A 57671-nucleotide genomic window follows, 5' to 3' on the forward strand; every position below is an offset into this window, starting at 1 on the left:
CTGAATCAGGTCGCCGTGCAGAGTGGTCTATTCGCTATGCAGATGGACCGCAAACCATCTACTACAAAACACAATTCTTAGTCGACAACCAAGCAAAAGTGAACGATACCCCACCAGAGGGGGAAGTTACACAGCCAAGTTTCGACGGTCCAGAGGAAGCGGCATCTCTTGCATTGATCGATAGAGCGACTAAACGTTCAGCTGACAATCTAACGTTCACTCGTGAGCTAATCAAAACGCTTAACGATCCTGACAGCCAAAACTCAGCGCTGATTCTGAACAACATGACGAAAGTAGAAGCGACACACAAGCTACTTTCAGCAGCAAAAATACACAACAAAGTAGTTGGTGTTATCGAACTGGAAGATGGACGCCGTCGTCAATCCATCCAGAACATGATTCAAATTTGGGATAATGACCAATGGATTTTATTCTCTCCTGAATCAAGCCAACAACAAGTGCAACAAAACCTACTCATCTGGGATGAGTCGAACGTATCTCTATTGGACGTTGTAGGTGGCCAGAACAGTAAAGTTCACTTCTCTATGATTGCTCAAGAGGTTTCGCCAACTGAAGCAACCAACAGCAAAGTATCAGCTGATCAGCTATTGAACTTATCAATCCACAGCCTACCGTTAGAAGAACAAGCGATGTTTAAAACCATCATGCTGATCCCTATCGGTGCCCTAATTGTTGTGTTCTTACGCGTCATCATCGGTTTGAAAACGTCTGGTACGTTCATGCCGGTACTGATTGCGGTAGCGTTTGTTCAAACTCAACTTGTAACCGGTATTGTCGGCTTCCTATTAATTGTCGGTACAGGTCTTGTCATACGCAGTTACTTGTCCAAACTCAACCTCTTATTGGTTGCAAGGATATCCGCCGTAATCATTACGGTGATCATGATTATCTCCGTGTTTACTGTGGTCGCGTTTAAAGTAGGGTTAACTGAAGGGCTATCCATTACGTTCTTCCCAATGATTATCTTGTCTTGGACTATCGAACGTATGTCTATCCTTTGGGAAGAAGAAGGCGCGAAAGAAGTTGTACTACAAGGTGGCGGCTCACTATTTACCGCGGTACTTGTTTACTTAGGTATGACTAACCCGTTCATTCAACATTTAACGTTCAACTTTATTGGTTTGCAGCTGGTTATTCTAGCGACCATCTTGCTACTAGGTAACTACACAGGCTACCGCCTAACCGAGCTTCGTCGCTTTAAACCGCTAGCGGAGGACTAAGTTATGTTTGATCAATTTACTTCACCGTTTAAGTTGAAAGACAAAGGCATAATGGGGATGAACAAGCGTAACCATAGTTATATTGGTCGCTACAATGATCGTTCCAAGTATCCACTGGTTGATGACAAGCTTAAGACTAAGATCATTGCTGAACAAGCAGGTGCAACCGTACCAAAGTTGATTGGCGTGATTGGTCATCAAGCTGAAGTAAAAACAATCCACAAGATGGTTAAAGAGTGGCCAGGTTTTGTAATCAAGCCAGCTCAAGGTAGTGGCGGTAAAGGCATTCTTGTTGTTACCTCTCATAAGGACGGCGTTTATACTAAACCATCCGGTTCAACCATTAATGAAGAAGATGTAGAGCGCCACATCAGTAACGCGCTAGCTGGCCTTTTCTCACTCGGTGGTAAGAATGATGTCGCTGTAGTTGAAAACCTGATTAAGTTCGATGAGTGTTTTGACGGCTTCAGTTACGAGGGTGTGCCAGATGTTCGAATCATTGTATTCAAGGGCTACCCTGTAATGGCAATGATGCGTCTATCCACTTCCGCATCTGATGGTAAGGCGAACTTGCACCAAGGTGCTGTGGGTGTCGGTATTTGTATCGCAACCGGCAAGGCCGTTCGTGCGGTTCAGTTTGACCATCCAGTGACACACCACCCAGATACGGGTAAAGAGTTGGCGCTACTTCAGGTGCCGCATTGGGAGAAACTGCTGACCCTTGCATCAAGTGCTTGGGAAATGACGGGGTTAGGCTACATGGGGACGGACATGGTTTTAGACCAAGAAGAAGGCCCAATGGTACTGGAGCTCAATGCTCGTCCTGGATTGGCAATACAAATTGCAAACGGTGCTGGTTTATTACCTCGCTTGCATCATATTGAAAATCTAGGCATGCCCGCTGAATACCCAAAACCAGCAGAGCGCGTTGCCTACGCTGCTAAGCAATTTGGTGTTCACGGTAGCGAAATTGTCCCAAGCTAATCTAAATAAAAAGCGAAACGACTGAGTAAGTTCATACTGAATATAGCTCGATAAAAAACCGCATAGCTCTAAGAGTTACGCGGTTTTTTAATGCCTGCAATTTAACTTAGCGGATTAGGTTAAGCCTCTGTTACTTCACTCTCTGGCTCACGAATGGGATCAATACGCACAGCCGCCACCTTAAACTCAGGGATCTTGGCATGCGGATCCGTCGCTGTCGTAGTCAAACGGTTCACTGGAGACTCCACGAAATGGAATGGAATAAACACCACGCCTTTTTGCATTCGCTTAGTGACAAACGCCGCGATTTCTATTTCACCACGACGTGTTGATACTTTAAGCATCTGACCATTCGAGATACCTAACGCCTCAGCATCATGAACACTCACCATAGCACGCGGCCCTGCTAAGTTATCCAGCCCTTTAGTTTTACGTGTCATGGTACCGGTATGGAATTGCTCTAAAATACGACCAGTTGTCAGTACTAATGGGTATTCTGCGTCTGGAAGTTCTGCAGCGTATCTAAACGGAATCGCCTCCATTTGACCACGCCCACGCGTAAATTGGGTCTGGTGCATGATACGTGTGCCATCTGGGTTGTTCTTATTACTTGGCCATTGCACGCCGTTGACCGTAATGTTCTCCCAACGTAAACCACCATATTGCGGCGTGACGCGAGCAATCTCATTGGTAATGTCGGCAGCTGAATCGTAGCTCCAACCGCCGCCCATTGCATTAGCCAGCAATTGGATAATCACCCAATCCTCTTTCGCGTCACCTGGAGGCAATACCGCAGGGTTAATACGCTGAACACGTCGCTCGGTATTGGTAAAGTGACCAGACTTCTCGGCGAACGAGCAAGACGGTAAAACCACATCGGCATACTGTGCCGTTTCGGTTAAGAAGATGTCTTGAACGACAAGGAAATCCAACGCTTCAATTCCTTCAATCACGTGCGCTTGGTTTGGATCACTGAGCACTGGATTTTCGCCCATCACGTATAAACCACGTACATCACGGTGACACGCCGCATCAATAATCTCTGTGAGCGTTAAACCCGTTTCAGCAGGCAAATCAGCAACGCCCCACTCCATCGCAAACTTTTGACGAACCATTGGGTTATACACTTTCTGATAACCCGGCAGATTGTTTGGCAACGCGCCCATATCACATGCACCTTGCACGTTAGATTGACCACGTAATGGGTTGATACCACCACCTTCAATACCAATGTTGCCGCATAAGAGTTGCAGGTTAGCAATTGAGCGAACGTTGTCGTGCCCTGTGGTGTGTTGCGTAATACCCATTGAGTAATACACCGCAGTGCGTTCCGCAGTACCAATCAAACGCGCCATCGCGAAGATATCTTCCGCTTTCACCCCAGTAACCAGTTCGACCTTATCCAAGGAATAGCTCGGTGACATCACCTCTTGCAACAAGGTATCAAAGCCATCAACTCGATCTTCGATATAATCTTGATCATACCAACCGTGCTTGATGATTTGCTGCATCACACCGTTGATCAACATTACGTCAGTACCCGGTCGATGCGCTAAGTAAAGTTCAGCATGATCGGCAATATCGATCCTTTTTGGATCGGCGACAATAAGACGAGCACCACCATGTCTCACCGCTTGCTTGATATGCGAACCAATAATGGGGTGCGCCGAAGTGGTGTCTGATCCAATAATGAAGATCACATCTGAGTGCTTGATACTCGGAATATCATTGGTCATCGCTCCACTGCCCAGAGAAGCTTCAAGCCCAGTTACGGTTGAAGCGTGGCAAAGACGAGCGCAGTGGTCGACGTTGTTGGTTCCAAGCTCACGGCGGATGAATTTTTGGAAAGCATAGTTGTCTTCGTTGGTGGTTTTAGCCGATGAGAAACCTGCTAGAGCATTGCTGCCAAAGCCTTGTTTAATCGCAATAAATTTATCAGCGATCAATTTAATCGCTTCATCCCAACTTGCGGGTTGTAGCCAGCCATCTTTGCGGATTAATGGTGTGGTTAAACGCGCATCGCTGCCCACAAAATCGAAACCAAACCGCCCTTTCACACACAACATCCCCTCATTGACCGGAGAGTCCCCGCCCTCGATATAACGGATTTTGTTCTTTGCTTCATCAACATGCATGGTGAGCTTGCAACCCACACCACAATAGGTGCAGATGGTATCGACTTTCTTGAGTAGGTCTGTGTCTCCCTGCTTTCTATCACGAGCATCCACCATTGCACCGGTTGGACACGCCTGAATACAAGATCCACATTGAACGCAGTTTGAGTCGCCCATTAAGGTCTTATTGGCCCCGAAGTTAGGACGACACTCAGGTCTTGATGCCGGCTTACCATCAGATTGATTCATGAAGCTTAAAACACCATGAACATTCTGTTCACGACACGCTTGGATACACTGCCCGCAACTGATACAGCGGTTGGCATCAAAGATAATAAATTCTGAACTGTCATCAACTGCGAATTTTTGTCTTGTTAAACCAACCTTCGCTTCTTCAGCGCGAATAGCTTGCCAGCTGTCGTTAGAAGCGACATCGATTTTATATTCTGGATGCGTTTGCGTTGCCTTGTATTCGGTCGAGTAGTCTCGTAGGTCGCAATCGGTATTGGCTTGGCAGCCACATTCTAGGCATCTTGCTGCTTCCGCAATTGCATCAGCATTATCAAATCCTGTTTCTACTTCATCGAAGCTTTGCTCGCGTTGTTCTGGGGTGAGCTCTGGCATGATTTTACGCGCCATGCGTTGTATGGACTGGTATTGCTCAGGATCGACCGCTTTTAGCTGCTTGTGCTTTCTTGAATTAAACGGTTTAGCCGGAATGTTTTCCATGTCACCATGGAAAAAGCGATCGATCGCTTGCGCAGCAACTCGGCCATCCCCCACCGCTTCGACAGCGGTTGCTGGGCCACGTCGGAAATCGCCAATACTGAAGATATTGCCTGCTCCCGTGTGCATGGTTTGCGGATCGGCATCAGCGGTATTCCAACGAGTAAGAGGAATCTCAATCTCTTCATTGTCCATAAAACTCAGATCAGGCTTTTGCGACACGGCAGCAATCACGGTATCGAAATCCTCAACAAAAAACTCACCCGTCGGTTTCGGGCTTCGTCGACCCGATGCATCCGCGGGGCCAAGCGCCATGCGTTCTAAGCGGATTTCAGATACATGACCATTCTCATCAGCAATATTTTCAGCAGGGTTGGTCAAGAAATGGAATTTGACGCCTTCATGTTCAGCCTCTTCGATTTCGTAATCTTCCGCCGGCATCTCATCTCGTGTTCGTCGATAAATTAGCGTGGTATCAGCACCATCACGAACTGCGGTTCGAGCGCAATCAATCGCGGTATTACCACCGCCAATGACAGCGACCTTTATACCCGTGATGTATTGTTTATCGGTGACATAGTCCTTTAAATAATCGACGCCAAGGTAACAACCTGCTAAATCACTTCCGGCGTAATTCATCTCAACGGCTTGTGATGCACCAACCGCTAAACAAACCGCATCGAAGTCGTTGCTTAAATCAGACAATGTAAAATCAACGCCCAACTTTTTGTCACACTCTACAGACATCCCGTTACGACACATCAGCTCGATTTCTTTGTCTAGAATCGACTTAGGTAAACGGTATTCAGGGATACCATAACGCAACCAACCACCAGCCTTAGGCATCGATTCATATACACTGACATCGTAACCCTCATTCGACAAGTAATAGCCTGCGGTAAGGCCACCAGGGCCACTACCGACAATTGCAATGCTCTTGCCTTTGTTTGGCTTCTTCGTAGGCATATAGCTTTCTTGAGCGGCTAAGTCCGCATCGGCAGCGTGACGTTTGAGTTGGCGAATCGCGATGGATTCATCGACTAAGTTACGACGACATTCGGTTTCACAGAAAGCAGGACACACACGACCAATTGAAAGCGGCATTGGCAATGTCTTTTTGATCACTTCAATCGCTTTGATGTGATCATTTTGAGCAATATGGTGCAGGTAAGATTGGATATCGACCCCAGCAGGACAGGCAGTTTGGCATGGCGCCTCACAGTCAGCGTAGTGATCGGTCATGATGCGATTCAACGCTTCTTGTCGATGATTCGTTAGCTGTTTTGACTGAGTGGTAATATTCAACCCATTAGACACTTCAAGCTCACAAGAGCGAGTAACACCAACGCCATCAACTTCAACGACACACAAATCACACGGTACTTTATCCGCTGTTTTGTTCAAACCACATAAAGATGGGATCTCCAAACCACATGTTTTTGCCGCTTCAAGAACGGTTTGTCCTTGCTCGACGATTCGATATTTCCCATCAATAACGATTTGAATCATACCTAGGCCCTACCTTTACCTTTCGCACACGCGAGTTATCAATAATTAAAATTTAAGTAATACAATATTATTAATATTATTAAATCTATGTCATTACCATACATTATTTGTGGTTTTGTGCGTGTGACCTCAAACAAGTTCCATTGATAATAACCATAAGGTATGAGTGGTCTTATCACTATCAACGAGAGGATTAAGAGGGAGTTGTTCTGTTGTAGATGTTAGATTCAAGGTACAAAAAAGCCCCTATTGATCAGGGGCTTTGAACAAATATCATTGAATCACTTTCGAGCTTATAGCTGCGCTATCAAGGTTATAGCTCAGCTATCAAAGTTATTGCTCAGCTATCAAGCTTATTACTCAGCTTCTTCAATAAGCTCTTGAACTGGAGATACCGGTCTGTTTTGAGCAAAACCGCGCAAGCCAACAACATGTACGTGCTCGTGATCTTTGAAGACCTTACGAACCAGTTTATACGTTGTACCTTTCTCAGGGCTGATGTTCTCTGGTGCTGCAATCAGAAGTTGCATACCTAAACGGTCACACAGCTCGAACAAAGTAGAGATAGATTTCGCATCCAGACGGGCTGCTTCATCGAGGAACAACAAACGACATGGAACAATGTCTTTGCTACGAAGTCGACGAGACTCTTCTTCCCAGCTCTGAACAACCATCAGTAGGATAGATTGACCGGTACCGATCGCTTCACCGGTAGACAGTGCGCCCGATTCCGCTTGTAACCAACCATCTGAACCACGGTTAACTTCAACACTTAGCTCTAGGTAGTTACGGTAATCGAGTAGCTCTTCACCCAAAACTTGCGGAGAACGTTGACCCATATCGATATGTGGGTTCACACGTTGGAACAACTTCGCCATCGCTTCTGAGAAGGTAAAGCGCGTTGATTCAAACAAGTCTTTATGTTGTTCTTGTTGAGTCGCTAACCCTGATAGCAAGATCTCGTGGCTTTCACGGATCTTAACGTTCAGACGTACGCCCTTAACCTGACCAAAGTAAATGTTCGACAAGCCTTGGTTCAGCATTCGAATACGGTTCTGCTCACGTTGAATCGTCTTCTTAATGATGCTTGCTACCGACTCAGAGCTGATCGCTAGGCGGTTTTCACGCTGGGTCAGCTCTTCAGTTAGTCGAGCTAGTTCAACTTCCATCTCTTCGATTGCTTCAACCGGATCATCCGTATGAATGATGTCTTGGCGAATACGCTCACGAAGGTGCTGGTAAACCGCAATGTAGAACAGAACCTTACGCTCTGGATGTGCGTTGTCTTCCGATAGACGCAGCGAATCACGTAAGTCGTCATTGTCAGCCACTGCTAAACGCAGTGCACCCAGTGATTTATCCGACATTGAGCGAAGTTCGCCAGCCGTTAGATAAGCCAGTTCGCGCTTATGTAGACGACGTTCAACGTCATTCTCACGAGCTAAACGTAGGACTGAACACCAACCTGCTTTTGCTGCAACCACGAAGGTACGAAGCTCGGTGTACTCTTTCTGTACTTTCTTAAGACGCTTAGCTAACGCTTTCATCTCAAGTTCAGTTGAAGTAATAGTACGCTCGTATTCGCTCTTGCGGCTACGAGAAGTGTGCAGACGCTCTTGAAGCTCGTCACGACGACGTACAGCGCGCTCTTCAGCACCTTCATCAGCGTTAACACCGAACTCTTGAAGCTCTTGCTTGAACTCTTGAACAGTCTCTTGCTTCGCTTGGTGCGAGCTCTTCAGTGCTGCCAATACTTGGTTGTATTGGTTCATCTGTTCACGAGCTTGCTTTAAGCCATCACGGCCTTTAGCTCGAGCTTGTTCAGCTTGCACCAATTTCGCTTTTAATTGCTCGCTCAGTTCGCTGCTCTTGTTGAGCAAATCAACAGAGTCTGCGTAAGCAAAATAGTGACGACGCTCAATCAAATCAGACAGCGCGAACACTCTGCCTTTTAGGCTTTGTAGCGCGTTATCTGCTTGACGATATTCTGCTTCCAAAGTTTCGAATTGTTCTGGGTCAGCGTCAAGTGCAGATACAATTTGCTCTAGTGAAGTAAGCGCTTTACCGTGAGTGTTCAAGTAAGACTTAGCTTCGCTTAAACGCTCAAGTTGTGCTTCTAATTCAGCTAAGCGCTCAGCTAATGTTTCGTCTTCAAGAATACGAACCATTGGCGCGAGTTTGTCTAATGCACCTAGTGCCTGCTTGCTTTGTAGAAGCTGACTGCGTTGCTGCTGCTCTTTAGAGTTAAGCTCAGCCAGAGAACGAACAATTTGATTACGCTTATCACGAATCGCAGCAAGTGCTTGTTCTGGGTCTGCGTTAAACGCAACATGCAGGTGCTTAGCAACAAAACTGTTGAATGCTTGGTATAGGCGATTCAGTTTCTGAGAATCGAACGCGGCTTTGGCGTGGTTTTCCACAACAACATCACGCTCTTCACGCAATATCTCTAGGCGCTGTTCACGAGCCGCACGACCAAACAATGGAATCTCAGGGAAACGAGAATAACGCATTTGACGATCGTTCAACTGAACACAGACCGCACCTTCAAGCTCGTCGGCATTGAATGAGCTGTCATCAAACGCGTCTACATCGCCTTCAAGGATGTAAAGGTCTTCTGGACAATCATCAAGATCCACCAGCTTCTCTTTAATGCCATCCAAATCAGAAACCACAATCGCATGACGAGCTGGGCCGTACATCGCACTGAAGTAAGGTGCATCGCCAATGGTGATGTCGTCGTAGATCTCAGAAAGCAGTACGCCACCAAGAGTGTCAGCGAGGCCTTTCAGACGAGGATCGTTAGAACCACCTGGAGATGCTAGACGCTCGATCTCTTGCTCAAGTTCAGCTCGGCGGGTTGCCAGTTGATCTTTAGCAACCGCTTGAGACTTTTCGTCTTCAAGTACTTGCTGCATTTGAGTCATTACCGCTTGGCTATCTTCTAGCTCAGCTTCGGTTTGATCTCTCAATGCTTCAAGGGCATCGTTTGCCGTGATCCAAGCAGGAGCAATAGACTCAAGCTTTTGAATCTCTTGATCGTGGTTTTGTTGCACACGACGTTGTTCACTTTTCGCTTCACGTAACTCTTCTTGAGCATACTCAAGCGTTTCGATCTGCATTGCATGACGTTCGCGTTCTTCGTCGAAAACCGCTTCGTCAGTCAGTGAAATGTTGTGTTGCTTTTGGTATTCAGTCGCAAGCTCTTTTGCTTGACGCTGCTGCGCTACATCGCGAGCCATGTCGCGGTGCTGAGCACGCCATTGCTGTTCGTTCTCAACAACGTGTTTTGCGTTACGACCTTTTTCTAGAGCTTGCTTAGCGCTATGAGACGCTTCTTTACGTTCAACGTTACCGACAATGCTCTTAACCAAAGACAGTGCTTTGTCGAACTGTGCAGAAGCTGCAGAAGACATGTCGAGCTTGTGCTTAGTAGACAGTAACGTCTGCGTGCTTGATTCTTCTTGTGCTTTTAGCTCAGAAACCAGAGTTAATGCGCTTTCTGCGGTAATAGACTCATCACCCAGTAGCTGCTTAGTTTTCTCTAATGCTTGAACCGCTTGCTGGTATTGAAGCGCACGAGTCTGCTGAACATCCAACGCTTGTTGGTAATCAGCAAGCTGAGTTTTCAGGCTATCCACTTCTTCTTCAGTAATGGTTGCCTGCTCTTCAGCAAGAAGTACGCGTTCTTGGGCTTCTTCAACCACCATCATCTGCTCTTCTAGACGCTCATTAAGCTCTTCTAGATCTTCGCTGTAGCGCGCAATTTTCTCTTGCTGACGAAGTGCAGTTTGAACCAATTGAAGGTGATCCGAAGCCGCTTGGTAATCTTGCTCTAGCGCTGATTCTTGATCCACCAGCAGTTCGAGTTCTTCTTGAACACGATTCAACAGGTTGTTTTGATCAAGTAAGGTTTCGCGAGAACCAAACAGTTCACCACGGAACTTCATGGTTTGATCTAACTTGTTACGACGATCGTTAGCATGGCGCATGTAGTCCGCAGCCACGTAGTTCGTAGATTCAGTGATCAAGTGTTTGAACAAATCACGATCCGACTGAGTTGTCTTGATCGCTTCTAGCGTCATGCGGTTCTCACGCAGTGCCGATTCCATATCTTGGAATGCTTTCTTCACACCACCATTTTGCGGCAGAAGGTAGTCACGCAGAGAACGCGTAATCGCACTTGATATACCACCGTAAAGTGATGCTTCAATTAGACGGTAGAACTTAGAACGGTCGCTGCTGTTACGCAGTTTCTTCGGGACGACACCGTACTCAAACATCTGTGAGTGGTAATCAACAATCGAAGAGAATGCTTTAAAGTGAGCGCCTTCGTATTGTGCAACTGCTGCTTTCACATCGTTCAATTGACATACACGAGCGTGGCTGTCGGAAACGTTTTGAATCAATACATCCGTTGGTTTCACATGGCTAGGAAGGCCTTGGATAACGAACGGCTTGATGTCTACTTTCTTGTCACGACCCGCAACTTGCTGCAGTTTTACTGCAAACAACAGGCGTTGATTACGAGAGTTCACAACATCTAGCGCAGCATAACATGCGCCAGGTTGAAGCTTACCGTAAAGGCCTTTATCACGAGATGACTGTGAGCTACCCGCTTCCGTTGTGTTACGGAAATGCAGAAGGCTTTGGTCTGGGATGAGTGCTGTGATGAATGCCGCCATTGTGGTCGACTTACCTGCACCGTTACCACCAGAAAGCGTTGTAACCAATCCATCAATATCAAAAGTACGTGCGAAGAAGCCGTTCCAGTTGACCATGGTTAATGATTGATACTTACCTCTTTCAATCATGCTTCACCTTCTACTTTTGTTTGTTCGCCGTCGTTTGACTCAAGGTCAAAGTCAGCTTGATCGTTAAAAATGTCTTGTTGACCGTTTTCATCTATGCCTGCATCGACTTCTGATACAGCTTCTGCTTGCTCTTCATTCAACAAGCTGCCTTGGTTAGGCTCTTGCGTATGCACCACAGCTTCACCGTCACGGATAAGACGCAATTGCGCTTCTTTCATGTCATCGCCAACACGAACGTCAGCACCAAAGCGGAATACCGCTTCGCTGATACGGAATTTTCCCGTTTCGCCAATCGCAATCAACATGCCGATACGACGTAAGCGACGTAGAGAAGTACGCACTTTTTCAAACAGCTTTTCTTTGTCTAGGTCAGAACCAGACGCACGGTTGGTTGCTAGCTTCATGAGTTTTTTCTCATCCGCTAACGACATCAACTCATCAAACAGCTCTTGGTTGGTGAAGATACCTTCATGAGTAAGGCGTTCTGGGCTTAGGTATAAGAAACACAACACTTTACCAACCAACATGTCTAGCTCAGACAATACACTACGACCAATCAGAGACGTAGAACGCGGACGCAGGTAAAAGAAGCCTTCTGGCGCTTTCACAAGCTCGGTGTTGTAGCGTTGGTAGAAATGCTGAAGCTCAACTTCAAAGTCAGACAGCAACGCGTGGTTATCTAGGTCTTCGGTTGAAACATGCTTGCCTGAACGCAGCATGCTGTCTAGCGCAGGGAACAGTGGGTTCGCTATCGCTTTTACCAGTTTCTCTGGCATGTAATCATCAGTACTTGTTAATGACATTTGCTTGTACCTTTGCACCGAAATCGTTGATTGCCTGCCAATCTGGCTGAATAGCCTGATAGTCAGACTCTGAGTAACCTAAGCGCACGGCTTGGTCGACAACAATTCTGGCTAAATCAAAATGGTGTGTGCGAGGGTGTGCTGCGAGGTAATCGCGTAACACAAGGCCAAGGTCAATTGGCGCGCCTTGCTGTTTGTGAGCTTTTAACATCTCTGCAATTCGTTCTGAAAGCAGATCATTCACTTGCTCAAATTCTTCGTACTCTACGTCGATCGGCGCTTGTCCCATCACTTCGTCATCACGAAGCACAAGCGCTTCATCACGAAGATCAGTTAGCTTATCGGCATCGGCGTAGGTCAATAACCAAGGCGCATCGAAGTAGTCGGTAACCGACTGACGCAAGCGTTGGCTAAAGGCTCGGTTTTTATCCATATCAATCGCGGTACGGATAAACTTGTGAACGTGGCGGTCGTAGCCGATCCACAAATCGATCGCTTGCTGACCCCAACTAGTGATTCGGTCAAGCTTCATCTGCAAGCCGAACAAGGTTTCGCCAACGAACTCGAGTTCATCGTCACCGTAAACAATTTCTTGAATATCGAGGATCTGTGTTTGCAGCTCATCACCCGCCGCTTGCAAGGTGTCTTGCAATTCTTTTAGCGTGGACGAGGTTTCTGAAAGCAAAGTTTCACAGTTGTTAATCGCCTCTCGCCAATCTTTGTTTAAAAGGTCGGCAATTTGCTGCTTAACGGTTTGCTGCTGCTCATCCATAACACGTTGGTTAAGATCGATCTGATCGAAAATTTCACCAACAGAATACTTGAGCACGCCGTAAACGTTCTTTCTCCAATGTCCTGGAGTTCCGCCCTTCTGCGCAGCTTCAATAGCTTTAGCCATCTCGTCCGCAACCATAGAAAGCTGGATAGACAATTTTAATTTAGAGAACTGACGGTGACGTAAGTAATAATCTGAGATACCCATCGCTAATGGCGACAAACGGTAAATGCTCGCACCATCGGTGATTTCGCTAGTAAAGCGGCTAATCAGCTTCTGTTTAACCAACTCATTGATGGCGTTGTTGGCACGAAACGCAGACGCTTCGCCAGTATCTTCAAACAGTCGAGTGACAATAGTAAATGCATCGTGCAATTCACCCTCGCCCAACTCTTCATCGAACCTTTCATTGCTTAATACTGCGATAGCAATCAAAAATGCTAAGCGCTCTGGTGGCAAGTTTAATGAAAAATCATGCTGCTTGACCCAGCCCACCAACTCATCAATTGGCTGCTCTTCGGCAGTTTGAGTCATTTCACTCATTGTGGTTCCTGTTACTGTTTTTCGTAATATCGAACATGTTAGATATTACGCCTATTTCTTTATGACGCGGGCTTCTTACGATTGCATAGCGCATGTTGTGGCTTCTTTTACCACATTCACCGCTGCTATTGCGCAGGTTTTTGAGCCCAAACGTGAATATAACGGCCTAGTGACAGATATGGCTCTTGGCGGCATAGCTGTTTTTCCAGTTCCAATACATCTTCAAATTGGTAATCGCCCATGTACTCCATATTACCTATGTAGTCACTGAAAGAGCGAATGCCTGATTTACCACAGATTTCTAGACCAGCGTCTTCTATCCATTGATAAACCTCTTCCGGCTTCAAGCCTTTTTGTGGTTGCAGCTTAAACCGTTTTCGATGTGGCATCCCATTCAATACATGAGGAATGTTGCCACAAATCACATTTTTCAGGACTAATCCGTGGTGGTTGTAAAACATTATCGAAGCAACACCACCCGGCTTTACTTGTTCCAGTAATAAATCAAGTGCCTCTTTCGGGTTCGCTAACCACTCCATCACAGCATGAAACATCACAACATCGACTTTCCCATCGAGATGTTCTGCCACATTCTGAATGGGAGAGTGGATAAAACGATACCGCTCTAGCAAACCTGCTTCGCTGATACTTTCTTCTGCTAGTTTCAGCATTTCAGAAGAGAGGTCACACAGAGAAACATTATGCCCAAGCGACGCAATTTTTTGCGACATTTGTGCAAGCCCACCGCCAGCATCGAGTATATGCAACGGAGATATGGAACCATCAAATTTGCTCAAAGCTTGTTCTAAATCTTCCCATACGATGATCTGACGGATCTCTCCTTTGTCAGAGCCGTAAATATTTTTTGCAAATTTGTGGGCAATATCGTCGAAATTACGGTCTTCAGTCACGGCTACTTGAGTTATTATGTCCTATCGTGCCTGCTATTCTGTCACAGGAATTTCAGGAATAAAGAGGCGATGTCTCTTTTTACTACCAAGTGATGTTTTTTCGGACTATTCGGATATGTTTGAGCTGAAAAAAGTAGTGTCTTCATTATTGATGCCACTGCCAGCAATGTTAATTCTCGCTTTTCTGGGTTTAGCCCTAGTGATGTTTACTACCAAAAGGAAGACTGGTTGCCTAATTACCCTTTCAGCCCTCTGTGGTATTTTCCTCATCGCTTTCCAGCCAGTTTCTAGTCAACTTTTAATGCCAATGGAAAGGCAACACACCGCTTTTTTACCCGTCGATGACACCATCGATTACGTTATGGTTCTCGGCAGTGGTCACGTCGTAGACGACCAAATCCCACCTACATCTGAGCTTAGTCGCACAGGATTGATGCGTTTAAGTGAAGGCATTCGTATTTTACGCCTTTATCCTGGTGCCAAACTCATTTTGTCTGGCTATGGTGCGGGGACTGAAGTGAGTAATGCAAGAATGATGGCTAAAGTGGCTTTAGCGCTTGGGGTTTCAAAACCTGACATCATTTTGCTTGAAACAGCAAAAGACACGTGGGAAGAAGCCCGCCAAGCCGCCGCGTTTGTTAAAAATAAAAAGATGGTATTAGTTACATCGGCTAGCCATATGACTCGCGCCTTGAATGAATTCCATGCTGCGGGTATGAAACCATTAGCGGCACCAACCAACTACCTTGCACAAGAAGGCATTGTAGAGCCTTGGGATAAGTACATGCCTAAAGCGCTATACCTTGAGCAGACCGAACGTTATTGGCACGAAACCATGGGGTTAGTTTGGCAAAGCCTGCGCGATTGGCTAGACACGAGTAATGATAATGTTGAAGAGCCTATCGTTGTCCCTGAGCCTTCTATTTTAGAAGAAGATAATGGCGTCGTTTCTGCGGCCTAGTCTCAAATCGATATCTATTAATTTTCGGATGGTTAGCAATAACCAATAGTATGGCAAGAAATAAAAAGCCGAACCATCAATGATGTCTCGGCTTTTTTACGCTAGTTGTCTTTTTTTACTGATTAAAACGCCCGAAGGGTTTAGTCACCAGCGAACATGTAACCTTCACCGTGAACCGTCACAAAAATCTGTGGGTTCTTGGGATCAAACTCCATTTTTGCGCGCATACGACGAATTAACACATCGATAGTGCGATCATTAGGCGCATCCACTCGGTGGCTAATCATGTTCAAAATACGTTCGCGACTTAATACTTGGTTAGGGTAAGAAGAGAGTGCGACTAGCAACTCATACTCAGCCTTAGTCAGTTTAACCGGCTCACCATTTTTGCTTAGCGCTCGGCGAGGAATATCAAACGTCCACTCACCAAAACGAACAACAGACTCATCTTCTGCTTGTTCCACCACTCCCGTCGCTGTTCTACGAGCAGCAGCAATACGCCAAAGTAAGTTTTTAACTCGAACCAATAATTCGCGAAGTTCGAAGGGTTTAGTAACATAATCGTCTGCGCCCATTTCAAGGCCTACGATTTTGTCGATGCTATCCGTGCGTCCAGTAACTAAAATAATTCCAATGTCTGATTGACTGCGTAATTCGCGAGTTAGCATCAATCCATCTTCGCCTGGTAAGTTGATGTCCAGCATAATGAGATCAACGTTGTTTTCTTCCAACACGTTTCTCATCTGAGCGCCGCTCTCAGCTTCACTCACTGTGTAACCTTCGTTCTGGAAATATCCAACCAGTTTACTGCGGGTTACCACATCATCTTCTACGACCAATACGTGATAGCTCATCTACACCACTTTTCTTATTTAATAGTTTCAATGACTATTCTATTCATGACTAGTAACAATTCTAGTGGTACTGAAGATAAAAGCCAGAAACATGGATTTTTTTTGATACAAGACAATCTTAAACCTTGCTATTTATCGTCCATCGCAATTCAATATAGGCATTACTACGAACGAGTCACTTTGCGCTTAGCAAATAACCTTGTTATTCAGCCTTGGTGTGCTTGTACCCAAATGACTTAACGGCGCTGGGTATATAAACATCACAAGACTAAATCAGGATCTATGAAATGAAAGATACGAAAGCATTCAACGAGCAAAGAGCAGAAATTTACTGGTGGTTATCAAGCTTATTCGCCAAAGAGCTCACTCAAGAAGAACTCGATCACTACCACTCTGTTGAAATTCGTTCTTTCCTTTCTGGTTTAGGTTCGAATGAAGCTCTAAAGCCTTCGATTGATAAGCTTGTAGACGCATTGAACCGTCTACAAACACGTGAAGATGCCCAACTGGAACTGTCTGCTGACTTCTGCGACCTTTTCTTGAAGACAGACAAACATGGTGCTTTACCTTACGCTTCAATGTACATCGGCGAAACAGGTCTATTAAACGATAAGCCAGCTAAAGACATGGAAGACATCATGGCTAAGCACAACTTAATCGTGAACCAAGACTTAAAAGAACCTGCAGATCACATTGCTATCGAACTCGACTTCCTTGGCAATCTAATCATCCGTTCAAATGAAACTGAGCTTGAAGAAGAATTAGAGAAATCGTTCGTCATTCAACAGCAGTTTATCGATCAGCAACTACTTACTTGGTTGCCAAAGTTTAATGTGAAATGTCATGACGTTGACCAGTTTGGTTTCTACGCTTCGGTCTCGTCTTTGCTACTCGCATTTTGCAATTTAGACACTCAATATTTAGCTGGTGAATAAGTTCGCCCAACGACTAGGTAAATAAATTCAGTAGAATGTGACAATTCACCCGGATTTCTGGGTGAATTATATTGCGAGTAATTTCTAGTCAGTCTAAAATTGTGACCGCAAACGATAAAATATGAAACATTCACGAAATGCTAAGCTTATTTAAGTTCAAAGCATTTCGGTGTTAAGACAAGCCGCTCAATAGCGGTTTTTTGTTTTTTAGCACTTTAGTACCCAAAGAGCCCTACAAATTTAAGCTCTTAGTTAAGTAGCTTAACGGCTACTTTATTCCGTACTTTGGGAAAGTAGCTTCTAATAGGATAAAACCATGGCCACTATAAAAGATGTCGCTCGCTTAGCAGGCGTATCAACAACAACCGTTTCTCACGTAATCAACAAAACACGTTTTGTCGCAGAAGCGACTCAAGAAAAAGTAAACAAAGCCGTAGACGAACTAAACTATGCACCGAGTGCTGTTGCTCGTAGTTTGAAATGTAATACAACACGCACTATCGGCATGCTAGTAACTCAGTCAACCAACCTATTCTTCTCTGAGGTTATCGATGGCGTAGAGAGCTACTGCTACCGTCAAGGCTACACTTTGATTTTGTGTAACACAGGCGGTATTTATGAGAAGCAACGTGATTACATTCGAATGCTTGCAGAGAAGCGTGTAGATGGCATCTTGGTTATGTGTTCAGACCTAACTGAAGAACTAAGAGAAATGTTAGACCGTCACGCTGACATTCCTAAAGTAGTGATGGACTGGGGTCCTGAGAGCTCTCAAGCCGACAAGATCATTGATAACTCTGAAGAAGGTGGCTACCTAGCGACCAAGTACCTTATTGAACGCGGTCACTCTAAGATTGCTTGTTTAAGTGGCCACTTAGATAAAGCAGCCTGTGTTGAACGTATCGCAGGATACAAACGTGCATTTGACGAAGCTAATATTGCCACTGACGAACGCTTGATCATTGAAGGTAACTTTGAATGTGATACTGCTGTTATAGCAGCAGATAAGATTGTTGAGATGAAAGATCGCCCAACGGCAGTGTTCTGTTTCAACGACACCATGGCACTAGGTTTGATGAGTCGATTACAAGAAAAAGGAATTCGCATTCCTGAAGATATATCAGTTATTGGTTACGATAACATCGAACTCGCTGAATATTTCTCCCCACCATTGACCACGGTTCACCAACCGAAGCGTCGTGTTGGTAAAAATGCATTCGAAATTTTGTTAGAACGCATCAAAGATAAAGATCATGAAAAACGCGTTTTCGAAATGCACCCTGAAATTGTTGAACGAAGTACAGTTAAAACGTTAAATTAATTGATAAATTCAGTTTATTCTAATCAAGCGCACCTTTAGGTGCGCTTTTTTTATCAACAACATTAATGAACCTGGTATCATAACAGCAAGATCATTAATTGAAGCAATATCACATTTTGAAATAACAAGTGTGAGCTTCATTCAACAAAAACTTTATTCTATTTAATCAGTCACGCACAGGGCAAACCACTCGAAAGAGTGAGACGCAAAGCTTCCGGCCTAAACCACTCGTTGGTATGGTAGCGGGGTTACCGATGGCAAAATGCAGTGGTTACTAATAATTTAGTAATTTACGGCTTATTGACAATTTAGTTGCAACATTTTGCTAATCTCTCGGACCTGCTTATTTGGTGGCGTAGTTCAAATACACCGAGATAAATAACATGGATAAACCGATACTAAAGGACTCAATGAAGTTATTTGAGTCCCTAGGAAAAATAAAATCACGTTCAATGTTTGGTGGCTTCGGTCTTTTTGCCGATGACACGATGTTTGCTCTGGTTGTAAATGACCAGTTGCATATACGAGCGGACAAATGCACAACAAAACAATTTGAACAACAAGGGTTTCAACCTTACGTTTACAAAAAACGTGGCTTCCCTGTTGTTACTAAATATTTCGCTTTGCCTGAAGGCCTGTGGCAGGATCAAGAAAAAATCTTGCAGCTTGCGACTACGTCTTTGGGTTTTGCTAAAGATGAAAAAGCTGAACAGTCTTCTGCTAAACCAACTCGATTAAAAGACCTTCCTAACCTTCGACTTGCTACCGAGCGCATGTTGAAAAAGGCTGGGATAGATTCCGTAGAACGTTTATATGAATCTGGCTCTGTAAACGCGTTTAACGCCATCAAGGAATCTCACGCGTCCTCTGTCAGTATCGAGTTACTTTGGGCGCTAGAAGGTGCGATTAATGGTACACATTGGTCTGTTATACCGCAGCAGCGTCGCGAAGAGCTTATCAGTCGCGTAAATTAACATTATCAGTTAAAACTACACATAACTAAGCCGCATTTATGCGGCTTTTTTTTATATCTGTTGAAAGTTAATCTAAGCTTTACCTGTCTATCTATACTATCGGTATGCATTGAAAATTTAGAGGAAGTATCAATGAGTAAGAAAATGATATTGGGTATTGTGTTGGTAATAACGATTGTCTTACTAGGCGTCAACTTTGGCCAATACCTCACACTTGAGAATGCCAAGGCTCAGCAAGCCGTTTTGAATGAATACATTGACAGTAATTTTATCGCCGCGGCTGCTATTTATTTCGCAGCTTACGTCATGATTACCGCTTTCTCGATTCCAGGAGCTGCTGTTGTGACCCTATTGGGTGCTGCGCTCTTTGGTTTTTGGAATAGTTTGTTATTGGTGTCATTCGCCAGTGCAATCGGTGCAACTATCGCCTTTTTGAGTAGCCGCTATTTGTTACGTGACTGGATTCAAACCAAATTCGGCGACAAATTGGCGACCATGAATAAAGGTGTCGAAAAAGACGGGGCATTTTACTTATTTTCTCTACGCCTGATCCCTGTATTCCCATTTTTCCTTATCAACCTGTTGATGGGTCTAACGCCGATGTCGGTAAGTCGTTACTACATTACGAGTCAAATTGGGATGTTGCCAGGTACAGCTGTTTTCTTAAATGCTGGTACTCAACTCGCAGAAATAGATTCACTTTCGGGTATCGTGTCTCCTTCAGTGCTGTTGTCATTTGCATTACTAGGTATATTCCCAATTATTGCTAAATGGTTGATGGGTAAGTTTCGCTCAACACCTGTAGCTGAATAATGGATATAGATTAGATAACACACATAGCCAAATAAGGTTCTATTTCAATGAAAATCTTTAGCGCATCGAACCCTACTGAAGCTCACATCATATGTGGATTGCTAGAAAGTGAGAATATTGCGTGTGAGGTCCGTGGTGAGGGTTTGTTTGGTTTGAAAGGAGAAATCCCTTTTACAGAAGATACTGACCCGTATGTTTGGCTGTATGAACCAGAACAAGCCAATAAGGCACGTGTTATTGTCAATGAATACCAAAAACAGCAAGATTCTATAATCTATGAAGAGTGGCGTTGCAGACAGTGTCATGAAGTCAATGAAGCCCAATTTGGCTCTTGTTGGCAGTGCGGTGCTGCTTCTCCTGAATAGCAGGTTTTGAAAGGTAAAGTGGCTCCAACGGCCTTATATAACAACTCGGTCAGATACCTCCTCCAAACAAAAACGGGAAGCTAAAATTAGCTTCCCGTTTTTGTTTCAATTCTATTCGAGCGTCTGTTCTGATAAAGAATCGTGATAATCACTGAATTTGCTTTTGAATAAACGCAATCGAACGCTGATTAAACTCTTCAGGATTTTCCACATTACATACGTGTCCACAATTCGGAATTTCTACTAGCTCGCTCGACTCATGTGCTTCCACCATTTCTTTTACAGGCTTAATAAACATGTAATCACGTTCGCCCATCAAATAAAGAGTCGGTATTGGTAATTCCCTATCTTTAAAATACTTCATCAAAGGGTTTACATCTGCCGTTAAGATAAACCAGCGCTTAAACTCTTTTTGGCACAGTTTTTTAGCTTCACGGATAAAAAGGTGACGAGACTCTTTTTGGCTTTTCTGCGGCATTACTACATACGCAAAAAGACTGTATAACCACATGTAAGGAATGATGTGTTTACTTAAGTTACCTAATTTGATTAAAACTTGAGAGCGAGTGTTTAGCTTAGTAACAGCACCGCCTAATACCATTGAACGCACACGCCCTGCTGCTAACTCAGCGACGTTACGTACTATGATAGTACCTAAAGACATGCCAACAAAATGGGCAGAACGAATTTTTAGGTGATCTAAAACTTTGAGAATATCGAGCGTTACCGATTTGAAGGTGTAACGATTCGAAATCAGCCCTTTAAGTATATTGTCTGATTTACCGTGCCCTCTCAGATCGATGAGAAGTAAGTTGAAATGCTGTTTATACGCTTTGATCTGTTTGAACCAGATAGAGGAACTTCCTCCTGCGCCATGCACAAACACAACCCACTCGTCGCTCGTAGGGTGAGTAAATGTTTTATGGAATAATAAACTCTCAGACATACCTATCGCTTTAATTATTAAAATGGAGCTGTGCCTCATCACAAGGCGATGACTAAGGATATCACGCAATTAAGAACTTTAAGTGATAATAGTGTCAAACCTACCATTAGTCATGTGAATACCTACTCCCTCTTTTCTACCTGACTGACATGAGTTTGCAAGCTCTGTCTTCTCAAACGTGATGTAGACAGACCAACAAATAAAAAGGCACTCTGTGAAAAGAGCGCCTTCCGTTGTTTAGTGCTAATGGTGTACATCAGCTACATCAAGAGATTAAATTAACGTTAAAATGCAGTATGGTACATTGCTAGATACTCTTTAGCAGCGTCTTCCCAACTAAAATCTTGCTGCATAGCATAAAGCTGAACCCGTTTAATTTCAGACGGCGTTTGCGCATAAAGTAACAACGATCGATGTAACACTGCCAATAGTGCTTGTGGGGTTGGCTCTTCAAAAGCAAACCCAGTCGCGACCTCAGAATCCTCATCGTAATCATTCACGCTGTCTTTTAAACCTCCCACAGAACGAACAATCGGCAAAGTACCGTAAGCCATGCTGTAGATTTGGTTTAAACCACACGGTTCAAATTCCGAAGGCATCAAAAAGAAATCAGAACCCGCTTCAACCAAGTGTGCCAATTCGTTATTGTACGCTTCGACAAAAGAGAACTTGTCTGAATGAAGTGCTGATAACTCTTTAAGTTGACTCGCCAAAACCGGATCACCAGTACCGACAATCACAATCTGAAGGTCGTTTTTCAAGAACTGTTCGATGATCGGCAGTAAGTAATGGACACCTTTTTGATTCGTCAAACGGCAAACCATGCCATAAACAGCGCAATCATTCAGGGGCAGGCCAACATCTTGTTGCAGTTTTTGCTTACAAGCTGATTTGCCACGAACCATGCTGTGTTTCGTCGCTTTATACTTACGAGGCAGGAACACATCTGTTTCCGGATTCCAAGCACCGTAATCACAGCCGTTAAGAATACCAAACAAGTCTGCCGAACGATGTTGAAACTCAGCCGACATACCGTGGCTTCCTAATTCCGTTTTCAGCTCTTCTGCATAAGTTGGGCTTACCGCGTTGACTTTATCTGCACACAACACGCCTGCTTTTAGCATAGTAACGTGAGTATCACTCACCGCTGCTTCTGGTACATTGTAGCTGTGCATTTCAGGTAGACACTGCAGCTCATCATATGAGAACACCCCTTTGAAAACCGCATTGTGAATTGAAATGACACTGCGTGTATTTTCAAAGAAATCGTGTTGTTGGTAACGAGACTTGAGCAAGAAAGGAACAAAACCAGTATGCCAATCATTCGCATGAACGATATCAGGCTGGAAACCAAGCTTTGGTAACATATCTAAACAAGCGGCACTAAAGAAGGAGAAACGTTCTCCATTATCAGCATAAGCTTGATTGTTCTCGGCATACATTTCAGGGCGGTCGAAATATTTAGCACATTCAATACCAAACACTTGAACGCCTTCAACGCTCAACTTCTTAACCTGATAAGCGGTATGAGGCCAATGATCGAGTTCAGTGGCTAAAATAACTTCTGCGGAGTCAATATTAGGTATATTTCGATAAGCGGGGATGGTCACTCGAACATCCTGTTCGAGTGTTTGTAACGCTTTAGGCAGTGCCTTGGCTACATCAGCCAAGCCACCACTTTTAATCAAGCCTTCAACTTCAGACGCTACAAAAAGTACCGAGAGAGTCTTAGTAACCAACTCGTGCTCCTTTAGAAATCACTACTACACCATCGTCAGAGACGTGGTAATGCTTTTTATCTTCTTTCAAGTTTACACCAATCTGTGTACCCGGTGCGATGTCTGCATCTTTATCGATGATAACGCGACGCAGGATACAACCCTCACCCACTTTTACATCACCGAGTAAGATACTCTCGCTAATATCACATGCTGATGCGATATTGCTGCGGAAGCCCAATACACTCTTTTCAATACGCGAACCACGTACATAACTACCGCTACACACAAGGCTATCAATGATCTGAATTCGACCATTTGCCGAATCAGTAAACGTAGCTGGTGGTAGTGGCGGGTAATAAGTGTGTAAAGGCCATTTGCGGTTGTATAGCGAGAATGGCGCATCTTTCTTAAGAAGATCCATGTGCGCTTGCCAGTACGCGTCAATCGTACCTACATCGCGCCAGTAAACTTCTTCTTTCTCACCGGTAATACGGTTGGTGCTGAAATCATAAACAAACACGTCACCACGTGGGAACATGTTGGGAATAATGTCTTTGCCGAAGTCGTGTGTCGACCCTTCTCTATCTGCATCTTCCGTTAGTTCAGCAAAAAGCTCTTTCGCTTCGAACACGTAGTTGCCCATTGAAACAAGCGCTGATTCAGGATCTCCCGGGATCGACTTGGGATTTGCAGGTTTCTCTTCAAAACCAATCATACGACCTTCAGCATCAACTTCAATAACACCAAACTCAGAAGCTTCGGAAAGTGGCATACGTAACGCTGAAACCGTTAAAGCCGCGTTCTTTTCTTTGTGGAAATCAAGCATCTGTTTGATATCCATTTTGTAGATATGATCAGAACCGAAAATACAGACTTGATCAGGTTCTTCCAATTCCATAAAACCCATGTTTTGGTAGATTGCATCTGCTGTGCCTTCATACCAACGCTTTCCTTTGCGCATTTGTGCCGGAATAGGGTCAATAAATCGGTCTGTTATACCACTGATATTCCAACCTTTTTTCATATGATGGAACAGTGATTGTGACTTAAATTGTGTTAAAACATAGATCTTCATCAGATCAGCATTAACAAAGTTGTTCAAAGCGAAATCAATTAAGCGGTAGCTACCACCGAAAGGAACCGAGGGTTTGCTGCGAGACTCAGTTAAAGGTCTCAAGCGAGAACCTTCACCACCAGCAAGAATCATTCCCAATACACCAGCCATTTTATTCTCCATATATTTATAGCTTGTCGATGTCAGTGCTCGTAGAGGTATCTTCCTCAGGGGGATGAGCACTAACATTCATTTCGGAACTTAACGAATATCCATTCACATACAGTGACAGTATCCTAAGCCAAACGTTGTTATGTGTGCACTATTCTTTGCACTTGGTTTGATATACGTTATCGACTTTTGTGCCGATTTCAATTTTTAATACGCCATTCTGCGTCATGGCAACCGATTGCTTTCTTAAGACTTAAAGCAGCTCACATAACACCATCCGAACGAAACATTACATTAACACCCGTCACACATCAGGTATACAACTAAACACTGTTCTTTCAGTTACAATATTTTAGTTAAGTTACAGTCTCGTTAAGCTTCCATAATAAGATGTAATTAATGGCTCTCATTTATTTTCCATCGTGAATTTAATAAATTATTTCAATTGAAATAGAAAATCAATTAGTTGCATACTTAGTCATGTTTTGGACAAAAAAAAGCAGCCCAATGGCTGCTTCTCAATCAATGTGTTCTGTTACTTCTCTTTCGGCTTTTTACGCTTATCTGTAACTTCCCACTTTCCGTCGATATACAAAGCAGTCCAACCAGAAGGTTTTCCGTCTACTTCGGTACGAACGTAGTTCTCTTTTGTCTTACGACTAAAACGAATCACTGTCGGCTTACCATCAGGGTCAGCAACCGGCGCTGACGTTAGGTACTGGAACTTAGGTGAGATACGATCTTTAAAACGAACCAACTCTTCCACCAATGGTGCACGCGTTTCACGTGATTTAGGGAAGTTGCTCGCAGCCATAAATAGGCCAGAGGCACCATCACGAAGAACAAAGTACGCGTCTGAATTTTCACACGGAAGTTCAGGGAAATGTACAGGGTCTTCTTTCGGTGGCGCTACTTCGCCATTTTTCAGGATCTTACGAGTGTTCTTACAGTCTTCACTCGTACAGTCCATGTATTTACCAAAACGACCGTTCTTTAGAACCATGTCAGAACCACATTTGTCACACTCAACAAGTGGACCATCGTAGCCTTTCACTTTAAATTCGCCGTGCTCAACCACATAACCTTCACAGTTCGGGTTATTACCACATACGTGCATCTTACGCTTATCATCGATTAGATAAGCATCCATTGCCGTTTCACAAATAGGACAGCGCTTTTTAGCTCGAAGAGCTGCGGTTTCAACGTCTTCTTCAAGCACGTTGATAATGCCTTCTTCATCACCAAGGTTGATTGTTGTCTTACAACGCTCTTTTGGTGGGAGTGCGTAACCAGAACAACCTAGGAATACGCCTGTCGAGGCAGTTCGAATACCCATTTTACGGCCACAAGTCGGACACTCAATATCGGTTTCCACGATATGGTTTGGCTTCATGCCACCCGCGTCTTCGTCTAAATCTGCTTTTTCCAAATCGCCAGTAAAGTCTTCAAAGAAGTTATCTAACACGCCTTTCCAGCTTGCTTCACCTTCAGCGATTTGATCCAACTTCTGCTCCATACGAGCAGTGAAGTCATAGTTCATTAGGTCATTGAAGCTGCCATCTAGTCGGTCAGTAACAATTTCGCCCATCTTCTCAGCGTAGAAACGACGCTGTTCAACTTTTACATAACCACGGTCTTGAATCGTCGAGATGATTGATGCGTATGTTGAAGGACGACCAATACCACGCTTCTCAAGCTCTTTAACTAGTGCCGCTTCAGTGAAACGAGCTGGTGGCTTAGTGAAGTGCTGTTTCGGGTCTAACGCAATGAGATCAAGCTTATCGCCAATCTGAACTGCAGGAAGAATTGTATCTTCGTTCTTACCCATTGGACGCTGAACACGAGTCCAACCATCAAATTTAAGAATACGACCTTTCGCTTTTAACGTGTACTCGTCAGCTTTAACACTTACCGTCGTTGAATCGTATTGAGCGGGTGTCATTTGACACGCAACGAATTGATTCCAAATCAATGAATACAGCTTGTGTGCGTCTGCATCTACGCCGTTTAGGTCTTCCGACTTAACATCTACACTTGAAGGACGAATCGCTTCGTGGGCCTCTTGAGCGCCCTCTTTGCTACCGTATACCAGTGCTTTAGGCGGAAGATATTGCGCGCCGTACTCAGAACCAATGTATTCACGAGCGGCTTCTACAGCTTCTGAACTCAAGTTCGTTGAGTCAGTACGCATATAAGTGATGTAACCCGCTTCATACAGGCGTTGAGCCAGCATCATGGTTTTCTTCACGCCATAACCAAGACGCGTGCTCGCCGCTTGTTGCAGCGTAGACGTGATGTAAGGTGCAGACGGCTTACTCTTAGTTGGGCGGTCTTCACGTTTACAGACTTCGTATTGCGCTTTTTCTAAAACGCTAACTGCAGCTTGTGTTTGCGCTTCATTATCAGGTTTAAACGCAACGCCGTCTTTCTGAGCGACTTGCAGTCTGAAATCTGTTTTCTCTGCTGTTTTGGTATCAGCATGCACATCCCAAAACTCTTCAGGGATAAAAGCGTTGATCTCGCGCTCGCGCTCAACCAGTAGTTTTACAGCGACTGATTGAACACGGCCAGCGGATAGGCCTCGTGCTACTTTTTTCCAAAGCAAAGGTGACACCATAAAGCCAACAACACGGTCCATAAAACGTCGTGCTTGTTGTGCGTTTACGCCGTCAATGTTTAGCTCACCCGGAGTTTCGAAGGCTTGTTGAATAGCATTCTTAGTGATTTCGTTAAAAACCACTCGCTTGTATCGCGTTTCATCGCCGCCGATGATCTCACGAAGGTGCCATGCGATAGCTTCTCCTTCGCGGTCCAAATCGGTTGCGAGATAAACATGGTCTGCGTTTTCAGCCAGTTTTTGCAATTCAGCAACAACTTTTTCTTTACCCGGTAGAATTTGATAATTCGCTTCCCACTCTTTATATGGGTTGATACCCATCTTTTTGATAAGAGCTTTGCGATCTTTTTCTTTCTTGATACGAGCTTTATCTTCTGGGCTCATACCCTTGGTTGAAACTGCAGCAGCCTTTTGACCAGTACTTTGACCCGCCGTTGGTAAATCACGTACGTGACCTACACTCGACTTAACGACAAAGTCTTTGCCAAGATATTTATTGATAGTTTTAGCCTTGGCTGGCGACTCCACTATAACGAGCGATTTACCCATATTGACTCTAACGTCCTTAATCACGATGCTTCAGCACCAACAATTTAGCTTGTGGGCTTTTACGCATGATATTCTAAATTCATTGCTTCTTTTTTTACTATTGTGCGAGATTACTAGAAGATCAACCGCTTTTTTCAAAATTGGATCTGATTGCTCGACAATTCAGCGGCTCAGAAGAGAAAAGGGTCACAATATAAAGAAGCTATAAAGTACTCATTAAAAATACTTGCAAGAGCCTATTCATCAGGCATTACGTATAAACGCGGTCATACTAAGCTTGTCCACGAATCTAACGCGAGCCCCATTCAATTATTTTTGTCATAAATCACAAAATAAACGGTAGATATTCGAAAAGACACTCTTAATCGGTTGTGAAATCATTGAATTTCTAGTGTGACACCATAAACTCAACGTTATATTCAGTTATCAGAGATCGACTCATGACAAAGAAAGTAATAGCAGAATTTGATTTACTGCTTATCGCAAACCAAATTATCCAATCACATGATGACTACATTGAAGGCATGCGCGCAAACAGCGTAGTAGAAAAAGATGATGTACTCGTCTTCAAAGGTGAATACTTTTTAGACAGCAATGGATTACCAACAGAGAACACAACCGCTGTATTTAACATGTTTAAATACTTAGCGCACCATCTTTCAAAAGAATTTACGCTTGAGCTATAACGAAAAAGCTTGCCATTTAGGCAAGCTTTTTACTTTCTGAACTCTATTGACTCAGCATTTTCAGCTTGTCAAAGTAATCAGGGAAAGTCTTTGATGTACAACCTGGGTCATTGATAGTTACCGGGGTATCACTCAAAGCAACCAGCGAGAAGCACATCGCCATGCGATGGTCATCATAAGTATCAATCGCCGCGTGTGTTAGTTCAGCAACAGGGTTAACAATGATATAGTCTTCACCCTCTTCAACCTCAGCGCCAACTTTGCGCAGTTCTGTTGCCATAGCAGCAAGGCGATCAGTCTCTTTTACACGCCAGTTGTAGACATTACGGATAGCGGTTGTTCCTTTAGCAAACAACGCGGTTGTCGCGATAGTCATTGCTGCGTCAGGGATATGATTGTAATCCATATCAATGCCTTTAAGTTCACCACAGCGCGAGATAACATAGTCATCACCCCATTCGATCTCGGCACCCATTTTTTCAAGCGCATCAGCGAATTGGATATCACCTTGGATACTGTTTTTACCAATACCCGTCACTTTAATCTCGCCGCCTCTAATTGCAGCAGCAGCAAGGAAGTAAGATGCAGATGATGCGTCGCCCTCGACCAAAAAGTCACCTGGCGCTGAGTACGATTGCCCTGTAGGAATCACGAACTCTTGGTAATCGTTATTAATCACATCCACACCAAATTGTTTCATAATGTGTAGCGTAATGTCGATGTAAGGTTTAGATACTAAATCGCCATCAATTTTAATGGTCACTTCGCCTTCAGCCAAAGGTGCAGCCATCAAAAATGCCGTCAAAAATTGACTAGAAATAGAACCATCGATTGAAACTGTACCACTCTTAAGGCCAGTCCCTGTGATCTTCAACGGTGGATAGTTTTCGTTTTCTAAGTATTCAACGTCTGCGCCAGCTTCTCGCAACGCTGTCACTAAGTGCCCAATTGGGCGCTCCTTCATGCGGGGTTCGCCAGTCAATACATACTCACCGCGGCCTAAACAAAGTGCAGCAGCAAGCGGACGCATAGCCGTACCGGCGTTACCTAAGAAAAGTTCTAGGGCTTTATCGCTTGAAAACGCACCACCAACACCAGTTACTTCACAAACTGTCTTATCTGCGGACAACTGATAATTAACGCCTAACTGAGTCAGTGCGTTCAGCATATGACGAATGTCGTCACTGTCGAGTAAATTTGTTAAACGAGTGGTTCCAGTTGAAAGTGCTGCCAAAAGAAGGGCACGGTTAGAAACACTTTTTGAGCCAGGTAAGTTAACTTCCCCACTCACTTTTTGAATTGGTTGTAACGTAAGGCTTTCCATTAAATCTTATAGTCCTTGTACCACCCGAAGTCACTGGAGCGTATTTATTTTCGGGTGATGAATAATTCTTCGTACTTGCAGACTAACGAACTTTTCCAACGAACTCCAGAGCTAATACCCATGAAAAAGGTGATTAATTAGCCAAGTAAGTGTATTTATATACTAGTACGCGAGATCAACTCGAACACCATCAGAAAAATACAGAATTCGTACATCATCACCTCGGTTAAACAACATGGAGTTGTCTACGTCTTGGATGATGTTCACTAACTTGTTGTCTTTCGTTTTGACTAGCAGTTCAACTAACTTATATTCCACTCGATACTGCGTATTTCCTCGATTACGTGCGATTCCAGCACCCGCTACGGCTCCAACAGCGGTAGCCACTTCTTTACCGGTCCCTCCGCCAAATTGATTACCAATTAAACCACCGATTGCCGCACCTAATAAAGTTTCCCAACCATTCGCTTTTGACTCCACAATTTCTTGTTGCGTTATGTATCTAACCGTATCAATCTCACCATAAACGACCTCATTAACAGGTCGTGCTTGGTTGCGGTTGTAAGCGGCATTTGCCAACATAGGCAAAACAAGTAAAATCCAAAGCAACTTCTTCATGGTAAAACTCCTAAAGACCTCTTGGTCAGTGATTAATCTGTAACGCGGTACTTATGACTATATACCTAACCGAACTTGATACTACTAGTATAGAGTTTCCTTCGCCCTTCGACGCGCTTGATGAGCCAAACGGCCTACTCGCCTTTGGTGGTGATTTGCAACCAATGCGAATTTTAAACGCTTACAGCCAAGGTATATTTCCATGGTATGGCCCAGGTGAACCTATACTTTGGTGGAGCCCGGCACCGAGAGCAGTATTTAATCCTAAGACATTCGAACCATCAAAAAGTCTTAAAAAATTTCAAAGAAAACACAACTATCGCATCAGTATCAACAAAGCAACCAACAAAGTGATTGGATACTGCTCATCGTTGAGGCCCGAAGAAGAAACTTGGCTAAACAGCGACATGCGGTCAGCATACTGTGAACTCGCTTCGCTAGGTTTCTGCCACTCAGTAGAGGTTTGGCAAAATGATGAATTGATTGGCGGGCTTTACGGCCTACAAAGAGGACAAGTCTTTTGTGGTGAATCCATGTTTAGCTTAAAAACCAACGCCTCTAAAATCGCCCTGTGGTACTTCTGCGAACACTTTACCCGATTCGGAGGTAAGCTTATCGATTGCCAAGTCATGAACCCTCACCTGGAATCTCTGGGCGCTATTGAAGTCGACAGAGAGGCTTTTCTGAGTTCTCTACAATCGTTAAAAACAAACCAGGTTGACGATGCTTGCTTTAAAACACAATGGCTAGAGGAAACGCCTTAATGAATCCAGATTTACAACAAATCAGAATTGGATTAACAGATAATCACGCTTGCAGCTATTTACCACACCTTGAAGAAAGAGTGGCCGTCACTCTTGACGAACACATGCATACTTCCGACAATTATGAAGTTCTGTTAGCAAACGGGTTTCGTCGCAGTGGAGCTACCATTTATAAGCCGCATTGCGACAGTTGCTCTGCGTGCCAAGCGATTCGCCTTTCGATCCCCGAGGTTAAGTTTTCCAAAAGCCAGCGTCGAATCATCAACAAGGCTAAAACCTTTCGCTGGGAATTAAAAGATGCGATGGACGACAACTGGTTTGATTTATATAGCCGTTACATCACTGCTCGTCATCGTTCGGGAACCATGTACCCACCCAAAAAAGATGAATTTCTACAATTCTCAAAAAATGAATGGCTTGCTACAAAGTTCATGCACATCTATGATGACAGCCAATTGGTCGGCATCGCCGTCACTGATGTTATGTCAAACTGCACCAGCGCATTTTATACCTTCTTCGATCCTGATATCGACATCTCTATGGGAACACTTGGTGTTCTGTTTCAGATTCAGCATGCCCAGAAAGAACAAAAACAGTGGTTATATTTGGGTTATCAGATCGATGAATGCCCTGCGATGAACTATAAAGTACGATTTCAACGTCATCAAAGGCTAGTAAATCAGCGATGGCAAGGGTAGAATACGCGACAACTTTACATATTTTGATTTTAACGGCACAATCAAGCCGTTGAAAACCGCCAAATTTCGAAAGAGGATTAGATGGCTAAAGAAGACGTAATCGAGATGCAAGGCACTGTCCTTGATACTCTACCAAACACAATGTTCCGTGTTGAGCTTGAAAACGGTCACGTAGTGACAGCACACATCTCTGGTAAAATGCGTAAAAACTACATCCGTATTCTTACTGGTGATAAAGTAACTGTTGAGATGACTCCATACGACCTTTCTAAAGGCCGCATCGTCTTCCGTGCTCGTTAATTTTTAATTATCGAATACGATAAGAAGCGGAGCTTAATGCTCCGTTTTTTATCGCCTAGACATTCTTATTATTCAGCAACGTCAATCTCGCATCTCGCATCTCGCATCTCGCATCTCGCATCTCGCATCTCGCATCTCGCATCTCGCAAGCATAAAAAAACGCACAACCGAAGTCATGCGCTATATATTTAAGTCCTTGAGTTATCCGTCACTTCGTTAGTGCATAACCTCTTCTTTCGCACCCACATAAACAAAGTCTAGGTCGTCTTTCTTCAAAGATACCTTCACAGTACCGCCATCAACTAAGCTACCAAACAATAATTCGTTTGCTAGTGGCTTCTTAAGTTTGTCTTGAATAACGCGCCCCATGGGACGAGCACCCATGGTCTTGTCATAGCCTTTGTCAGCTAACCAATGGCGAGCGTCCTCAGAAACCTCTAACGATACGCCACGAGCGTCTAGTTGAACCTGAAGCTCAACAATGAACTTATCGACAACTTGGCTAATCACACTTGGATCTAGACTGTTGAACCAAATAATATTATCAAGACGGTTACGGAACTCAGGTGTAAACACCTTCTTAATTTCGCCCATCGCATCAGGTGCGTGATCTTGTTGGATCAGGCCTATCGATTTCTTCTCAGTTTCAGCAACACCAGCGTTGGTCGTCATCACTAAGATCACGTTACGGAAATCGGCCTTACGACCGTTGTTGTCGGTTAACGTACCGTTATCCATCACTTGCAATAACAAGTTAAAGATATCTGGGTGAGCTTTTTCGATCTCATCCAGTAACACAACAGAGTGTGGATTCTTAATTACTGCATCAGTGAGTAAACCACCTTGGTCGTATCCTACATAACCTGGAGGAGCACCGATCAAACGGCTGACTGAGTGACGTTCACCGTATTCAGACATATCAAAACGTAGCAGCTCAATACCCATTAGTTTAGAAAGCTGAACCGTGACCTCGGTTTTACCCACACCAGTAGGACCAGCAAACAAGAATGAACCAACCGGCTTATTGTCTGCACCAAGCCCAGCACGAGTTAGCTTAATCGCTTCACTCAATACATCGATAGCTGGATCTTGTCCGAATACCAACATTTTCATGCGGTCGTCCAGTTTCTGCAACGTATCTTTGTCTGAAGATGAAACTGATTTTTCAGGGATACGTGCCATTTTCGCTACCATCGACTCAATATCAGCAACGCTTACCGTCTTCTTACGACGACTGGCTGGAGCTAAACGACTACGAGCGCCCGCTTCATCAATCACGTCAATCGCCTTATCTGGAAGGTGACGTTCGTTAATGTACTTGGCCGACAATTCCACAGCAGCACGCAACGCTTTATTGGTATAACGTACTTCGTGGTGAGCTTCATATTTTGGCTTCAAGCCAATCAGAATCTTAGTTGTGTCATCTAGTGATGGTTCAACAATATCAATTTTCTGGAAACGACGAGATAGAGCACGCTCCTTCTCAAAAATACTGCTGTACTCTTGGTATGTCGTCGAGCCGATGCAACGTAACTTACCGCTACTTAATAGTGGCTTGATTAGGTTTGCAGCATCAACCTGACCGCCCGATGCTGCACCCGCACCAATAATAGTATGGATCTCATCGATGAACAGAATCGCGTCTTCTTCTTTCTCTAGTTGCTTAAGAATCGCTTTGAAACGTTTCTCAAAGTCACCTCGATATTTAGTACCCGCTAGCAGCGAACCTATATCTAAAGAATAGATCACACTACTCTGGATTATTTCAGGTACTTGTCCTTCAACAATACGCCATGCAAGGCCTTCAGCAATTGCGGTCTTACCCACACCAGCCTCTCCCACTAACAGAGGGTTATTTTTACGACGACGGCACAGAACTTGAACAGTACGTTCTAGCTCTTTATCTCGCCCGATAAGCGGATCAATGTTGCCCTGTTTCGCAACTTCATTCAGATTAGTCGCAAAATTTTCTAGGCGATCTTCAGAGTTGGCTTCTTCAGCACTCTCTGCACCACCAAATGAATCCGAAGGTGATGAACTATCGCCTTCGTTACTGGCCTTGGTAATACCATGAGAAATGAAGTTAACGATATCTAAACGGCTAATGTCGTTCTTCTTAAGTAGATATGCCGCGTGAGATTCTTGCTCGCTGAAAATAGCCACAAGTACATTTGCACCTGTCACTTCACTGCGACCTGAAGATTGAACATGGAAAACAGCGCGCTGAAGCACTCGTTGGAAGCTCAGCGTAGGCTGTGTTTCACGAGTTTCGTCGCTTTCTGGGATAAGTGGGGTTGTTTGATCGATAAAAATATCGAGCTCATTGCGAAGAGCATCGAGATCAGCCTGACAAGCTTGGAGCGCTTCCTTGGCCGCATCATTTTCTAATAATGCTAGTAGGAGGTGTTCGACAGTCATGAATTCATGTCGCTTGTCTCGCGCGCGAGCAAATGCGCCATTTAAACTCGTCTCTAATTCTTTATTTAGCATAAGTACCTCCTAAGGGAACAACAGTGTTGTTCGAGCAATTTATACTTGCTCCATTGTACATAGTAGCGGATGCTCATTTTCCTTTGAGTACATCGTTACCTGCGCTACCTTTGTTTCGGCTATTTCAGCACTGTATGTGCCGCATATAGCTTTACCTTCATAATGAACCTTGAGCATCACTTCCGTTGCTTTTTCGATATCTAGTGAGAAAAACCGCTCTAGGATCTCGATTACAAAGTCCATGGGCGTGTAGTCATCGTTATTCAATATAACGTTATACATTGCCGGTGGCTTTACTTTAGTTTTTTCTTTCTCCAGTAGATCTGAGCCTGGAGATGCCCATTCAAAGTTTCTGCTCATATTAGCTTTGCTAAGGGTTATTTTTCGGAAGTCGTGAATGTTGAGTTAACTCAAATTTATCACATTCACGCATTACGGTGTACTAAGAAACTGCACCAAGAAACAGTACCAAAAAATATTCCTCTATACTGAGCCTAATCCACCATTTCCATCGCTGCAAATAAAAGATCTCGATTAACAGGATTAACATATGTGATTGATTAAAAAGACACCATAACTATTGATATTAACGATAAGATCGCCGTTAAGTTACTATTTAGTTAATAGTTTGCAGTTAATCTCGAATGTGATTTGTTATTAAAATTGATCAATTTTATACCAATTTCCTATTGACTGTGCCCAATCATTAGCTACATTGGTGCTAAAAGGTATTTCCAATACAACTTGGTAACACCATTTAAAATTTAACAATAAGGAATAATTACGCAAGGTAGCGTTAATTTCCGTAAGCAATGTATGAGACTCAAGCTATCAATTGAAATTCTTTAGTTGGTAGGAATGATATCAATCTGACTTACAGCAATTGATATAACAACGTTAGTAACAAAATGCATGAGGGATGTATAGCATGGCTACAGGTACAGTGAAATGGTTTAACAATGCCAAAGGGTTTGGTTTTATTTGTCCAGAAGGTGAAGACGGCGACATTTTCGCGCACTACTCCACAATACAGATGGAAGGTTATCGAACCTTGAAGGCAGGTCAACAGGTCGACTATGAAGTAGAAAGTGGACCTAAAGGCTCGCACGCTAGCTCTGTTGTTCCTGTAGAAGGCAGTGTCGCTAAATAGGCGATTGCCGATATCATATTTACCTCCACTCGTCCTGTTTAGGGCCGCTCGGTAAACAAGAACATTAAAACCGCTCATTTACTGACTGTTATTCAGTTTTAAATGAGCGGTTTTTCGATCTTCGCTCCATAAACTCAATGTTATTTCCGTAAAAAAGACGCTCTAACGTTATCGTTAAAGCGTCTTCAATCTTTGTTTTAACAAAGCTATAAATGTATCGCTTAGCTAAGTCAAATAACTAGCTAGCCACAACAGTGTTTACCACTCAGTGCTATAGTTATGCATCAATCAGTGCATTTAACGTAGCACTTGGGCGCATTAGCTTGGATACGAGTGCGTCATCAAGCAGGTAATAGCCGCCTAAATCACCTGCGACACCTTGTGCATTATTCAACTCAGCAACGATAGCCTCTTCGCTTTCAGCTAATTGGCTTGCAACAGTAGCAAACTCTGCCGCTAAATCTGCATCAACCGTTTGTTCTGCAAGTGCTTTCGCCCAATATGCAGCTAGGTAGTAGTGGCTACCACGGTTATCAAGCTCACCCACTTTTCGTGAAGGAGACTTGTTATTATCAAGGAATTCGCCCGTCGCTTTATCAAGAGCATCCGCCAGTACTTGTGCTTTAGCGTTACCTGTAACAACGCTTAGGTGCTCTAGAGATGCAGCCAATGCCAAGAATTCGCCTAGAGAATCCCAACGCAGGTGGTTTTCTTTCTCTACTTGTTGAACGTGCTTAGGAGCTGAACCACCAGCGCCAGTTTCAAATAAGCCACCACCGTTCATTAATGGAACAATCGATAGCATTTTAGCTGACGTACCAAGTTCTAGAATTGGGAACAAATCAGTGAGGTAGTCACGTAATACGTTACCTGTAACAGAGATTGTGTCTAGGCCTTCTTTAATACGAACTAGTGAGTATTGAGTTGCCTCTAGCGGTGCCAAAATCTTAATTTCTAAGCCTTCTGTATCGTACTCAGGAAGGTAAGCTTCTACTTTCTTGATAAGCTGCGCATCGTGAGCTCTAGACGCATCTAGCCAGAATACAGCGGGAACACCTGAAGCACGTGCGCGAGTAACAGCTAGCTTAACCCAATCTTGGATCGGAGCATCTTTTACTTGGCACATACGGAAGATATCGCCTTCCTCTACGTCTTGCTCAAGAAGAACAGAACCAGAAGCGTCAACCACTTGAACCTGACCAGCAGCTTCTAGAATAAAAGTCTTATCGTGAGAACCGTATTCTTCCGCTTTTTGAGCCATTAGGCCAACGTTTGGCACGCTACCCATTGTCGTCGGATCAAAAGCACCATTTTCTTTACAGAAATCAATAACCGCTTGGTAAATACTCGCGTAGCTACGATCTGGGATCATTGCTTTGGTGTCTTTTTGCTTACCTTCTGGATCCCACATCTGACCTGAAGAACGCAGCATTGCAGGCATAGATGCATCAACAATGATGTCACTTGGTACGTGTAGGTTAGTGATACCACGATCCGAATCAACCATTGCTAGTGGAGGCTGAGTCTCGTAGACCGCTTGTAGATCAGCTTCAATTGCTTCTTTCTGCTCTTGAGGAAGGGCTGCAATCTTCGCGTATACATCACCGATGCCATTATTTACATCAACACCGAGTTCATCGAACAATTGGCCGTGTTTAGCGAACACGTCTTTGTAGTAAACCTTAACCGCGTGGCCAAAAATCACTGGGTCAGAAACTTTCATCATCGTTGCTTTCATGTGAAGAGAAAGTAGAACACCTTGCTCTTTAGCTGATGCGATTTCTTTCTCGAAGAAGGCAACCAAAGCTGCTTTATTCATCACTGAAGCGTCGATGATCTCTTTATCTTGCAGAGCAAAAGCTGGCTTCAATGTTTTCTTAGTGCCATCTTTACCTACAAATTCGATGCTAACTTCAGTCGCGCCTTCAATCGTTACTGATTTTTCACTACCGAAGAAGTCTTTGTCTTCCATACTAGAAACATGAGACTTAGAATCTGATGACCAAGCGCCCATTGAATGTGGGTTTTTCTTAGCGTAGTTTTTAACTGAAAGTGGCGCACGACGATCTGAATTACCTTCACGTAGAACCGGGTTTACCGCACTACCTTTGATCTTGTCGTAAGTCGCTTTTATTGCTCTCTCTTCATCAGTCTTTGCTTCTTCCGGGTAATTAGGAAGTGCATAACCTTTTGACTGAAGTTCTTTGATCGTAGCTTGGAGCTGAGGTACAGATGCTGATACGTTTGGAAGCTTAATGATGTTTGCTTCTGGTGTTTTAGCCAATTCACCTAGTTCTGCTAGTGCATCACCAATACGTTGCTCTTCATTCAAATGCTCAGGGAAGTTGGCAATAATACGCCCTGCAAGTGAAATGTCGCGAGTATCAACGTCAATACCAGAAGAAGCTGTAAAAGATTGAATGATTGGCAGCAAAGAGTAAGTTGCTAGCGCCGGAGCTTCGTCTGTAATGGTATAGATGATAGTTGGTTTTTCAGTAGGCATGAAATTTCCCTATAGTTCTTACAAGCTCACCTAAAATGGTGAGAATGTTATAAATTGACCAGTAAGCGACTCGAAGAGTGAAAACTGCTTACTCGATAGTCGTACTCTATCTTATTTTTCATGCAATCTTGATGAGAGCATGAACCAAATCCGTGAGTGCGTTGTTATAATAAAACACGAAGGTATAATTAAACAAATCAGGCTTAAGAGTCCATCAACTTGTTCTATTTTGTGTCTTTTAGGCGCGCAAATGATAGCTCAATTCCGTTTCAGTGAAAACTTTTCAGCACACTTCGTTTACATTTTTGCAAGGTAGTTAACATGTCTACTCGCTCACGCAGCGCATCTCGCTCAGACAAACCAGCTCGTTCTGAAGCAATATTAAAACAAAGCGGTAATAGGCAGAACCGACGCAGTGATAAAAATAGCACTGGTAATTCGCACAAGAAACCTCATTCAAGTAAACACCGTTACAAGGGTAAACCTACGAACACAAAACCTAAGATAGCGATCGAAGATCGCAAGGTTATTCTGTTCAACAAGCCATTTGATACGCTAAGTCAGTTTACTGATGGTGAAGGTAGAAAAACATTGGCGGATTTTATTCCTGTTAAAGATGTTTATGCAGCCGGACGACTTGACCGTGACAGTGAAGGGTTAATAGTCTTGACCAATGATGGAATATTTCAAGCCAAATTGACTCAGCCCAACTCAAAATCACCAAAAACTTACTGGGTACAGGTTGAAGGCACACCTTCTGAGGAAGATTTAGATAAATTGAGAAAAGGTGTTGAACTAAAAGACGGCATGACATTGCCTGCCAAGGTGGAAATCATGCAAGAGCCTGTAGCCTGGGAGAGAACTCCCCCTGTGCGCTTCAGAGCCGCGATTCCTACAACATGGCTAGCTATTACTATCATTGAAGGGCGTAACCGTCAGGTAAGACGAATGACAGCCAATATTGGCTACCCTACCCTGCGCCTCATTCGCTATTCAATGGGCAACATGAACGTAGGTGAGCTTCAGCCTGGGGAGTGGAAAGAGATTTAGGGCAACCGTTCTCGCAAGTAAATAAATGGCCGCTAATTTAGTGGCATTTTTTAGATGTGTTGATGGTTTTAAAACACAAAAAAGCCAGTCATTAGACTGGCTTTTATCAACATTTAACAATTACTGATTAAGTAACTATTAGAAGCTGTAGAACATTGCGGCAAATACTCCAGTTTCTTCGTCGTTGCCCTTACCAGCGTCGATGTCTTGTAGGATATCGATACCCATATCTACGCGGTCGTTAAGTGTGTACATTGCTGAGATATTTAGACGAGAGTTATCTTTGTCAGCTTCGCCATCTTCAGTAGTAGAGTTAGCGTTGTAACCAGCGGCAAGAGTTAGTTGCTCAGTCATTGGGTAACCAGCAGAGATGTAGTAGCCAACAGTTTCTAGGTTAGAAGTGTTTTTAGCAACGTCGTCAGCACCTTCGTTGATCCAGAAATTAACACCTAGGTCTAGCTCACCAATCTTAGAATTACCAGATACAGAGTATACTTGGTAATCAGCGTCGTCACGAGTCCCGTAACCACCGTATACGTTTACTACTTCGCTTTCGAAACCAACGTAACCATTTAGGCCTTTATCAGCTTTTGAGTGTACGTCATCAGTTTCAAAGTAAGAGATACCGTAAGCAAAACCAGAAGTAGCGCCTTGGAACTTAACTACGTTGAATGCATCTGGAGCACCAGCAGAAGAACCAAACTCGTAAGTAAAGTCGCCAGCACCATCTACTTTGTCAAGAGCAGTGTCGTTTTCCCAACCGAAAGATGCAACACCAACACCAGTGTCAAAACCTAACCATGCTTTATCAACGTCAGTACCGAAGTCATTCTTAACGTCGAATCCGTTATCGTTTTCGTCAGTAGTCCAGTTAAGTTCGAAATCAGTTTCGAAGTAGCCAAGGATACGATTATTTTTGTAGCTAACTGCCAGAGTAAGCGCTGTAGCCCAGTCATCGTAGATAGCGTTAGTTTTAGTATCGTAGTAACCACCTACACCGATTGCACCAGAAACAGAGAACTGCTCTTTGTGCATAGGGTCAAATTCGAATGTTGGTTTTGAGTTTTCTAGACCTACGTTCGCGAAAGCTGAAGTTGAAGCTGCTGCGATAGTTAGTGCTAATAGAGTCTTTTTCATAATAAATCCACTGCCTTTTCTAAGAATGGGAGATCCTTGCCCGGTTCCCTATTATTTTTATGACTGGTCATTACCACTCTTTGTTGGTTAATCACCGTCACTAAATTTCGAGGTCTAGATTGCAAAAGATTATCCTGCGTGTCAAATAAACTAAAAATAGACCTAAAAAAAACACAAACAATTCAAAATCAATCACTTACATTTTTTTTCATCATTTTACGAGCAGCTTATCCTTAGTTTTATCAGGAAATATAATAACTATAAAAAACAACAAAACAGCATATAAGCCCAACAATAGCCATTAAAACAGCCTAAAAACAGAATTTAACACCTGCGGGCCAGTCTTTTTTAATATATATATTTCACAAGATAAATAAAATCGTTAAGTTCCTGATGGTTCAGTTTTTTTTTGTGAACGAGATCTACCTTTGATTCAAAAGCAAGCTATTTTGCCGTAAATGTACCGGCTAGTGATATGTGCTACTATCCTCGCTCCGTTACGTAGGTCACAGTATGCTAACTACTAAAATTCAAAATTCTATTCGCACCAGTTATCAAAACCTCCAAGATCAGTTGGACAACTTTGTACCTCGCCGTGCACAAAATTACCTTGTAGCTGAGATAGCGAAGACACTTTGCGGTCAATACCACAAGAGCAGCCGCATGATTGTTGCTGAGGCGGGAACAGGAATCGGTAAATCACTGGCTTATTTAATGGCAACTATTCCCGTTGCGGTTTTAAATAATCGGAAAATCATTATTTCGACCGCAACCGTCGCGCTACAAGAACAGCTCGTCAATAAAGATCTCCCTCTATATAGAAGACTCACCGACAGAGAGTTCTCTTTTATATTAGCGAAAGGCAGACAACGCTATTGTTGCTCAGAGAAATTGGCAGCGGCTTGCGGTGTTGATGGTGGACAAATGGCTATGTTCGAATCCAAACCAAAGAAAAAGGATATCGAGCAACTTCAAACCATGTATCGTAGTCTAGCTCAAGGTAAATGGGATGGCGATCGTGATTCATGGCCGAAACCAATCGACAATATCATTTGGCAAATGATCGTAAGTGATAAGCACAGCTGCAACAACAGTATGCCAACTCACAGAGATTGCCCTTTCCAGAAAGCGCGTTCAGAGCTAGATAAAGCAGATGTGATTATCGCTAATCACAGTTTGGTGATGGCCGACGCTGACCTAGGTGGCGGAGTTATTCTTCCAGAGCCAGAAAACAGCATCTATATATTCGACGAGGCACACCATTTACCTCATGTCGCTCGAGATCACTCCTCTGCAGCTGCCAGTTTAAAAGGTGCGGCTTCTTGGTTAGAGCGTTTAAATCAATCGATCACTAAGCTTTCTGGTTTAGCGGACGAAAAGCGTGTGCACCGATTTAGAAATGAATTGCAGGACTCCGTACAACAACTGATCCCTACTCTGACTCAAATGAGCAAACAGTTTGACGCAAGCCACTTTGAAGACGGCTTGTATCGCTTTGAGCATGGTGACTTGCCTGAATGGTTAGAAAGTGAGTCGAAAGATCTCAAACAGCTAACTCAAAAGACAAGCCAATCTGTAGCAAAAATCGCTGACCTCATTGCTGAGCGAGTCAAAGACGGAGAGCTTTCCGCAAAACTAGCCGAGCCAGCGCTCGCTGAAATAGGCTTCTATATACAAAGGACAGAGAATCTAGCTCAAGTCTGGCGCCTAATGGCAGAACCTAAGCGAGAAAAAGGCGCACCACTAGCACGTTGGCTTGAGTTAAACAAAGAGAACGAAGGCGATTTCGTTGTCAACGTTTCACCGCTAGAGGTTGGTTGGCAACTTGACCAGCAGATTTGGAGCCGCTGTGTTGGAGCCGTATTAGTTTCTGCGACAATGCGAGCACTTAACTCCTTTAACTTTTTCTGTCACCAAGCAGGTATCAGTCAAAAAGCTGAAGATGGTGTTCAATTCCTTGCTTTGGCATCACCATTTGATTATCAAAACCAAGCAGAGCTGATCGTCCCTGCAATGAAATACGAACCTCAAGCACCTCAGTTTACCGAATATCTTATTGAAATTTTGCCTAAGGTAATAGAAGACAACAAAGCCAATCTCGTTTTATTCTCTTCTTACTGGCAAATGAACAAAGTTGCAGAAGCTTTAGCAACAGGTTTCGTTAAAAAGTCATGGGCTTTACAAGTTCAGGGTGACAGTTCACGCACTGAAATTCTAAAAAAACATAAAAAGCTAATAGAACAAGGCAAAACAAGCGTCCTTTTTGGAACGGGCAGTTTTTCTGAAGGGCTTGATTTGCCTGGAGAGCTTCTTGAAAATCTCGTCATTACAAAGATTCCTTTTGGTGTGCCTACCTCTCCTGTAGAGCAAGCACACTCTGAATATATTGAATCACGAGGCGGTAACCCATTTATGCAAATTACGGTTCCAGAAGCGAGTAAAAAGCTTATTCAATCTGTCGGGCGGTTACTGCGTAAAGAAAGAGATTCTGGTAAAGTCACGATCCTTGATCGTCGCATAGTAACGAAACGATACGGTAAATCATTACTCGACTCGTTACCGCCTTTTAAAAGAACAATAGAATACTAGTTTCGCCATCGTGTTGATGGCTCTAACTCTATCATTGCTGACCTTCGTATTAACAACTATGCATGTCTAACTCAACGGTTACTCATGCTGCTGCCCTATCAGCACATAACGAGAACAATAGCTATTTATGGAAATGATTGAACCAACCATGTTGGTTGTACTTGCTTTGGTTGCCTTCGCCGCCGGCTTTATTGATGCAGTCGCAGGTGGCGGTGGGATGTTAACCGTCCCCGCTTTACTATCACTAGGCCTGCCACCACATATTGTGCTTGGTACCAATAAGCTAGCCGCAACGTTTGCCTCATCGACAGCGGCTTTTACGTATTATCGTAAGAAGTTATTTAAACCCGAATGCTGGATCAACGCATTCATAGCAACGCTGATAGGTGCGACCATTGGCACGTTAACTGTTGATGCAATCAGTACTGAATGGCTGGAGAAAGTTTTGCCGCTCATTATTTTAGCGGCGGCGGTCTATACCATTTTCCACAAGACTCCAGACGTGAGCCATGATGTGTCTCCTAAACCGTGCCCGGTACTTAAGAGAAAGCAAAAATTTCAAGGATTTATTCTGGGGTTTTATGATGGTGTCGCAGGCCCAGGAACGGGAGCCTTTTGGACAGTAAGCTCAATGGCATTGTACCGCCTCAACATCTTACTGGCTTCTGGTTTATCCAAAGCGATGAATTTCACTAGTAACTTCACCTCATTAGTGACATTTGCCATTCTTGGTCATATTGACTGGGTATTAGGTTTAACTATGGGGATTTGCTTAATGGCAGGTGCCTTTGTTGGTGCTCACTCTGCCATTCGGTTTGGCGCTACATTTATACGACCTGTATTTGTCACGGTTGTCAGCGTCCTTGCGATCAAACTGGCTTACGAGGCTTGGTTTGTTAGCTTATAGCATAAATTAATGGGAGTAATATGAGCCAGTTTTTAAAGCTTAAGAACGTCATCGATACCTTAATAGGTCATTGCTCTCAGGTGGACAAAAGTCGAGGTGCTTATCACCAAGCCTTATTCGACCGGACTTTATTCAAGTCTAGGGCATTTATTTTACTTCCTTATGCGCTCGAAGCTCAAACCACTTATCACACCGTATTGCGCGAACAAGCGACAAACCAGCTCACAGCATCAAGAGCGAATTACCTCACAGAAAAGTTAACCAATCAGATAGCGGCAATCCAAAGAGAGCTTGCCAACCATGATTTAAGGTTAGATCGAAAAAGTAAGTCAGGAAAAAACCTTAACGACTTATATAATGAACTCGCTCAGCATCAAGATTGGCAAAAGCGACTGGTCGATTTAGTACGAGTACGAAAATTAGCGTTTGATTCTGCGCCTCGCCATAGTAAGAAAAAAGCGGACGAGGCTTGGCAATTAGCAAAAGAACGATTAGAACGCTGTGAAGACTCAATGAAAAATATTGAGAGACTGATTAACTTAGAGAACCCTAAGCGAAATGAACACTGATAACACATCATCACCACTGGATAATGCGCCAGAAGAAGTTAAGTTAGCTGTCGACCTGATCTATCTGCTCGAAAGCAACGAAATCGACCCAAAAGTGGCGTTAGAAGCAATTAAGATTGTCCAACAAGATTTACAAGCCAAACTAGCATCTAGCATCTAGCATCTAGCATCTAGCATCTAGCATCTAGCATCTAGCATCTAGCATAAAAACATACAGGATTCACATGTACCAACTTAGCTTTTCTATGCCCGAATTTCTTGAAAACTACTGGCATAAAAAACCAACCATCTTAAAAGGTGGCTTCCAAAACTTCGTCGACCCAATTTCGCCGGAAGAACTTGCTGGTTTATCGATGGAAGAAGAAGTTGATTCTCGCTTTGTCTCTAACCTCGACAACCAATGGACTGCAGAACATGGTCCATTCTCAGAAGATAAATTTGCCGAGCTGACTGAAACACATTGGCAATTGATCGTTCAAGCAGCGAACCACTGGCACCAAGGTGCAAATCAGCTGACTGAAGCGTTCCAAGCCTTACCAAACTGGTTATTCGACGATCTAATGATCTGCTACTCAGCACCAGAAGGCGGCGTAGGCCCACATATTGATCAATACGACGTATTCATCATTCAAGGCCAAGGTAAACGTCAGTGGAAGGTTGGCGAGAAAGATGTTGGCCAATACAAAGAAACCGTCCAAGCTTCTGCACTTCGTCAAATAGAAGGCTTTGAGCCAATCATTGATGAAACCTTAGAGCCAGGCGATATCCTCTATATCCCACCGGGCTTCCCACATGAAGGCAACACGTTAGAGCCGTCGATGAGCTACTCTATTGGCTATCGCTCCCCTAAAGAACAAGAGCTGATCAGCAACTTCGCCGATTTTGTACTTGCTCATGATATGGGTGACGTTCATCTTCACGATCCAGAATTCAAAACGCAAGATGATTACGGCAAGGTTCGTTCATCGGATTTAAACAATCTAACTGACATGTTGAAATCTGCACTAGAGCAACCTGAAACCATCAGCGAATTCATGGGATGTTTGCTAAGCCAATCACGCCACCAGCTTGATATCGTCGCTCCTGAGCCTTTATGGACAGAAGAAGAGATCGCTCAACACTTAGAGTCAGAAGGGGAGATCTGTCGAGTATCGGGCTTAAAGGCGCTCTACCATGAGAATGAAAGCAACACGGCTTACATCAATGGGGAAGTCGTTAAAGTTAATCAGGCTGATTCATCGCTACTAAACGTACTGTGTGATGACTCGGTGATTAACTCAGCAACCAACCTTACTCCTTCAGGTGTTACTGTCGTGACTGAATTGGTAAACAAAGGTTACTGGTTTATCGAAGACTAACTTGGTTAATCGGTTTCGATGAATATCATCGCCCCCTAGAACCTAATAACCTTAGAAAAACAAAAAGGGACAAATGAAATCTTCATTTGTCCCTTTTTCGATTCAACCGTTAACTAAACTAAAATAGCTAAACCGTGACCATCTAGGCCTTGAACTACTAGACCTTGAACTGATTCACCAATTTCTGTTGCTGTTGAGATAGTTGCTCGATTTCACTACCCACTTGCTCAGAAGCTGCGGCTTGATCCAAGATCTTCGCGCTTAAGTCACGTATGTTAACCACACTTTGATTCACTTCACCTGAAACAGATTGCTGTTCTTCTGCTGCTCTCACGATCTGGCTATTCATATCGCTGATCTCTTCAATTGAAGTGAAAATCGAACCAAGATCTTCAACTGCATTTTGAACATGTAACGCAGTATCGTTGGCTAAGATATTACCTTCTTGTATCGCTTCGACAACATCTTGAGTTCCAGCATGAACCTTGTCGATCACCGTTCTAATTTCCCCAACCGATGATTGTGTACGACTTGCTAAGTTTCTTACCTCATCAGCTACAACAGCAAAACCTCGTCCTTGCTCACCCGCCCTCGCCGCTTCAATCGCCGCATTCAATGCTAATAAATTGGTTTGCTCAGAGATCCCTTCAATAACACTTAAGATTTCGGTGATGTTACCATTATTTTTAGCTAACTCTTCAACAATAGGAACAGCACTCGACATACGCTCCACCAGCTTTCTCATTTCTCCAGCTGAGAGTTCGATGACTTGTTGCCCTTGTCGAGCAGAACGATTCGCTTCACAAGCAGCATCAACTGCAACTTCTGCATTTTGTACCACTAAGCCAGCGGTCTGAGTCATCTCTTCTGCGGCTGTTGCCACTAGATCGACTTCTTTAAATTGAGATTCACTGCTTTCACGTGTACTCGATGCTGATGCCTTAGCTTGACTTGTCGTACTCGCGACTTGCTCAGTAGTTTGAATCACTTCTTTAATCGTGTGCTGAAGCTTGTCTAAGAACAGGTTAAACCCTTGCGATAACTGACCAATTTCGTCTTGAGATTTCACTTCTAAACGCTGAGTCAAATCACCTTCACCAGAAGCAATATCATTGAGCCTGTCGACTACCTGTCGGATAGGCTTAACAATAGACAATGAAGCAAATGCGATAATAGCTAAACCAAAAAGAATAAAGATGACGCCAGCAATGACTTCCGTTTGGATACCTTCGCTTACTTTAGTACTAATGATTGAATCCAATTTGCTCGCATCAGCGACCACACTCTCACGCGGGATTTCAAACAACACACCCCAAGTTTGGTTGGCTGCGAAAACAGGCGCGAATGCGAGTAACCACTCACCATTCTCACTCCACTGAGTCGTCACTTCACCACCGAATATAAAGTCGGTCATCAAGTCTCCATTTGTGTTTTCACTTTGGAAGTTGGAACCAACAGCAATGCTTTGATCATCAGAAGCGATAACGGAACCATCTAGACTCACAACGTAAACCGCGCCTGCACCTTCAAACAAGCTTTGATCAGATTGAGTCACCACATTAACCAAACCATCAAGCCTTAAATCGATTCCTAAGAAACCAATAGCAACCTCATCAACCAAAATAGGCACTGAGATTGAAGAAGTAAGTAACGTTGTACCGCCACTGTTTACCACTCTTGGGGTGCTGATACATGTTTGACCCGATGACAATGGGCAATAAAAGCGTTCACTATTGCTACCATCACTCAATATAGATTCTGAAATTACGTTCGAAAGAACATTCTCACCATTGTCAGCTACCTTCCAGTACGGTGCAAAACGACCTTTTTCGTTAGATCCAACATAATCAGCATCGACATAATTAGCATCTTCACCATCAAGTAAATCAGGTTGGAAAACTAAATATGCACCTTGAATTGAGTCAAAATTAAGAACTGAACGACGCACCATTTCATCTAATGCCGTACGTAACTCTTCACTTGGCGTAAAGTTTTCGTCAGCATTGTTCTTTAAAAACTGAGCACTGGCAGCTAACATCTCAGCGCGATAGATAGCTTCGTCGACATAACGTTGTGTTTCTTGAGCATTGAGTTGAGAAACCGACGCCAAAAGCTGCTCGGTTTTGTTAATAACCGACTCTGAACTTTGAGATTTGATGACTTGTTGATTACTCGTTGCGTTATAGATCGAGAAACCAATAAGAGACAGTGAAGTAATGATTAAGCAGCAGCCTGCAAACAGAGTAATTTTCCACTGTACCGATAGAGAGCGCATTTAATATCCTTATTTAAGCCAAAAGACTTCCATAACCGTCACTATCACATTGAGATGAATTAACGAGCACAATGTAAATAAGTTTGACGAATAGCTTAGCAGATGATTACAGCACAAATTGCACACATATAAAACGAAAGTTTACATAAATGTTAATAGGCCGCATTTTTGATCTTTTGTTTCTGCGATCTCAAAATAATGTACTCAGATATTCATAGGTTATGTGGCTATTGATCTAACACCTTGAACATAGCCAGAGCATAAACATTTCAAGGAATCCAACGCCGCATTTTCATCTTGAAATCGCAACAACTTCGGATTAGTTTTAATAATCCAAACTATAGATTTTCATCTTGATCAACTTCACAGTTTTTGATTGCTAACTCGGCATTCAAGATCTAATATCTCGCGCCTAGATTCCCTGAACACTTTATTCATTTGGCTCTCCTCAAAGGAGCGCTAAGGCTTTTTACGTCTTTATTTTTTGGAGAGATACGCAAATGTCCGCCTCGTTTCCATTAGCGAAACTTACCTTTTTAATCGCTATTCTGACTGCCGTAGGTCAAATGACTCAAACGATGTACGTGCCTTCTATCGGTCAGATGTCGGGTGAGTTCTTAGTTTCTGCGTCTTCACTCCAAGCCGTGATGGCGTGTTACCTCATCCCTTATGGTCTGTCACAATTTGTCTACGGCCCTCTTTCTGATCGCTTAGGCCGTAAGCCAATCATCGTTGCTGGTTTGATCATCTATATCATCGGTACTTTGGTGGCATTATTCGCTCACGAATATGAATGGTTCTTAGCGGGTAGCTTTATCCAAGGTTTGGGCATCGGTTGTGGCGGTGCGATGTCTCGAACATTGACTCGCGACTGTTTTGAAGGCGCAGAACTACACCGTGCAAACAGCTTAATTAGCATGTGTGTGATTTTCTCACCATTGATGGCTCCTGTATTGGGTGGTTACCTAACAGAAGTTTTCGGCTGGCGTTCTAGCTACTTGTTCCTTGCGCTGTTTGGCATCGCTGTTGTGATCACCATGATGACGAGCATGATGGAAACACTGCCAAGAGAACGACGCAAGCATGAATCGGTTGCCAACAGCTACAAATTCGTTCTGTCTGACAAACGTTTCCAAGGTTTCTTACTGGTGCTAGTCGCAACATTCGCGGGCGTAGCCGTATTTGAAGCAGCGGCAGGCGTGCTGCTTGGCGGCGTACTTGGATTACCTGCAACTACAGTAAGCTTGTTGTTTGTCTTACCCATTCCGGGTTACTTAGTCGGTGCAGGCCTATCTAGTTACATCGCACAACGTCGTACTGAGCGCCGCGTGCTGAATGTTGGTCTAGTTGCTATCTTGGTAGGCTCAACAGTGGTGTTGATACCGGGTCTATTCGGTCAAACAACAGCATTAACTTTGATTGGCGGTGCAACGATTTACTTCTTAGGCGCTGGTATCTTATTTCCAGCTGCAACAACGGGAGCGCTTTCGCCATTCCCATTCCACGCAGGTACAGGGGGCGCGATCCTCGGTGGTATGCAAAACCTAGGCGCTGGCATCGCAACACTATTGGCATCGTTCTTCCCTACTCAAGACCAACTGCCACTCGGTTGCTTGATGATTGCAATGTCATTCATCGCCATGCTTGGTTTACATTGGGTTAACCGTAAACCTGACCATTCAAACGAAATGCCATTGGCTATCTAAAGTAAAACTCGAACCCTGCCCAAACAACGAAGAGGGATATATTGAAAAGTGTGTCCTTTTTTGTTTCACATCTATTCCTTCCACTCTCAATTATCAGCAATTTCATTTAACATTACTTTGATTTTTTGAAAACAATAACAGACACTTGCGCTGAAAGTGCCTATCCAGAATCCAATTATAACTAACATCACTGGAAGAAAACTAACCACTAAAGGATGCTGGCATTAAAACGAGTAAGGTGCACACTAAGGATATACAGATGCGTTTCGCTTTAACCACATTAGCCGTATCGGTCGCACTTGTCGCCGGATGCAGCAATCAAGGAATACCAACCATGAACCATTACGCTCAATCACAACTCATCGTTCAGCAAACTCAAGCACCCGTTGCTAAAAAAGTCCCTCATGCAATGACGATTCATGGTGACACCCGAATCGATGATTACTACTGGATGCGTGATGACGAACGCCAAGATCCAGAGATCTTACAGCACCTAGAGCAAGAGAATCAGTACGCAAAGACCGTGTTGAAACACACGGAAATATTACAAGAACAATTATTCGAAGAGATCAAAGGCCGAATCGCGAAAGACGACAATTCGGTACCGGTTCGAAAAGGCAGCTACTACTACTCGAATGAAGTCACAGGTGACAACGAATACCCAGTTCACTTACGTGCAAAAGACTTTGTAGGCACAGACAAGCAAATCATCTTAGACGTTAACAAACTGGCAAAAGAGCATGAATTCTTCAGTATTGGCGGTTTAACGGTTAGTCCAAACGAAAATTTGTTGGCCTACGGCGAAGATACACTGAGTCGCCGTATTTACACCATCAAGATCAAAGACCTCACAACCAGTGAGTACCTAAAAGACGAAATTAAAGGTGCTTCAAGTGCTATCGCGTGGCAAAACGACAACCAAGCCTTTTACTACATCAAGAAAGATCCACAAACATTGCTAGGTTATCAAGTTTACCGCCACGTTTTAGGCACAGATCAGGCAAGCGATGAGTTAATCTACGAAGAAACCGATAGCGCTTACTACACCTCTTTGAGTAAAAGCAAAGATGGTGAACAGGTCTACATTTGGCACTCGAGCACAGAAACTAGCGGTGTTTCAGTCATAGATGCCAACAACCCAAAGGCTACAGCTGAGGCTTTCTACCCAAAAGAGACCGGCATTGAGTACAGCATCGCTAAGCTAGGTGATTGGTATTACATCTACACCAACTACCAAGCTGTCAACTTCCGTTTGATGAAAGTCACAACCAAAGACATGCATGACCGCTCAAAATGGGTCGATGTCATCCCAGCAGACGATAATACTCAGCTTGTTGATTTCGAGTTGTTTGATGACCATCTTGTTTACGAGCAACGTGCGGGTGGCTTATCGACAGTGAAAGTTCGCCAACTCTCAACAGGCAACGAGTTCCCACTTGAATTCAACGACACCGCATTTGCCGCTTACCTAACGAGTAACTATGAATTAGATAACTCAAAAGTTCGTATCTATTACAGCAGCTTAACCACACCAGGTACTTATTATGATTTCGACCTAAATACAGGTGAATCCGAAATCAAGAAGCAGACACCCGTATTAGGTGATTTCGAAGCAGATAACTATCAATCAGAGCGAATCATGATTACGGTTCGCGATGGTAAGCAAGTACCTGTCTCTTTGGTTTATCGCAAAGATTTATTCAAGAAAGACGGCACTAATCCAATCTACCAATATGGTTACGGATCTTACGGATCTACTATTGAACCGACCTTCAGCTCAACTCGCCTAAGCCTACTGGATAGAGGTTTTGTTTATGCAATCGCACATATCCGCGGTTCAGAAATGCTTGGTCGCCCTTGGTATGAAGATGGCAAAAAACTGACCAAACAAAACACGTTCAACGACTTTATTGATGTAACCAAAGGGCTTATTGAAGAAGGCTACGGCGCAAAAGATAAAGTGTTCGCTGTTGGTGGTTCTGCTGGCGGTCTATTGATGGGAGCAATCATCAACCAAGCACCAGAACTGTACCGTGGTATTGGTGCGCATGTTCCGTTTGTAGACATTGTGACAACCATGCTTGATGAATCGATTCCTCTAACCACCAACGAGTATGATGAATGGGGCAACCCGAACGATAAAACCTACTACGATTACATGTTGGGTTACTCACCATACGACAATATAAAAGTGCAAAACTACCCGAATATGTTGGTAACGACAGGCCTCCATGACTCACAAGTACAGTACTTTGAGCCAATGAAATGGGTCGCGAAGTTGCGTGAGATGAAAGCAGACAACAACGTGTTGCTATTCAAAACCGATATGGAAGCCGGTCACGGTGGCGCTTCTGGTCGATTTAAGCGATTGAAAGAATACGCACTTGAATACGCTTTCTTTTTTGATTTACTAAAGACTCAATAGATTCTACGTAACTGTAAGTATTCACATCATTTTATGTCGCCACTTTGTCTCTACAAAGTGGCGACATAAATTATTAAGCATGGTTAAATACGATGAACCATGAAATCCACCAAATCAAAAAACCTTTAAAGACAAGCAGTGACAAAGGTTTACGAGAGGTATAAAAACAAATGAAAGTAATTAGCTTCAACATCAACGGCCTTAGAGCCCGCCTTCACCAACTGCAAGCTATTATCGACAAACACCAACCCGACGTGATTGGCCTGCAAGAGATAAAAGTACACGATGAAGCCTTCCCAATTGCTGATGTTGAAGCAATGGGCTACAAGGTTTACTTCCACGGTCAAAAAGCCCACTACGGTGTGGCAATGTTGTGTAAGCAAGAGCCTATCTCTGTGCAGAAAGGGTTTCCTACTGACAATGAAGACCATCAAAAGCGTATGATCATGGCGACGTTTGAAGATGAAAATGGTGAGAAGGTGACCGTGCTAAATGGTTACTTCCCTCAAGGGGACAACATCAAGCACGAGACCAAATACCCGTACAAACGCCAGTTCTACAAAGACTTGATGACTTACCTAAATGACTACCACAACAAAGACGAACAAGTCATTGTGATGGGCGACATTAATATCAGCCCTATCGACGCAGACATCGGCATCGGTGAACCTAATGCGAAACGTTGGTTGAAAACAGGTAAGTGCTCTTTCCAACCAGAAGAGCGAGAATGGTTGAAAACACTGATGGATTGGGGTTTTGTAGATAGCTTCCGCTTACTGCACCCTGAAGTAAACGACCAATACTCGTGGTTTGACTACCGCTCAAAAGGTTTCGTGGACAACCGCGGCCTACGAATTGATGTAGTACTTGCGACTCAGAAGCTTGCTGATAAGTGTACTGAAGCAGGCATCGATTACGAACTGCGTGGCATCGAAAAGCCGTCTGACCACGCGCCAATTTGGTCGACGTTTAAGTAATCAACAGCAACAGAATCTGCTCATAAAAAACGGCGCTATAGAAGCGCCGTTTTGTTAATTATGATGTGTAATTAGCTAAGTGGTCTTAAGTAAGCTAAGAAACGTTTCTCTGCGAATTTGAAAATCGCAATGATGATAAACGTCAACCCCATGTAAAACAGACCTGCTGTTAGGAAAGATTCAAACGGAGCATAGTAGCGAGAGTTAACCAAACGAGCTGCACCCGTTAGATCCATAATCGTCACAATACCTGCAACGGCTGAGCCGTGAAGCATAAAGATAACTTCGTTACTGTAAGCCGGTAATGCACGACGTAGTGCACTTGGCAGAATGATACGTCGGTATGTCTTAGGTGTGCTCATGCCATACGCTTTTGCTGCTTCAACTTCACCTTTTGGTAAGCCGTTAATCGCACCGCGAATGATTTCAGCTGTGTATGCCGATGTGTTAAGGATGAATGCCACCAAAGCACAAAACCATGCATTTTCCCATAGTGTATCTTTTACAGGGAAGAACTGATCCATTCCGTAGTAAATCAGGTACAACTGCACCAATAATGGCGTACCACGGAAGAAATAGATGAACGACCAAGCAGGAGCGTTAATCAGCATATTTGGGCTGTTACGAGCGATAGCTAATGGTATGGCTACACATAAGCCAATGATCAAAGCTACGCAAACCATCCAAGCCGTTGTCCATAAACCACTAAGGTAAATCGGCAGGCTTTCAATTATCAATGAAAAGTCCATAACTACCTCGCGTGGATGCTGAATTTACGTTCAACCAACTTAAGTAAGCCCGTCGAAACACTGGTGAAGAATAGGAAGATAAGTGCCACTGTCATATAGAAGGTAAATGGCATTTTGGTTGAACCCGCCGCCAATGCGCTAACACGCACCATATCTTCTAAACCGATAATGGAAACCAACGCGGTAGTCTTGAGTAGAACCAACCAGTTGTTACCGAAACCTGGCAATGCGTGACGAATCATTTGCGGTAATAGGATACGGCGGAATGCTAAGACAGGGCCCATGCCATAAGCTTTTGCTGCTTCCATTTCACCGCTATCAACCGCCATGATTGCTCCACGGAAAGTTTCAGCCATGTAAGCGCCAAAGATAAAGCCAATGGTTAAGACACCAGCAATGAATGGGCTGACATCGATATAATCAGGTAAGTAAGCGGTCCATTCGTGGTTAGGATCACTTGATGTGAACCACTCATTGAGCCATTCATTGATGGAATACAAACTGTTGTTTAGAAGGATTTGTCCACCAAAGAAAATCAGCATCATCAAGACTAGATCGGGAATGCCTCGAATGACGGTTGTATAGAGGGTTGCGATAGCGCGAGCCCAACGATAAGGCGCGAGTTTTGCTAAGGCACCTAGCATACCAAGAACCATAGCTAAAATTAGCGACAGCAAGGCAACTTCGATTGTAAGCACCGCCCCTTTCAGGATCGAAGCTTCATATCCTTGTAAATCAAACATAATGAATTCCAACAGAACTGCGAAAAGTTGGTAAGACAGGGAGAGGAGAGCCTCTCCCTTAAGAATTGGCGCTAGAGATTACTGACCGTATACGTCGTAGTTGAAGTATTTAGCAGCGATATCTTGGTAGATGCCTTTTTCACGAAGTGAAAGGATTGCCGCATCTAATTGCTTAGTCAGATCTTTGTCTTGCTTACGTAGAGCAATACCAAAACCTTCACCGAACCACTTAGGATCCGTTAGTGATGGGCCTACAAACTCGTAGTCTTCACCACCAGCTTTGTTTAGGACACCTTCTTCTAGAGCAGATGCATCACCTAGTACAGCAGCAACACGGCCGTTTGCTAGATCAAGGTAAGCTTCATCGAATGAACCGTAACGAACGATTTCTACTGTGTCACCGTAGTTATCTGTCAGGTATTTATCGTGGGTTGTTGCACGTTGAACCGCAATTTTTTGACCACTTAGATCGTCAAAGTTAAGGCCTGCGCCTTTCTTAGCGATGAACTTATTTGGGATAAGTGCGTATTTACCAGTGAAATCGATTTTTTTCTTACGCTCTTCCGTGATAGACATTGCCGCGATGATCGCATCATATTTACGAGCAAGTAGAGAAGGAATAATACCATCCCAATCTTGTGCAACGATCTTACACTGCACCTGCATTTCAGTACAAAGCGCGTTAGCCATATCAACATCGAAGCCTTTCAGTGAACCATCAGCTTCTGTCCAGCTAAATGGAGGATAAGCACCTTCAATACCGAAGCGTACTGTTTTCCATTCTTTTGCTTGAGCTACGCCCGTTGCAGCAGTTGCAGCAAGTGCCGCGACTAATAACCACTTTTTCATATCCCTACTCCTGTGATTTAGGTTTTTATGTTTTGCTAGTTTTTAATATTGTGTTTGTTATTACTGTACTTGTTGTGTTTCATTGTTCACACCGCCGCTGTTTACCTTGGCGACGGCATTTCAATTCTGATTAGTAAATCGAAGAGATAAATTGTTGTAATCGTTCAGATTCAGGTTCCGTAAACAGTTTAGCTGGATCGCCCTGTTCCTCCACTAAACCTTGATGGAGAAACATCACATGGTTTGATACATCACGAGCAAAAGCCATTTCATGTGTTACCACAAGCATGGTTCTTCCTTCTTCTGCTAAGTCACGCATTACGCCAAGAACTTCACCTACTAACTCTGGGTCAAGCGCCGATGTTGGCTCATCGAATAACATCACTTCAGGATCAACGGCTAACGCTCTTGCAATCGCAGCACGTTGTTGTTGCCCGCCAGACAAATGGCCTGGGTAGTAATCTTTGCGCTCATACAAACCTACTTTTTTAAGCAGTAGCTCTGCATTTTCAATCGCTTGAGCTTTAGGTACACCTAAGACATGAACAGGTGCTTCAATAACATTTTCGAGGACAGTCAGGTGAGACCATAGGTTAAAACCCTGAAAAACCATGGCTAGGCGAGAACGGATTCGCTGTACTTGTTTTTCGTTAGCAGGCACAGAAACACCTTGGCGGTTGTTTTTCATCTGAATTAATTCGCCGTTAACCCAAATCTCGCCAGCAGTAGGTGTCTCTAAAAGATTGATACATCTAAGGAAAGTACTTTTACCCGACCCTGAAGATCCGATAATCGATACTACATCGCCTTTATGCGCAGAAAGTGAAATTCCCTTTAAAACTTCATTTTGACCAAACGTCTTGTGTAAATCCTTTATGTCCAGCGCTGGTACATCTTTCATGCGCTTTCTCTCCCAAGTTTGTGAAAATGCAAGGTACTCCGACCTTTTCATGCGATACAAACTAGCACCACACGGATTAACATGCAACAAATTATTAACCTAAGAATTTGGAATAAATAGCGATTCACTCTGACTTATTATGCAAAAGGTAGCGTTTTCCCCTCAATTTAATGAATGAGTTCTATCAATAAGTCGTAATTACCACTCTTACATTGTTTACATAAAGTTAATCAAAATGAGATTTACGTAGCTCGATGTCTTACTAGCAAAACAAATTTTGTGTGCTAGAAAATGTCGCTGACAAAAAATATAACGCTCATAGAGCCATACACAACACACTATAAGGCACAGTAATTTTAAGGTTATTACATTGTAAGTATTTCTCTAGCGATCGAAGGTAATCCAATAATAGTGAAATAACTCAATAAGATTTAGGTTTGCAGCATATGCTTTAACCACCAAGGCTCGAGTAATAGAGGTTAACGTCAGTTTGTGAAAACAAATTACACTTTTTATCAATGGTACGTTAATGAATCGCTGCGTTTTGTAGCTTTCTTTCACATACACTCATAAAGTGATCAAGATCAATCACCCTAAAGGGTAAGCTTGTTAGACTCCTCAACACAAAATAAGGCATTAAAAATGCCAAACATTTCTTTTAACTTAACTGCATAAAGCACAGCAAAACCGTGCAACATAATGTTAATGAGTTATAACTAAGAAATAACGCAATTACGCGAACTTATAGAATTCAATTTTAGAATTACTAACATAAAAATATGAGGAATCTATGTCAGACGTTGTCAATAATGCGAACTCTGAAGTAGAAGAGAAAAGCTATAAAGAGCTACACCGTCCTGCTTCTGAATTTGAGAGCCGCTCAGATTATCTAGATCACGAACTTCAAATCATGAAGCCTCGCCGCTTCGGTTTAAACCTTCCAGGTCGTGACTTCCGCTTTGAACTTGAAGATCTTGTTCCTGCACTTGCTGGTACTATTGGCATCATTGCGATGTACTCTGCAGTAATGATGTCGTGGGCTGATGGCCTAACTCAAGCTTGGGATCACGTAAACCTAGGTAAAGACTTCGCAATTGAAGTCGCTCGTGTAGAAATGCTTATTCCTGCACTACTGTTTTGTATCCTTGCTTCTGGTTTCTTTAACCCTAAAGCAAACCTTGCCGGCAACCACGGCCCAATGA

44 protein-coding genes and 1 riboswitch (2 of these 45 only partly in view) are annotated in these 57671 nt (G+C 43.5%); of the genes, 23 read left to right on the forward strand and 21 right to left on the reverse strand.

Annotated features, from left to right (window positions below; all coding sequences use genetic code 11):
- Window positions 1–1241, forward strand: partial view of an inactive transglutaminase family protein gene (locus tag ACFI6G_RS06895; protein WP_016786660.1) — the 3' portion only. Its footprint begins 265 nt before the window's first position; only the last 1241 of its 1506 coding nucleotides appear in the window; the start codon falls outside the window, past its left edge; the stop codon is at window positions 1239–1241.
- 3 nt (window positions 1242–1244) lie between these two features.
- The gene (locus ACFI6G_RS06900) at window positions 1245–2225 is read left to right on the forward strand and encodes an alpha-L-glutamate ligase-like protein (RefSeq protein WP_248372055.1); all 981 of its coding nucleotides are present in this window, start codon (window positions 1245–1247) and stop codon (window positions 2223–2225) included.
- Between the two features lie 119 nt (window positions 2226–2344).
- On the opposite strand, the gene fdhF is transcribed toward ACFI6G_RS06900, so the two are convergent.
- The 5 genes from fdhF to cmoM form a co-directional block, all read right to left on the reverse strand.
- Entirely contained in the window at window positions 2345–6574 is a 4230-nt protein-coding gene (gene fdhF / locus ACFI6G_RS06905; RefSeq protein ID WP_462710192.1) for a formate dehydrogenase subunit alpha, read from the reverse strand.
- A 356-nt stretch (window positions 6575–6930) separates the two neighbouring features.
- Window positions 6931–11388 (reverse strand): chromosome partition protein MukB, encoded by a 4458-nt coding sequence (gene mukB / locus ACFI6G_RS06910; RefSeq protein ID WP_462710193.1) that lies wholly within the window; start codon window positions 11386–11388, stop codon window positions 6931–6933.
- On the reverse strand, window positions 11385–12191 hold the full coding sequence (mukE, locus tag ACFI6G_RS06915; RefSeq protein WP_462710194.1) for a chromosome partition protein MukE: 807 nt from the start codon (window positions 12189–12191) through the stop codon (window positions 11385–11387). The genes mukB and mukE overlap by 4 nt, the downstream gene beginning before the upstream one ends.
- Complete coding sequence (mukF, locus tag ACFI6G_RS06920; protein ID WP_248389898.1) at window positions 12172–13509, reverse strand: chromosome partition protein MukF; 1338 nt, start codon at window positions 13507–13509, stop codon at window positions 12172–12174. The genes mukE and mukF overlap by 20 nt, the downstream gene beginning before the upstream one ends.
- Window positions 13510–13634: 125 nt before the next feature.
- The gene (gene cmoM / locus ACFI6G_RS06925) at window positions 13635–14420 is read right to left on the reverse strand and encodes a tRNA uridine 5-oxyacetic acid(34) methyltransferase CmoM (RefSeq protein WP_462710195.1); all 786 of its coding nucleotides are present in this window, start codon (window positions 14418–14420) and stop codon (window positions 13635–13637) included.
- 115 nt (window positions 14421–14535) lie between these two features.
- Between cmoM and elyC the strand changes: the two genes are divergently transcribed.
- Entirely contained in the window at window positions 14536–15381 is an 846-nt protein-coding gene (gene elyC / locus ACFI6G_RS06930; protein ID WP_010437790.1) for an envelope biogenesis factor ElyC, read from the forward strand.
- A 140-nt stretch (window positions 15382–15521) separates the two neighbouring features.
- On the opposite strand, the gene torR is transcribed toward elyC, so the two are convergent.
- Window positions 15522–16235 carry a two-component system response regulator TorR gene (gene torR, locus ACFI6G_RS06935; protein ID WP_010437789.1) on the reverse strand — a complete coding sequence of 238 codons (714 nt, stop codon included), beginning with the start codon at window positions 16233–16235 and terminating at the stop codon, window positions 15522–15524.
- A gap of 287 nt (window positions 16236–16522) precedes the next feature.
- Between torR and torD the strand changes: the two genes are divergently transcribed.
- The 5 genes from torD (at window position 16523) to ACFI6G_RS06960 (ending at window position 20643) form a co-directional block, all read left to right on the forward strand.
- Entirely contained in the window at window positions 16523–17170 is a 648-nt protein-coding gene (gene torD, locus ACFI6G_RS06940) for a molecular chaperone TorD (protein WP_010437787.1), read from the forward strand.
- 316 nt (window positions 17171–17486) lie between these two features.
- The gene (gene purR / locus ACFI6G_RS06945) at window positions 17487–18491 is read left to right on the forward strand and encodes an HTH-type transcriptional repressor PurR (RefSeq protein WP_010437785.1); all 1005 of its coding nucleotides are present in this window, start codon (window positions 17487–17489) and stop codon (window positions 18489–18491) included.
- Window positions 18492–18661: 170 nt separating this feature from the next.
- Window positions 18662–18747, forward strand: a riboswitch (cyclic di-GMP riboswitch).
- A 127-nt stretch (window positions 18748–18874) separates the two neighbouring features.
- Window positions 18875–19465 (forward strand): TfoX/Sxy family DNA transformation protein, encoded by a 591-nt coding sequence (locus ACFI6G_RS06950; RefSeq protein WP_010437783.1) that lies wholly within the window; start codon window positions 18875–18877, stop codon window positions 19463–19465.
- Between the two features lie 132 nt (window positions 19466–19597).
- The gene (locus tag ACFI6G_RS06955; RefSeq protein WP_010437782.1) at window positions 19598–20278 is read left to right on the forward strand and encodes a TVP38/TMEM64 family protein; all 681 of its coding nucleotides are present in this window, start codon (window positions 19598–19600) and stop codon (window positions 20276–20278) included.
- A 47-nt stretch (window positions 20279–20325) separates the two neighbouring features.
- On the forward strand, window positions 20326–20643 hold the full coding sequence (locus ACFI6G_RS06960; protein ID WP_016783840.1) for a putative signal transducing protein: 318 nt from the start codon (window positions 20326–20328) through the stop codon (window positions 20641–20643).
- A gap of 148 nt (window positions 20644–20791) precedes the next feature.
- Here the strand turns inward: ACFI6G_RS06960 and ACFI6G_RS06965 are convergent, their stop codons facing one another.
- From ACFI6G_RS06965 to topA, 4 genes are all read right to left on the reverse strand, one after another.
- On the reverse strand, window positions 20792–21589 hold the full coding sequence (locus ACFI6G_RS06965; RefSeq protein WP_010437777.1) for an alpha/beta fold hydrolase: 798 nt from the start codon (window positions 21587–21589) through the stop codon (window positions 20792–20794).
- Between the two features lie 284 nt (window positions 21590–21873).
- Entirely contained in the window at window positions 21874–23328 is a 1455-nt protein-coding gene (glgA, locus tag ACFI6G_RS06970) for a glycogen synthase GlgA (protein WP_016783839.1), read from the reverse strand.
- Window positions 23318–24547, reverse strand: coding sequence for a glucose-1-phosphate adenylyltransferase (gene glgC / locus ACFI6G_RS06975; protein WP_080572727.1), 1230 nt, complete (start codon window positions 24545–24547; stop codon window positions 23318–23320). Before glgC ends, glgA begins: the two co-directional genes overlap by 11 nt.
- A 523-nt stretch (window positions 24548–25070) precedes the next feature.
- On the reverse strand, window positions 25071–27701 hold the full coding sequence (gene topA, locus ACFI6G_RS06980) for a type I DNA topoisomerase (protein WP_010437771.1): 2631 nt from the start codon (window positions 27699–27701) through the stop codon (window positions 25071–25073).
- A gap of 440 nt (window positions 27702–28141) precedes the next feature.
- On the opposite strand from topA, the gene ACFI6G_RS06985 reads away from it, so the two are divergent.
- Window positions 28142–28387, forward strand: coding sequence for a YciN family protein (locus ACFI6G_RS06985; protein WP_010437770.1), 246 nt, complete (start codon window positions 28142–28144; stop codon window positions 28385–28387).
- Window positions 28388–28430: 43 nt separating this feature from the next.
- Here ACFI6G_RS06985 and aroA read toward each other — a convergent pair whose 3' ends face one another.
- Window positions 28431–29711 carry a 3-phosphoshikimate 1-carboxyvinyltransferase gene (gene aroA, locus ACFI6G_RS06990; protein ID WP_016787155.1) on the reverse strand — a complete coding sequence of 427 codons (1281 nt, stop codon included), beginning with the start codon at window positions 29709–29711 and terminating at the stop codon, window positions 28431–28433.
- Window positions 29712–29873: 162 nt separating this feature from the next.
- On the reverse strand, window positions 29874–30329 hold the full coding sequence (locus ACFI6G_RS06995) for an outer membrane lipoprotein (RefSeq protein WP_016768419.1): 456 nt from the start codon (window positions 30327–30329) through the stop codon (window positions 29874–29876).
- Window positions 30330–30382: 53 nt separating this feature from the next.
- Between ACFI6G_RS06995 and aat the strand changes: the two genes are divergently transcribed.
- The 3 genes from aat to infA all read left to right on the forward strand — a co-directional run bounded on the left by aat (window position 30383) and on the right by infA (window position 32091).
- Window positions 30383–31093, forward strand: coding sequence for a leucyl/phenylalanyl-tRNA--protein transferase (gene aat / locus ACFI6G_RS07000; RefSeq protein ID WP_016783837.1), 711 nt, complete (start codon window positions 30383–30385; stop codon window positions 31091–31093).
- Window positions 31093–31791, forward strand: a complete 699-nt coding sequence (locus tag ACFI6G_RS07005) for an arginyltransferase (RefSeq protein WP_010437756.1) — start codon at window positions 31093–31095, stop codon at window positions 31789–31791. The genes aat and ACFI6G_RS07005 overlap by 1 nt, the downstream gene beginning before the upstream one ends.
- A gap of 81 nt (window positions 31792–31872) precedes the next feature.
- Entirely contained in the window at window positions 31873–32091 is a 219-nt protein-coding gene (gene infA / locus ACFI6G_RS07010; protein ID WP_001040192.1) for a translation initiation factor IF-1, read from the forward strand.
- A gap of 216 nt (window positions 32092–32307) precedes the next feature.
- Here infA and clpA read toward each other — a convergent pair whose 3' ends face one another.
- Both clpA and clpS read right to left on the reverse strand, forming a co-directional pair.
- Entirely contained in the window at window positions 32308–34581 is a 2274-nt protein-coding gene (gene clpA, locus ACFI6G_RS07015; RefSeq protein WP_016768421.1) for an ATP-dependent Clp protease ATP-binding subunit ClpA, read from the reverse strand.
- Window positions 34582–34620: 39 nt separating this feature from the next.
- Complete coding sequence (clpS, locus tag ACFI6G_RS07020) at window positions 34621–34941, reverse strand: ATP-dependent Clp protease adapter ClpS (protein WP_010437413.1); 321 nt, start codon at window positions 34939–34941, stop codon at window positions 34621–34623.
- 568 nt (window positions 34942–35509) lie between these two features.
- On the opposite strand from clpS, the gene cspD reads away from it, so the two are divergent.
- Complete coding sequence (cspD, locus tag ACFI6G_RS07025; protein ID WP_010437410.1) at window positions 35510–35731, forward strand: cold shock domain-containing protein CspD; 222 nt, start codon at window positions 35510–35512, stop codon at window positions 35729–35731.
- 277 nt (window positions 35732–36008) lie between these two features.
- Here the strand turns inward: cspD and ACFI6G_RS07030 are convergent, their stop codons facing one another.
- Entirely contained in the window at window positions 36009–38234 is a 2226-nt protein-coding gene (locus tag ACFI6G_RS07030; RefSeq protein ID WP_016783835.1) for an NADP-dependent isocitrate dehydrogenase, read from the reverse strand.
- Window positions 38235–38555: 321 nt separating this feature from the next.
- Here ACFI6G_RS07030 and ACFI6G_RS07035 point away from each other — a divergent pair, with 321 nt between their 5' ends.
- A complete protein-coding gene (locus tag ACFI6G_RS07035; protein WP_462710196.1) occupies window positions 38556–39284 on the forward strand; it encodes a pseudouridine synthase in 729 nt (242 codons plus the stop codon).
- 138 nt (window positions 39285–39422) lie between these two features.
- Here the strand turns inward: ACFI6G_RS07035 and ACFI6G_RS07040 are convergent, their stop codons facing one another.
- Entirely contained in the window at window positions 39423–40421 is a 999-nt protein-coding gene (locus ACFI6G_RS07040) for a porin (protein WP_462710197.1), read from the reverse strand.
- 513 nt (window positions 40422–40934) lie between these two features.
- Between ACFI6G_RS07040 and dinG the strand changes: the two genes are divergently transcribed.
- The 5 genes from dinG to ACFI6G_RS07065 all read left to right on the forward strand — a co-directional run bounded on the left by dinG (window position 40935) and on the right by ACFI6G_RS07065 (window position 45844).
- Window positions 40935–43010: an ATP-dependent DNA helicase DinG gene (dinG, locus tag ACFI6G_RS07045; RefSeq protein WP_010437400.1), complete on the forward strand. Its 2076-nt coding sequence runs from the start codon at window positions 40935–40937 to the stop codon at window positions 43008–43010.
- A 127-nt stretch (window positions 43011–43137) separates the two neighbouring features.
- On the forward strand, window positions 43138–43917 hold the full coding sequence (locus tag ACFI6G_RS07050; RefSeq protein ID WP_462710198.1) for a sulfite exporter TauE/SafE family protein: 780 nt from the start codon (window positions 43138–43140) through the stop codon (window positions 43915–43917).
- 20 nt (window positions 43918–43937) lie between these two features.
- Window positions 43938–44486, forward strand: a complete 549-nt coding sequence (locus ACFI6G_RS07055) for a primosomal replication protein (RefSeq protein ID WP_462710199.1) — start codon at window positions 43938–43940, stop codon at window positions 44484–44486.
- Window positions 44476–44646: a pleiotropic regulatory protein RsmS gene (gene rsmS / locus ACFI6G_RS07060; RefSeq protein WP_004736541.1), complete on the forward strand. Its 171-nt coding sequence runs from the start codon at window positions 44476–44478 to the stop codon at window positions 44644–44646. Before ACFI6G_RS07055 ends, rsmS begins: the two co-directional genes overlap by 11 nt.
- Window positions 44647–44710: 64 nt before the next feature.
- Complete coding sequence (locus ACFI6G_RS07065) at window positions 44711–45844, forward strand: ribosomal protein uL16 3-hydroxylase (RefSeq protein ID WP_462710200.1); 1134 nt, start codon at window positions 44711–44713, stop codon at window positions 45842–45844.
- Between the two features lie 157 nt (window positions 45845–46001).
- On the opposite strand, the gene ACFI6G_RS07070 is transcribed toward ACFI6G_RS07065, so the two are convergent.
- Window positions 46002–48119 (reverse strand): methyl-accepting chemotaxis protein, encoded by a 2118-nt coding sequence (locus ACFI6G_RS07070; protein ID WP_016792573.1) that lies wholly within the window; start codon window positions 48117–48119, stop codon window positions 46002–46004.
- Between the two features lie 500 nt (window positions 48120–48619).
- Here ACFI6G_RS07070 and emrD point away from each other — a divergent pair, with 500 nt between their 5' ends.
- The 3 genes from emrD to xthA all read left to right on the forward strand — a co-directional run bounded on the left by emrD (window position 48620) and on the right by xthA (window position 53227).
- Entirely contained in the window at window positions 48620–49825 is a 1206-nt protein-coding gene (emrD, locus tag ACFI6G_RS07075; protein ID WP_016787163.1) for a multidrug efflux MFS transporter EmrD, read from the forward strand.
- A gap of 334 nt (window positions 49826–50159) precedes the next feature.
- On the forward strand, window positions 50160–52250 hold the full coding sequence (locus ACFI6G_RS07080) for a S9 family peptidase (RefSeq protein WP_193846502.1): 2091 nt from the start codon (window positions 50160–50162) through the stop codon (window positions 52248–52250).
- A gap of 170 nt (window positions 52251–52420) precedes the next feature.
- A complete protein-coding gene (gene xthA, locus ACFI6G_RS07085) occupies window positions 52421–53227 on the forward strand; it encodes an exodeoxyribonuclease III (RefSeq protein ID WP_010437369.1) in 807 nt (268 codons plus the stop codon).
- 71 nt (window positions 53228–53298) lie between these two features.
- Here the strand turns inward: xthA and ACFI6G_RS07090 are convergent, their stop codons facing one another.
- The 4 genes from ACFI6G_RS07090 to ACFI6G_RS07105 all read right to left on the reverse strand — a co-directional run bounded on the left by ACFI6G_RS07090 (window position 53299) and on the right by ACFI6G_RS07105 (window position 56469).
- On the reverse strand, window positions 53299–53976 hold the full coding sequence (locus ACFI6G_RS07090; RefSeq protein WP_004736535.1) for an ABC transporter permease: 678 nt from the start codon (window positions 53974–53976) through the stop codon (window positions 53299–53301).
- A 2-nt stretch (window positions 53977–53978) separates the two neighbouring features.
- The gene (locus ACFI6G_RS07095; protein ID WP_004736534.1) at window positions 53979–54719 is read right to left on the reverse strand and encodes an ABC transporter permease; all 741 of its coding nucleotides are present in this window, start codon (window positions 54717–54719) and stop codon (window positions 53979–53981) included.
- Between the two features lie 78 nt (window positions 54720–54797).
- The gene (locus ACFI6G_RS07100) at window positions 54798–55568 is read right to left on the reverse strand and encodes an ABC transporter substrate-binding protein (protein ID WP_010437364.1); all 771 of its coding nucleotides are present in this window, start codon (window positions 55566–55568) and stop codon (window positions 54798–54800) included.
- 130 nt (window positions 55569–55698) lie between these two features.
- Window positions 55699–56469: an ABC transporter ATP-binding protein gene (locus ACFI6G_RS07105; protein WP_004736532.1), complete on the reverse strand. Its 771-nt coding sequence runs from the start codon at window positions 56467–56469 to the stop codon at window positions 55699–55701.
- Window positions 56470–57259: 790 nt separating this feature from the next.
- On the opposite strand from ACFI6G_RS07105, the gene ACFI6G_RS07110 reads away from it, so the two are divergent.
- Window positions 57260–57671 carry the beginning of a DUF3360 family protein gene (locus ACFI6G_RS07110; RefSeq protein ID WP_016767646.1) on the forward strand. 1130 nt of this gene lie beyond the right edge of the window, so only the first 412 of its 1542 coding nucleotides appear in the window; it begins with the start codon at window positions 57260–57262; its stop codon lies off the right edge, out of view.

The sequence above is a fragment of the Vibrio sp. PSi01 genome, assembly GCF_054960695.1.

Bases quoted from the DNA above. Each gene is read 5' to 3' on its own strand.
- ACFI6G_RS06900 (WP_248372055.1), top strand. From the start codon at position 1,245: ATGTTTGATCAATTTACTTCACCGTTTAAGTTGAAAGACAAAGGCATA.
- fdhF (WP_462710192.1), bottom strand. From the start codon at position 6,574: ATGATTCAAATCGTTATTGATGGGAAATATCGAATCGTCGAGCAAGGA.
- mukB (WP_462710193.1), bottom strand. From the start codon at position 11,388: ATGATTGAAAGAGGTAAGTATCAATCATTAACCATGGTCAACTGGAAC.
- mukE (WP_462710194.1), bottom strand. From the start codon at position 12,191: ATGTCATTAACAAGTACTGATGATTACATGCCAGAGAAACTGGTAAAA.
- mukF (WP_248389898.1), bottom strand. From the start codon at position 13,509: ATGAGTGAAATGACTCAAACTGCCGAAGAGCAGCCAATTGATGAGTTG.
- elyC (WP_010437790.1), top strand. From the start codon at position 14,536: ATGTTTGAGCTGAAAAAAGTAGTGTCTTCATTATTGATGCCACTGCCA.
- torR (WP_010437789.1), bottom strand. From the start codon at position 16,235: ATGAGCTATCACGTATTGGTCGTAGAAGATGATGTGGTAACCCGCAGT.
- torD (WP_010437787.1), top strand. From the start codon at position 16,523: ATGAAAGATACGAAAGCATTCAACGAGCAAAGAGCAGAAATTTACTGG.
- purR (WP_010437785.1), top strand. From the start codon at position 17,487: ATGGCCACTATAAAAGATGTCGCTCGCTTAGCAGGCGTATCAACAACA.
- ACFI6G_RS06950 (WP_010437783.1), top strand. From the start codon at position 18,875: ATGGATAAACCGATACTAAAGGACTCAATGAAGTTATTTGAGTCCCTA.
- ACFI6G_RS06955 (WP_010437782.1), top strand. From the start codon at position 19,598: ATGAGTAAGAAAATGATATTGGGTATTGTGTTGGTAATAACGATTGTC.
- ACFI6G_RS06960 (WP_016783840.1), top strand. From the start codon at position 20,326: ATGAAAATCTTTAGCGCATCGAACCCTACTGAAGCTCACATCATATGT.
- ACFI6G_RS06965 (WP_010437777.1), bottom strand. From the start codon at position 21,589: ATGTCTGAGAGTTTATTATTCCATAAAACATTTACTCACCCTACGAGC.
- glgC (WP_080572727.1), bottom strand. From the start codon at position 24,547: ATGGAGAATAAAATGGCTGGTGTATTGGGAATGATTCTTGCTGGTGGT.
- topA (WP_010437771.1), bottom strand. From the start codon at position 27,701: ATGGGTAAATCGCTCGTTATAGTGGAGTCGCCAGCCAAGGCTAAAACT.
- ACFI6G_RS06985 (WP_010437770.1), top strand. From the start codon at position 28,142: ATGACAAAGAAAGTAATAGCAGAATTTGATTTACTGCTTATCGCAAAC.
- aroA (WP_016787155.1), bottom strand. From the start codon at position 29,711: ATGGAAAGCCTTACGTTACAACCAATTCAAAAAGTGAGTGGGGAAGTT.
- ACFI6G_RS06995 (WP_016768419.1), bottom strand. From the start codon at position 30,329: ATGAAGAAGTTGCTTTGGATTTTACTTGTTTTGCCTATGTTGGCAAAT.
- aat (WP_016783837.1), top strand. From the start codon at position 30,383: ATGACTATATACCTAACCGAACTTGATACTACTAGTATAGAGTTTCCT.
- ACFI6G_RS07005 (WP_010437756.1), top strand. From the start codon at position 31,093: ATGAATCCAGATTTACAACAAATCAGAATTGGATTAACAGATAATCAC.
- infA (WP_001040192.1), top strand. From the start codon at position 31,873: ATGGCTAAAGAAGACGTAATCGAGATGCAAGGCACTGTCCTTGATACT.
- clpA (WP_016768421.1), bottom strand. From the start codon at position 34,581: ATGCTAAATAAAGAATTAGAGACGAGTTTAAATGGCGCATTTGCTCGC.
- clpS (WP_010437413.1), bottom strand. From the start codon at position 34,941: ATGAGCAGAAACTTTGAATGGGCATCTCCAGGCTCAGATCTACTGGAG.
- cspD (WP_010437410.1), top strand. From the start codon at position 35,510: ATGGCTACAGGTACAGTGAAATGGTTTAACAATGCCAAAGGGTTTGGT.
- ACFI6G_RS07030 (WP_016783835.1), bottom strand. From the start codon at position 38,234: ATGCCTACTGAAAAACCAACTATCATCTATACCATTACAGACGAAGCT.
- ACFI6G_RS07035 (WP_462710196.1), top strand. From the start codon at position 38,556: ATGTCTACTCGCTCACGCAGCGCATCTCGCTCAGACAAACCAGCTCGT.
- ACFI6G_RS07040 (WP_462710197.1), bottom strand. From the start codon at position 40,421: ATGAAAAAGACTCTATTAGCACTAACTATCGCAGCAGCTTCAACTTCA.
- dinG (WP_010437400.1), top strand. From the start codon at position 40,935: ATGCTAACTACTAAAATTCAAAATTCTATTCGCACCAGTTATCAAAAC.
- ACFI6G_RS07050 (WP_462710198.1), top strand. From the start codon at position 43,138: ATGGAAATGATTGAACCAACCATGTTGGTTGTACTTGCTTTGGTTGCC.
- ACFI6G_RS07055 (WP_462710199.1), top strand. From the start codon at position 43,938: ATGAGCCAGTTTTTAAAGCTTAAGAACGTCATCGATACCTTAATAGGT.
- rsmS (WP_004736541.1), top strand. From the start codon at position 44,476: ATGAACACTGATAACACATCATCACCACTGGATAATGCGCCAGAAGAA.
- ACFI6G_RS07065 (WP_462710200.1), top strand. From the start codon at position 44,711: ATGTACCAACTTAGCTTTTCTATGCCCGAATTTCTTGAAAACTACTGG.
- ACFI6G_RS07070 (WP_016792573.1), bottom strand. From the start codon at position 48,119: ATGCGCTCTCTATCGGTACAGTGGAAAATTACTCTGTTTGCAGGCTGC.
- emrD (WP_016787163.1), top strand. From the start codon at position 48,620: ATGTCCGCCTCGTTTCCATTAGCGAAACTTACCTTTTTAATCGCTATT.
- ACFI6G_RS07080 (WP_193846502.1), top strand. From the start codon at position 50,160: ATGAACCATTACGCTCAATCACAACTCATCGTTCAGCAAACTCAAGCA.
- xthA (WP_010437369.1), top strand. From the start codon at position 52,421: ATGAAAGTAATTAGCTTCAACATCAACGGCCTTAGAGCCCGCCTTCAC.
- ACFI6G_RS07090 (WP_004736535.1), bottom strand. From the start codon at position 53,976: ATGGACTTTTCATTGATAATTGAAAGCCTGCCGATTTACCTTAGTGGT.
- ACFI6G_RS07095 (WP_004736534.1), bottom strand. From the start codon at position 54,719: ATGTTTGATTTACAAGGATATGAAGCTTCGATCCTGAAAGGGGCGGTG.
- ACFI6G_RS07100 (WP_010437364.1), bottom strand. From the start codon at position 55,568: ATGAAAAAGTGGTTATTAGTCGCGGCACTTGCTGCAACTGCTGCAACG.
- ACFI6G_RS07105 (WP_004736532.1), bottom strand. From the start codon at position 56,469: ATGAAAGATGTACCAGCGCTGGACATAAAGGATTTACACAAGACGTTT.